51 protein-coding genes and 3 pseudogenes (1 of these 54 running past the window's edge) are annotated in these 57,671 nt (G+C 32.4%); 39 read left to right on the top strand and 15 right to left on the bottom strand.

The genetic code is table 11. The features are described 5' to 3' along the window. Positions 1-703: NAD(P)/FAD-dependent oxidoreductase (locus tag ILS93_RS00005; protein WP_222659536.1), on the top strand; the 703-nt coding region annotated here is incomplete at its 5' end. A 59-nt stretch (positions 704-762) separates the two neighbouring features. Continuing rightward, positions 763-2,199 (top strand): MBL fold metallo-hydrolase, encoded by a 1,437-nt coding sequence (locus tag ILS93_RS00010; RefSeq protein WP_222659538.1) that lies wholly within the window; start codon positions 763-765, stop codon positions 2,197-2,199. Between the two features lie 427 nt (positions 2,200-2,626). On the opposite strand, the gene ILS93_RS00015 is transcribed toward ILS93_RS00010, so the two are convergent. From ILS93_RS00015 to ILS93_RS00035, 5 genes are all read right to left on the bottom strand, one after another. After that, positions 2,627-3,754, bottom strand: coding sequence for a Ger(x)C family spore germination protein (locus ILS93_RS00015; RefSeq protein ID WP_098222255.1), 1,128 nt, complete (start codon positions 3,752-3,754; stop codon positions 2,627-2,629). After that, positions 3,751-4,854, bottom strand: coding sequence for a GerAB/ArcD/ProY family transporter (locus ILS93_RS00020; protein ID WP_222659540.1), 1,104 nt, complete (start codon positions 4,852-4,854; stop codon positions 3,751-3,753). The genes ILS93_RS00015 and ILS93_RS00020 overlap by 4 nt, the downstream gene beginning before the upstream one ends. Further along, complete coding sequence (locus ILS93_RS00025) at positions 4,841-6,349, bottom strand: spore germination protein (RefSeq protein ID WP_098222252.1); 1,509 nt, start codon at positions 6,347-6,349, stop codon at positions 4,841-4,843. Before ILS93_RS00025 ends, ILS93_RS00020 begins: the two co-directional genes overlap by 14 nt. A gap of 843 nt (positions 6,350-7,192) precedes the next feature. Further along, entirely contained in the window at positions 7,193-8,236 is a 1,044-nt protein-coding gene (locus ILS93_RS00030) for a Fic family protein (RefSeq protein ID WP_048546935.1), read from the bottom strand. Positions 8,237-9,925: 1,689 nt separating this feature from the next. After that, positions 9,926-10,249, bottom strand: a complete 324-nt coding sequence (locus tag ILS93_RS00035; protein WP_064475277.1) for a hypothetical protein — start codon at positions 10,247-10,249, stop codon at positions 9,926-9,928. A gap of 603 nt (positions 10,250-10,852) precedes the next feature. Here ILS93_RS00035 and ILS93_RS00040 point away from each other — a divergent pair. Further along, a complete protein-coding gene (locus ILS93_RS00040) occupies positions 10,853-12,229 on the top strand; it encodes a lytic polysaccharide monooxygenase (protein ID WP_064475278.1) in 1,377 nt (458 codons plus the stop codon). A 194-nt stretch (positions 12,230-12,423) separates the two neighbouring features. Here ILS93_RS00040 and ILS93_RS00045 read toward each other — a convergent pair whose 3' ends face one another. Both ILS93_RS00045 and ILS93_RS00050 read right to left on the bottom strand, forming a co-directional pair. Continuing rightward, the gene (locus tag ILS93_RS00045) at positions 12,424-13,833 is read right to left on the bottom strand and encodes a phosphatidylinositol-specific phospholipase C (protein WP_154131482.1); all 1,410 of its coding nucleotides are present in this window, start codon (positions 13,831-13,833) and stop codon (positions 12,424-12,426) included. 418 nt (positions 13,834-14,251) lie between these two features. Then, a complete protein-coding gene (locus ILS93_RS00050) occupies positions 14,252-14,821 on the bottom strand; it encodes a hypothetical protein (RefSeq protein ID WP_064475280.1) in 570 nt (189 codons plus the stop codon). 644 nt (positions 14,822-15,465) lie between these two features. Between ILS93_RS00050 and ILS93_RS00055 the strand changes: the two genes are divergently transcribed. The 13 genes from ILS93_RS00055 to ILS93_RS00115 all read left to right on the top strand — a co-directional run bounded on the left by ILS93_RS00055 (position 15,466) and on the right by ILS93_RS00115 (position 28,555). Continuing rightward, a complete protein-coding gene (locus tag ILS93_RS00055; protein ID WP_098103460.1) occupies positions 15,466-16,308 on the top strand; it encodes a metallophosphoesterase in 843 nt (280 codons plus the stop codon). 207 nt (positions 16,309-16,515) lie between these two features. Then, positions 16,516-16,767, top strand: a complete 252-nt coding sequence (locus ILS93_RS00060) for a hypothetical protein (RefSeq protein ID WP_000548621.1) — start codon at positions 16,516-16,518, stop codon at positions 16,765-16,767. Between the two features lie 178 nt (positions 16,768-16,945). Next, complete coding sequence (locus ILS93_RS00065) at positions 16,946-17,671, top strand: ABC transporter ATP-binding protein (protein WP_064475282.1); 726 nt, start codon at positions 16,946-16,948, stop codon at positions 17,669-17,671. After that, positions 17,668-18,687 carry an ABC transporter permease gene (locus tag ILS93_RS00070; RefSeq protein WP_098103539.1) on the top strand — a complete coding sequence of 340 codons (1,020 nt, stop codon included), beginning with the start codon at positions 17,668-17,670 and terminating at the stop codon, positions 18,685-18,687. The genes ILS93_RS00065 and ILS93_RS00070 overlap by 4 nt, the downstream gene beginning before the upstream one ends. A 24-nt stretch (positions 18,688-18,711) precedes the next feature. Further along, positions 18,712-19,365: a TetR/AcrR family transcriptional regulator gene (locus ILS93_RS00075; protein WP_064475284.1), complete on the top strand. Its 654-nt coding sequence runs from the start codon at positions 18,712-18,714 to the stop codon at positions 19,363-19,365. A 4-nt stretch (positions 19,366-19,369) separates the two neighbouring features. Next, positions 19,370-20,338 (top strand): YbgA family protein, encoded by a 969-nt coding sequence (locus ILS93_RS00080; protein ID WP_098103540.1) that lies wholly within the window; start codon positions 19,370-19,372, stop codon positions 20,336-20,338. Positions 20,339-20,554: 216 nt separating this feature from the next. Then, complete coding sequence (locus ILS93_RS00085) at positions 20,555-21,700, top strand: acyl-CoA dehydrogenase (RefSeq protein ID WP_000397276.1); 1,146 nt, start codon at positions 20,555-20,557, stop codon at positions 21,698-21,700. A 15-nt stretch (positions 21,701-21,715) separates the two neighbouring features. Then, positions 21,716-23,053, top strand: coding sequence for an acetyl-CoA carboxylase biotin carboxylase subunit (locus tag ILS93_RS00090; protein WP_000486754.1), 1,338 nt, complete (start codon positions 21,716-21,718; stop codon positions 23,051-23,053). Between the two features lie 26 nt (positions 23,054-23,079). Next, a complete protein-coding gene (locus tag ILS93_RS00095; RefSeq protein ID WP_001987345.1) occupies positions 23,080-23,295 on the top strand; it encodes an acetyl-CoA carboxylase biotin carboxyl carrier protein subunit in 216 nt (71 codons plus the stop codon). Positions 23,296-23,316: 21 nt separating this feature from the next. Further along, positions 23,317-24,228, top strand: a complete 912-nt coding sequence (gene mvaB, locus ILS93_RS00100; protein WP_000775428.1) for a hydroxymethylglutaryl-CoA lyase — start codon at positions 23,317-23,319, stop codon at positions 24,226-24,228. 4 nt (positions 24,229-24,232) lie between these two features. Continuing rightward, complete coding sequence (locus ILS93_RS00105) at positions 24,233-25,021, top strand: enoyl-CoA hydratase (protein WP_048546966.1); 789 nt, start codon at positions 24,233-24,235, stop codon at positions 25,019-25,021. Positions 25,022-25,023: 2 nt separating this feature from the next. Then, positions 25,024-26,565, top strand: a complete 1,542-nt coding sequence (locus tag ILS93_RS00110; RefSeq protein ID WP_064475286.1) for an acyl-CoA carboxylase subunit beta — start codon at positions 25,024-25,026, stop codon at positions 26,563-26,565. 49 nt (positions 26,566-26,614) lie between these two features. Then, positions 26,615-28,555: an AMP-binding protein gene (locus ILS93_RS00115; protein ID WP_064475287.1), complete on the top strand. Its 1,941-nt coding sequence runs from the start codon at positions 26,615-26,617 to the stop codon at positions 28,553-28,555. A 443-nt stretch (positions 28,556-28,998) separates the two neighbouring features. Here the strand turns inward: ILS93_RS00115 and ILS93_RS00120 are convergent, their stop codons facing one another. The 3 genes from ILS93_RS00120 to ILS93_RS00130 form a co-directional block, all read right to left on the bottom strand. Further along, positions 28,999-29,196, bottom strand: coding sequence for a hypothetical protein (locus ILS93_RS00120; protein WP_000358738.1), 198 nt, complete (start codon positions 29,194-29,196; stop codon positions 28,999-29,001). A 300-nt stretch (positions 29,197-29,496) separates the two neighbouring features. Continuing rightward, on the bottom strand, positions 29,497-29,979 hold the full coding sequence (locus ILS93_RS28895) for an exosporium leader peptide-containing protein (RefSeq protein ID WP_222659542.1): 483 nt from the start codon (positions 29,977-29,979) through the stop codon (positions 29,497-29,499). 197 nt (positions 29,980-30,176) lie between these two features. Further along, positions 30,177-30,545 carry an FtsB family cell division protein gene (locus tag ILS93_RS00130; RefSeq protein ID WP_222659544.1) on the bottom strand — a complete coding sequence of 123 codons (369 nt, stop codon included), beginning with the start codon at positions 30,543-30,545 and terminating at the stop codon, positions 30,177-30,179. 328 nt (positions 30,546-30,873) lie between these two features. Here ILS93_RS00130 and ILS93_RS00135 point away from each other — a divergent pair, with 328 nt between their 5' ends. The 4 genes and pseudogenes from ILS93_RS00135 to ILS93_RS28600 form a co-directional block, all read left to right on the top strand. After that, positions 30,874-31,044: a hypothetical protein gene (locus tag ILS93_RS00135; protein WP_000284253.1), complete on the top strand. Its 171-nt coding sequence runs from the start codon at positions 30,874-30,876 to the stop codon at positions 31,042-31,044. 166 nt (positions 31,045-31,210) lie between these two features. Continuing rightward, positions 31,211-31,591, top strand: coding sequence for a hypothetical protein (locus tag ILS93_RS00140; protein WP_064475290.1), 381 nt, complete (start codon positions 31,211-31,213; stop codon positions 31,589-31,591). Positions 31,592-31,648: 57 nt separating this feature from the next. Beyond that, positions 31,649-31,817, top strand: a pseudogene (locus tag ILS93_RS28595) (terminase large subunit); the annotation flags it as partial. A gap of 1 nt (position 31,818) precedes the next feature. Beyond that, a pseudogene (locus ILS93_RS28600) lies at positions 31,819-32,098 on the top strand (N-acetylmuramoyl-L-alanine amidase); the annotation flags it as partial. A gap of 107 nt (positions 32,099-32,205) precedes the next feature. On the opposite strand, the gene ILS93_RS00145 reads toward ILS93_RS28600, so the two are convergent. Further along, entirely contained in the window at positions 32,206-32,535 is a 330-nt protein-coding gene (locus tag ILS93_RS00145; RefSeq protein WP_064475291.1) for a hypothetical protein, read from the bottom strand. Between the two features lie 711 nt (positions 32,536-33,246). On the opposite strand from ILS93_RS00145, the gene ILS93_RS00150 reads away from it, so the two are divergent. The 5 genes from ILS93_RS00150 (at position 33,247) to ILS93_RS00170 (ending at position 36,049) form a co-directional block, all read left to right on the top strand. Further along, positions 33,247-33,603 (top strand): hypothetical protein, encoded by a 357-nt coding sequence (locus tag ILS93_RS00150; protein ID WP_064475292.1) that lies wholly within the window; start codon positions 33,247-33,249, stop codon positions 33,601-33,603. Positions 33,604-33,721: 118 nt separating this feature from the next. Further along, positions 33,722-34,243, top strand: coding sequence for a GNAT family N-acetyltransferase (locus ILS93_RS00155; protein WP_081257245.1), 522 nt, complete (start codon positions 33,722-33,724; stop codon positions 34,241-34,243). A gap of 51 nt (positions 34,244-34,294) precedes the next feature. Continuing rightward, positions 34,295-34,855, top strand: a complete 561-nt coding sequence (locus tag ILS93_RS00160) for a nucleoside/nucleotide kinase family protein (protein ID WP_064475965.1) — start codon at positions 34,295-34,297, stop codon at positions 34,853-34,855. Continuing rightward, the gene (locus tag ILS93_RS00165) at positions 34,848-35,588 is read left to right on the top strand and encodes an alpha/beta fold hydrolase (protein WP_064475294.1); all 741 of its coding nucleotides are present in this window, start codon (positions 34,848-34,850) and stop codon (positions 35,586-35,588) included. The genes ILS93_RS00160 and ILS93_RS00165 overlap by 8 nt, the downstream gene beginning before the upstream one ends. 2 nt (positions 35,589-35,590) lie before the next feature. Further along, a complete protein-coding gene (locus ILS93_RS00170) occupies positions 35,591-36,049 on the top strand; it encodes a DinB family protein (protein ID WP_088046630.1) in 459 nt (152 codons plus the stop codon). A 58-nt stretch (positions 36,050-36,107) separates the two neighbouring features. Here ILS93_RS00170 and ILS93_RS00175 read toward each other — a convergent pair whose 3' ends face one another. The 3 genes from ILS93_RS00175 to ILS93_RS00185 all read right to left on the bottom strand — a co-directional run bounded on the left by ILS93_RS00175 (position 36,108) and on the right by ILS93_RS00185 (position 39,148). Then, entirely contained in the window at positions 36,108-37,124 is a 1,017-nt protein-coding gene (locus tag ILS93_RS00175; RefSeq protein ID WP_222659546.1) for a D-alanyl-D-alanine carboxypeptidase family protein, read from the bottom strand. Positions 37,125-37,305: 181 nt separating this feature from the next. Further along, a complete protein-coding gene (locus tag ILS93_RS00180) occupies positions 37,306-38,463 on the bottom strand; it encodes a sensor histidine kinase (RefSeq protein ID WP_064475297.1) in 1,158 nt (385 codons plus the stop codon). After that, positions 38,453-39,148 carry a response regulator transcription factor gene (locus tag ILS93_RS00185; RefSeq protein WP_001038818.1) on the bottom strand — a complete coding sequence of 232 codons (696 nt, stop codon included), beginning with the start codon at positions 39,146-39,148 and terminating at the stop codon, positions 38,453-38,455. The genes ILS93_RS00180 and ILS93_RS00185 overlap by 11 nt, the downstream gene beginning before the upstream one ends. Positions 39,149-39,340: 192 nt before the next feature. Here ILS93_RS00185 and yqeK point away from each other — a divergent pair, with 192 nt between their 5' ends. The 7 genes and pseudogenes from yqeK (at position 39,341) to ILS93_RS00220 (ending at position 46,342) form a co-directional block, all read left to right on the top strand. Further along, entirely contained in the window at positions 39,341-39,949 is a 609-nt protein-coding gene (gene yqeK / locus ILS93_RS00190) for a bis(5'-nucleosyl)-tetraphosphatase (symmetrical) YqeK (RefSeq protein ID WP_222659548.1), read from the top strand. Positions 39,950-39,962: 13 nt separating this feature from the next. Then, positions 39,963-40,645 (top strand): annotated as a pseudogene (locus tag ILS93_RS00195) (DUF3885 domain-containing protein). Further along, positions 40,642-41,382: a 5'-methylthioadenosine/S-adenosylhomocysteine nucleosidase gene (gene mtnN / locus ILS93_RS00200; RefSeq protein WP_222659551.1), complete on the top strand. Its 741-nt coding sequence runs from the start codon at positions 40,642-40,644 to the stop codon at positions 41,380-41,382. The pseudogene ILS93_RS00195 and the gene mtnN overlap by 4 nt, the downstream one beginning before the upstream one ends. A 15-nt stretch (positions 41,383-41,397) precedes the next feature. Then, positions 41,398-42,033 (top strand): SDR family oxidoreductase, encoded by a 636-nt coding sequence (locus tag ILS93_RS00205; protein ID WP_222659553.1) that lies wholly within the window; start codon positions 41,398-41,400, stop codon positions 42,031-42,033. Between the two features lie 102 nt (positions 42,034-42,135). Next, positions 42,136-42,984 carry a GNAT family N-acetyltransferase gene (locus ILS93_RS00210; protein WP_000617082.1) on the top strand — a complete coding sequence of 283 codons (849 nt, stop codon included), beginning with the start codon at positions 42,136-42,138 and terminating at the stop codon, positions 42,982-42,984. 108 nt (positions 42,985-43,092) lie between these two features. Then, positions 43,093-43,467 (top strand): hypothetical protein, encoded by a 375-nt coding sequence (locus ILS93_RS00215; RefSeq protein WP_001059012.1) that lies wholly within the window; start codon positions 43,093-43,095, stop codon positions 43,465-43,467. A 208-nt stretch (positions 43,468-43,675) separates the two neighbouring features. Beyond that, entirely contained in the window at positions 43,676-46,342 is a 2,667-nt protein-coding gene (locus ILS93_RS00220) for a M4 family metallopeptidase (protein ID WP_222659555.1), read from the top strand. Between the two features lie 298 nt (positions 46,343-46,640). Here the strand turns inward: ILS93_RS00220 and ILS93_RS00225 are convergent, their stop codons facing one another. Then, positions 46,641-47,867, bottom strand: a complete 1,227-nt coding sequence (locus ILS93_RS00225) for an AraC family transcriptional regulator (protein WP_222659557.1) — start codon at positions 47,865-47,867, stop codon at positions 46,641-46,643. A gap of 572 nt (positions 47,868-48,439) precedes the next feature. Here ILS93_RS00225 and ILS93_RS00230 point away from each other — a divergent pair. From ILS93_RS00230 to ILS93_RS00260, 7 genes are all read left to right on the top strand, one after another. Continuing rightward, complete coding sequence (locus ILS93_RS00230; protein ID WP_222659559.1) at positions 48,440-50,107, top strand: SpaA isopeptide-forming pilin-related protein; 1,668 nt, start codon at positions 48,440-48,442, stop codon at positions 50,105-50,107. Positions 50,108-50,199: 92 nt separating this feature from the next. Next, a complete protein-coding gene (locus tag ILS93_RS00235; RefSeq protein WP_222659562.1) occupies positions 50,200-51,003 on the top strand; it encodes a class C sortase in 804 nt (267 codons plus the stop codon). Between the two features lie 153 nt (positions 51,004-51,156). Next, positions 51,157-53,115: an MSCRAMM family protein gene (locus ILS93_RS00240; RefSeq protein ID WP_222659564.1), complete on the top strand. Its 1,959-nt coding sequence runs from the start codon at positions 51,157-51,159 to the stop codon at positions 53,113-53,115. Positions 53,116-53,234: 119 nt separating this feature from the next. Then, entirely contained in the window at positions 53,235-53,792 is a 558-nt protein-coding gene (locus tag ILS93_RS00245) for a class I SAM-dependent methyltransferase (protein WP_064475307.1), read from the top strand. Between the two features lie 79 nt (positions 53,793-53,871). Further along, complete coding sequence (locus ILS93_RS00250; RefSeq protein WP_088047095.1) at positions 53,872-54,609, top strand: hypothetical protein; 738 nt, start codon at positions 53,872-53,874, stop codon at positions 54,607-54,609. Between the two features lie 97 nt (positions 54,610-54,706). Continuing rightward, a complete protein-coding gene (locus ILS93_RS00255; protein WP_064475309.1) occupies positions 54,707-55,186 on the top strand; it encodes an SRPBCC family protein in 480 nt (159 codons plus the stop codon). Between the two features lie 79 nt (positions 55,187-55,265). After that, on the top strand, positions 55,266-57,671 hold the 5' portion of the coding sequence (locus ILS93_RS00260; RefSeq protein ID WP_222659566.1) for an ATP-binding cassette domain-containing protein. It continues 765 nt past the right edge of the window; 2,406 of the gene's 3,171 nt are visible here — the first part of the coding sequence; it begins with the start codon at positions 55,266-55,268; the stop codon falls past the right edge of the window.

The following is a 57,671-nucleotide window of genomic DNA, read 5'->3' on the forward strand; positions in this document are numbered from 1 at the left end:
TGGTGGCGCCCCACAAAAAATTATGTATTTAGCAGAAGAGTATTTTTGTAATAGCGGTTTGAAAAATAGAAGTAAAGTAATGTTTTATTCTGCGAACGCTAACATATTTCAGGTACCGCGTTATGCTGAAACATTAGAAAAAGTACTAGAAAGAAAGCGAATTATAACGAACTATAATAAAAACTTAGTAGAAATTATCGCTGAAAAGAGAGAAGCAATTTTTGAAGATACGCAAACACTGAAACGAGAAACAGTACCATATAGTATGATACATGTTGTTCCACCAATGGGGCCACTTAATTTTATTAAAGAGAGTGAGATAAGTGATCATCAAGGCTGGGTTAATATAAGTCCTTATACATTGCAGCATGTACAATATAAGAATATTTTTGGACTTGGAGATTGTACCAATTTACCTACATCTAAAACTGGAGCGGCAATTCGAAAACAAATACCTGTTTTAAAACAAAATATTTTGGACGTACTTAATGGAAGAGACTTGCAGGCTAATTATGATGGGTATACATCCTGTCCGATTGTTACAGGATATAAAAGTCTTATACTCGCTGAATTTAACTATGAACATGAGCCTCAAGAAACGTTTCCATTTAATCAAGCGAAAGAACGGTATAGTATGTTTTTACTTAAAAGGTATATGTTGCCCTATATGTATTGGAATTTAATGTTGAAAGGGATTCTATAAGGAAGAGTTGTTGTAACAACCGAGAAGTAATTTGAAATAAGCATTTGGAGGGAATAGCTATGCTTTTAAAATATTTTTATGATGAAAAATTAGCTCATGCTTCCTATTTAGTCGGTTGTCAGAAGGAAGGCGAAGCAATTGTTATTGATCCCAGCCGCTATATAGAACAATATGTAGAATTTGCTAAGAAAGAGGGATTGGAAGTAATTGCTGCGGCTGAGACTCATATTCATGCAGATTTTCTATCTGGGTCTAGAGAACTTTCCCTTCTTTTTAATGCAAATTTATATGTATCAGATGAAGGAGATGGTGATTGGAAATATCAAAATCTTAACGAGGGCCGATACAATTTGGTTAGAGAGGGAACAGAGTTTAAGGTTGGTCATATAAAATTCAATGTCATTCATACCCCAGGGCATACGCCTGAAAGTATTTCCTTTTTAGTAACCGATACAACTCAAAATAATTATACGAATGATAAACCGATAGGAATATTCACAGGTGATTTTATATTTGTAGGAGATATAGGTAGACCTGATTTATTAGAAATTGCTGTTGGTATTAAAGATACCGCAAAAATAGGAGCGAAACAATTATTTGATTCTATACAAAAAATAAAAATACTCCCCGATTATTTGCAAATATGGCCATCACATGGTGCAGGAAGTGCATGTGGAAAAGCATTAGGAGCAATTCCAACTTCCACATTAGGTTATGAAAAGATGTTTAATTGGGCGTTTCAATGTAATGATGAAGATAATTTTATATCGAATTTATTGACGGGACAGCCAGAGCCTCCAAAGTATTTTCCATTAATGAAGCATTTAAATAAGTATGGTCCACCAACTCGTAAGAAGAGAGAGATTACTGCTATTTATATAATAGAAGAACTTCAAGAAGTGATGAGGGATGTTCAGCAAATAGTTGATATAAGGGATGTAGAGTGTTTTGCTGCTGGCCACATCGAGAAGTCAATTAACATACCTTATAACAATTCTTTCACAACTTGGTGTGGGGGGATATTAGATTATAAAAAAGAAACTTTAATAATTTTAGATACGGAAAATGTTAAAGTGGAGGAAGTTATTAGAGACTTTGAGTCCATTGGCTTAGATAATATTATTGCTTTTGCACCTTCAAAGGTAATTCAAAGATTCCATAGTTTAGAGATTTATAAGGAAAAAACATCAAATGAATTATATCCTTTAATAAAAGATGGAAGTGTAAAGGTTATCGATGTGCGTAGTAAAAAAGAGTGGGATGAAGGACATCTTCATGATGCAATACATATCACTTTAGATAATCTACTTGAACGGCTAGATGATGTACCGAAAAATTGTCCAATAGTTTTACAATGTCGAACGGGGTTACGTTCCGCTATAGCAGCTAGCATTTTACAAAAAGTTGATATAAAGAAAGTAGTTAATTTAAAGGGGGGATTTCTTGCGTGGAAAAAAGAAGGGCTCCCCTATACAACATGTAATCAAGAAATTTGAAATATATCAAAAGAGTCAAATGGAAAGAAAATAGAATCATTTGAAATAATCTAAGGGGATAAATAATAAAATTCAATTGCTATCAGTATGGGATATATAAACTAAAAATGATTTATTAAAGCCGCATTAAACGATAAAATTAAGCACAAATATGCTGATGTGTATCTATTCTATCAAAGTACATAAAACTAAAACTAAGATATTCGAACGAACTCAAAAAGCCGAAAACCCTTAAATTAGAAACTTGTACTTGATTACCGTAGTTAAATTGTTGCCCTTTTAAAAGAACTGGTTAGAGAAAAAAGAAAAATCTATTGGTTAGCATTTAACCGAAAGATTTTTCTTTGAATTAGCGTCTTTTATATCATAATTATTGAGGAAGGGAAATTCGACTGAGAAATGCTGTCAAATAAAAGGATAGGCTAATCTAATTTCTAATGGTCCCAGTATCTTTTATTTTGACGTGTGTCTTTACATTTATTTTAGCCTCTGCTAACGCTTGCAACCAATCTCCTTTTACTTTTTTCCACTCTTTATATTGAAAGGCTCTAGCATATAGGGATAATCCGATTGGATCAATTTTATTCTGCTGTATTTGATTTAATATATTTTGTAAATTATTATTAATTTCTTTTTCAATAGCACTTTTTAAATTATTTATATTTTTTTTATTATCATAGTGCCCCTTAACTAAATTCGTATTGGTTTTTTCTATTAAAGCTATATTAGCATGTATATTGAAATTAAATACAAACTTTCCGTTTTGAAAAGTAACATCTACCTTCCTTGTCGCGTTCTGTACGAAGATAGAATTGTTTGTTTTTTTGTTTGCTTTTTTAGGGGGAAGCGCAAGGTGTAGTATCATTCGGCCGTTACTTTTTGGCTTATTTATAAGATTGAAAAATTTAACATCTTTTTTAGGGATATGAGTTAAATATTTCCCTTTTCGATTTAAAAATGCAATTCCTACTGTGTCGATTTCATTCATTTTTTTTTTGATAATTGGAACAGTTTGCGTCATTCCTTCTTCATTTTGTTCTCTCATTAATTGTTGAATTGTAGAAGAGACGGATTGGTTATTTTGAATAGAGGATTCAATTACACCATTTATATAAGATGAAAGTGATGGTTTACTAGGCTTGTGAATTTTAAAGATTTCTTCTGCAGGTCCATCTACAAGTACTACTTTAGCATTAATGGTAGCATAAGGATCACGGTAAGAAGAATCAAGCTCCTGCAACCAATTTGCTTCTTGCGCTAATTTCTTCCCAATTAAAATGATTTCAGCTTTGGAAGCTGTCATAAAGCCAGTTAACTTCGTATCTATCTTACTGAATCCAGTATATACAGTTGATGCTTGTGTCCAATGTTCTATAGTACTTTTTGGCTGTTTATGATGAAAGAGTGGTATACTTGTTCCAACTTTTATGTCTCCATTAGAGCTTCTATCCAGGCCAATTAACAGGATTAATGAAACCTTTTCAAGAGGAATTCTCTGACTACAACCAATTATATATACACAACAAATTACAATCCATATCCATTTTCGAATCAAAGTTGTTTCCTCCTAGTAACCCAAGTGAAAAGAATACTGTAAGCGAAAAATAAGATCGGTAATAGAATAAAGAAAATGACATTTAAGATATCCATAAGAGAATATATAAACAAATATTGATCTACATCGGGATTTAGGAAAATAAATAGTCCAACTATAAATAACATAAAAGCAAGCAGCGCCCAATTGCGGGCGTTTTTTTGAAGTGAAATGGTCACAGATTCAAAACTGAAAAATAAATACGGATATATTGTAGTAGAAAATACAATCAAATAGTAAGCGATATATATAATTTCTAATCGTTCTATGAATGAAAAACGAACCCCTTTTAACAAATGAAATACTGGCCAAATTACGTCTTTTATCCCCTCCGGACTAAAGTATATATAAGAAAGAATTGTCACATATAGATAGAAAAACATGGTTCCAGTATTCGCTATTAGTATTCCTTTTATGGCTTTTTGTTTTTCTTGTAAGAACGGATAAATAAAATATGCAATTTCTAAGCCAGCATAAGGGGTAATTGTTTCTTTTGTTGCCTTTACAATAGGGTATAATCCATCTTTAATAATAGGTAGTAGGTGTAAAGGGTTGTAGTTACTCTTTAGTGAAAAAAGAAGAAATAGTGGCATCCAAGTAGTGAAGAAGAAAACAAGCATAGAATAACTAGTAAGAGCCCTTAACCCACTCAGGGCCAAAATAATAAAAGGTAATAGTAATAATATGGTGATTTGATAAGCAGGAGTGGAAGGGAATATCCATACTTTTACAATATCAGTTGCTTTTAATAAAGTATTAAAGCCAACAAAAAATAGATAAAAGGCATATAAAAGAAAAAGAATTGTCCCTATCCATTTACCAAAGTATGTTTTTAAGATTTGTGAGAAATTTTTATTAGGATTTTTTTGTAACATTAATATAATAAATACGCCGATTATAGAAGTAGTTATCCATCCAAGGATGATAGATATCCAACCATCTGTGCCAGCCGTAGTAGCAAGTGGACTTGGCATAATTAACATACCTGATGCAAGTTGCAGTGAATGGATGAAAACAATAAATTCAAATAAAGTTATGTTTTGAAATTTAAGATTCCCCATGCGAACCACCTTCTTTTTTCTTTTTTTGTTTCGGCTGTCCTGTACTCGAGCGGGTGGTGATCATAGAAATAGGAAATCTTACAAAAGAATCTTTTAACTCTTGAAGCCGAAATGGTGCTATTGGCAATCCGTATGGTGAACCATACGAAGTTAGTGAAACAAAATGAGCAAATAAAAGCATTAATCCACTAACAATACCTACAATTCCATAAAAGTATGCCAATAACATCATTGGAAAACGAATAAGGCGTATAGAACTTGATAAGTCATAATTAGAAACAATAAATGATGCAATGGCGGTAATAGATACGATAATAACCATAACGTTACTCACAAGACCAGCTTGAACAGCCGCCTGCCCAATTACAATCCCTCCAACAATTCCAATTGTTTGTCCAATTGGTTGTGGTAAGCGAATACCAGCTTCACGTAGCATTTCGAGTGTAATTTCCATTATAAAAGCTTCCAATAGGGGAGAGAAAGGGACTTTGACTCTTGACGTTGCAATAGAAGTGTATAAATCTATTGGAATGATTTCAAAGTGAAAAGAGACTATAGCAATATAAAATGCCGGTAAAAAAATGGCTATTATAAATCCTGCAAATCGTAATAAGCGAAAAAATGATGCAATGAGCCAATGTATATTATAGTCATCTGGAGTTTGAAAAAATCCAATTAAATTCATTGGAACAACCATTGCACCGGGGGATCTATCCATTAACACTGCTACTTTCCCATCAAGTATATGATTAGAAATGGCATCTGGGCGTTCGCTTAAATAAGCCTGTGGAAAAGGAGTCCAATTTTGATCTTTTGTATAATTAGATAGTTCTCCAATGCTCAATACCGCATCCGTTTTAATTTTACAGATTCTAGTTTCTATTTCTTGGACTACATCTGCGCTCGCAACATCACCTAAGTAAATTAAATAGACTAATGAAGTTGCTCTTTCTCCAATCGTCAGCTTTTTGATTTTTAACTCTGTAGAAGGAATATATCGACGAATTAAGCCTATATTTTTTGTGGCATTCTCAATAAATCCATCATGTGAGCCTTTAATAGTAACTTCTGAAATTGGTTCTTGAATTGCTCTTTCTGCCCAGCCTTTTGTATTTATTAAAAGTGACCGCTTTTCTCCTTCCATAAATAGAACACATTGACCCTCAAGTAATCCTTCTTTAATTTCATTCCACGTATATACTATTTTGGTATGAGTAGCAATAATATTAGAATTAAATATTTGACTGTCTTCATTCACTTCTTGTAATAATGGTGTAACAACATTTCCTTTTAATGCAACACCATCTGTAAGGCCTTCGAAATAATATAGTAAAATATTCGTGTTTGTTTTTAATTGCAAAGGATGTTCGATTAAATCTGCACTAATATTAAAGATGTTATCTAATGTATTTTTAAGCTCTTTTAAGTTACTTGTTTGGATCTTTTCAATGGTTTTATCTGTCTTTGTTTCTAGGGTCTTTTCATTTAAGGACAAAATTGACACCTCTTTAATATATAACGATTAGTTGTAGTTATTATTTTTATATGTTTGAATTTTATTCACTAATTTAAACGGATTGAGATTAAGAATAACTAAAATTGAAGTACTATATTATAAATTCAATAATTGAGAGTAAAAAAGTAGATGTAATTTGTGTAGAAATCTAAGTATAAAGATAGAAGTGAAATTTGAATGATTATAATAAAAAAGAACCCTTGATAGGTTCTTTTTAATAGTTGGTAAATATGTTGTCAACAATAGATGGCGATAAAGGTAGTAATTTAGATGTCTTTATGTTACTCAGCTGAATTTTGTAGGAAGAATTATTTTTTCATACCTCAATGCTTAATAAAAAAGGACATTTCATTTATTTGGGTGTTTTAGTGTATTTGAATTTTGCACGCTAACAAATTTTGTTTAGGGACAAAATGTGAAGTTTTATTCTGAAATAACAGAAAGTTAATGCTGCAAAATTCCTATTGGTAATTTGGATAGGTATCAAATATTTCTTTGGCCTTATTTTCTTGATATGACCGTACGTTTATATGTTTCTAAGGGAAAGAAATATTTTCATTTTTATTACCATCTATTCTTTGATTAAGATGGTAACACGAAAATGAAACGTTTACAACCAGAAAATAAAGAAAAAACATTAAAATGCGACTTTTTTCGACAATTATTCCTATAAAACGCTTTGTAGGAATTAGAAATAACTAAATTAGTAATAATAGCTTAATATATTAAAGTGAAATTCAATGAATAAGAGTCCAAAGGCATGAATTTAAATGATAAAGTTATAGTTTTCTTTTTTGAACTGTAAGTGTTTTACAAGTATAGTTAAATTTTAATCCAACTAGCATTTCTTCCTTTTGTCACTAGCTTAATATGGCCAAACAATTGCAAGGAATTTAAAGCCTTACTGATTGTACTCTCTGCTATGTCTGGATATGTGTTACGAATACACTCCTTAGTAAAGGGTTGTTTTTGTTTAAGTATAAAATCTTGAATTCTCTCCACTTTAGTATGCTTACATATAGAATCTAGAACTGTATTATGAAGATCTTTGTACGCCTCTAATATAATAGTTAAAAACGTTTTTAACCAAAAGCTACTATTATGTTCCTCGCAGTACCAATTTACCGAAGATTTATAAATCGAATTGTAATATTCAGATTCATTTTTCTTAATGTATTTATCCAGACATACATATTTTACAAATGTATTTCCACTCTTAATTAATAGCAATTGCATTAACATAAGTGCCAATCTGCCGTTACCCTGATTAAAGGGGACTATGCAATAAAAATTAAATATAAAACGAGCTATTAATAAAAGTGAATGATGGCCCTTACTAGAATTTAATGAGTTATATTGATCACATAATTGTTCCATTACTTGTGGAATAAGCTCATGTGGAAGAATGCGGTAACTATTTAAGTGCATTCCGTTTTCAGGAATACCTGGAATAGTAAACGGTTTTTCGCGCCATTTGGCACTGTCAGAGGTAATGTAATGTATTAATTGAAAATGTAATTCCTGTATAGTCTCTGGATTGATTAATAAATCACAGGAATTCTTATGTACAAAAGTAAGTGTTTGATAAAAACAAAAGATAGCATCTTCCGAAATATTTTGAGGTACTATATCATCTAAAATAAGTTCTTTTAATCTTTTATTTGGGACTTTTATATCTTCATAGGTAGTAGTAAAGTTTTTTATGTAATGAAGTGGTATGGTTTTTTCTAAGCTAGTAAATATATCAGGATTTTGTTCCTGATAAGCAGCTAATTTTCCTTTTAATTCACTAATTTCACTGATTATATTTAATAGTCTCCTTTTTAATTCAATATTTTTATACTTGTCATCGAAAAAATTTCTCATTTTTATTCCCCCTGTAACCCCTTAACATGCTGTTACATAAATCTTTCCATTCTAAAGATAGTTTACAACATTATTTTGAAATAACAATATATTTATTTTGATTTTGAACTTATTTTAGAATCAAAATTGTTATTTAAATTTGATTAACGAGTTAGAACTTATGATTAATCATGTTTGAATAAAGAATGAATATACACAGATAGAAAATATAGTTTGACGTAAATTCCTTTTTATGAATTTACGAGATAAAAATATAATTTTAGAATTATTATTAGTGTAGTTTGCTGTATGATTGCTGGGAATTTACTAGAAAGTAACTAATTTTCACAAATAAAATAAAGAAATCTTAAAGAGGAATCAATAGGATCTAATTTGAATAGGCATAATCCTAACATTAAATGTGTAAATGTACAATAATTAAATGAAAAAAATATGAAAATATCGACTTTTTTCGACAAAATAAATTAGATAGAAAAACAATCTAATGTAAGAAAATTGTTGCTTTAGATGGTCTCTGCATTTCATAAATTAATATTGAAGGAATTATCAAATGATTTTTACGAGTAATAAAAGAGTAGATATATAGATTAAATTGTGACAATTATAAAGTTAGTATTCTCCATTTTCATTATTTAATTTAACAAATTTAATAATAGCAAGGTAACTTTTCTATATTTAATATAAGTATTTGATGGGTTATGCTCATAAAAAGTGTCATTTTCTATATATCCATGTAGCATTTAGTACTTGTATTGCGAAATATTTTGACATAAGTTAATTTAAATATTAGGTACAGAAACATTTTAAGGAAAAGAGTCAGTATAAAAGTACCCTGAAAAACGTTTCACCCTAAAAACGTTTTTCCTCAAGAGGTTTTCTCAGGAGCACTAAAGGTTTTTAATTTGTTTCTGTGCCTTATTAGATAAAAATAATATAATAAGTTATTTAGAAAAGGTGAAAAATTCCCCCATTATAAAGAACCTTTCATATCACTTAACGTCCGTATGGTCTAGTTAAAGTAGGAATTTAAAGAAAAGGAAAGGGCTAGATCTAGTTATAATTAGTGCAATAAATAGGGGGCTACTCAAATTTTTTTGTTTGATTTGGTAGGAGTAATATTTACGTTTGTTGGACTAGGTGTATTAAAGTGCATACCTTTTTGATTCAACCGATGAGGCGCTAATCAAGGATTTAATCATCTAGAATTTAGAAAGGTTAAATGTGGAACTGAAGTCTCTACTAAATTAGTAGAGACTAAAACAATCCCCTTAAATTGAACTATTCACTACTTAACGTCCTGTTAGATTGTTTGAAGTGTTAGTAGGAAAATCTAAAAATAAAAAAGGATATTCTACTCTTCTTTTATGTATATAAAACAAAGTGTAAGGTAAGTTCCAGATCCAAAGTGTTTTATTTAATATTCATTCAATTTCATGCGTACTACTTTTATTTTCTTAAGAGCATGTATTTGCGTGGATGCTCTTAAGAGAATAAAATGTCTAAAAAAATAAGTATAAGCATACATTTTAAAAATTGATATATCGTATATTATAAAAAACTCATTGTTCTTCAAATAACAAACAATACAATGTGAATGAAACTCTTAGAAGAATTTATATATAGAATTCACCTTAACTTAAAAACCACATTTTATGCAAAATTATATTTGCTGCTATAGAAGGGTGGGGGTTAACATGACCAAAACTGGGTGTAGGTTCGTATTCCTTGTAAAATAAGTGATTCTTTACTGTTTTCTCTAGTTGTATCTATTAATGATTCATCAGGCTTCCTTCCAGTGGAAGGGACATAAGTTGTTACTATCCTTGGAAATATATTAATAAACACCCATTCAAATTTATCGATATTTCTATTTCCAAATTCTAACGTTTCAATTGGCTTAATTGTATTTTCTCTATCAAAAAATTTTATTATGTAAAACCTTTTTGAGAGGTCACTACTATGTTCAATAGTCCAAATTAAATTTTCCATTTTCTTGATTTGCAACAAGTCCATTTCCAAAAATCCTTTCATACATAAATATAGCGAATGTTCCTATTCTATACTAAATATTTTTAAATTTAAATAGTTATCTTATACGATAGAATAAAAAGAAGTTAATACTCTAAAATTTATCTGAGAAAAGGACACACCTACGCATACATATGCTATAGGTGTGTCCTTTTTTAGTTGTTTATAAGTTTCCTACAGAGTTATTATGAAGTAAAGTTTCAACAGTTTCACCATAGTGAAGTGAGATTTATTTAAACCGTATATTAAGTTAATATGAATCGTATATTGGAATTGTACAATATGTGTGTAAGGCGTTTCTGGAATTATATTATTTTGAAAATATAAACTTCAATATACCAAAAAGTAAGAATATTAAACCGTAATCGATATTTGGATTTTTTGTGAATCTTTATTGGTTTTTTATAAACTCTTTACTACATAATGTTACAAAATAGAATTAATTTGCTTAATTTAGCCCCATATCAGGTTAATAAATAAACTAAATGTGTTTATGTTATTGAACTATTAATATATTAGTAGGTGATTTGTTCGTTTATCCCTATATTGCTATTATATTAGCGTAAACAATATATTGGGGGGACAAGTATGAATTTGAAATTAACATCTAAGTTAGAAAGATTAAGAAAAAGTAAAAAAGGAATTGGTGCTTGTGTTTTAGCTGCAGGAGTGACGGCAATTACAATGATTCCTCAAAGTGCATATGCACATGGGTTTGTTGAAAAGCCGAGTAGTCGTGCTGCTTTATGTAGTCAGAATTATGGAGCATTAAATTTAAATTGTGGAAATGTAATGTACGAACCTCAAAGTCTAGAAGCACCTAAAGGATTCCCAGATGGTGGACCGATTGATGGGAAAATTGCTTCGGCAGGAGGACTGTTTGGAGGGACTCTTGACCAACAAACATCAAATCACTGGTTCAAAAACACAATAAAGGGGGGAGCAAATACATTTACATGGAAATACACAGCGGCACATTCTACAAGTAAATGGCATTATTACATTACAAAAAAGGGATGGGATCCTAATAAACCATTAACACGTGCTGAGTTAGAACCAATTGGAACTGTGAACCATGACGGTTCGGCCGCATCAAATAATTTAACACATACAATTAATGTACCAACTGATCGAAATGGTTATCATGTTATTTTAGCTGTATGGGATGTAGCAGATACGTCAAATGCGTTTTATAACGTAATTGATGTAAATTTAGTAAATAATGAAACTCCCGACACAGTAGCTCCAAGTCAACCAACGGGATTAAATGCGTCTAAAGTATCTGCCAATAGTGTTGAACTAACATGGAAGGCCTCTACTGATAATATAGGCGTAAAAGAATATCAAGTGTTACGTAATGGAGAAGTAATTGGGACGGTACCAGGTACAACTTTTACTGATAAAAAACTAAAAGCAAATACGGAATATACCTATACAATAAAGGCATTAGACGCTGCTGGAAACATATCAAAAGAAAGTGAAAAACTAAAGGCTAAGACAACAAATGAAATTCCAGATAAAGAGGCTCCGACTCAACCAAAAGGATTACATAGTATGAGTACAACAGCGACAACTGTTAATTTGATGTGGAGTCCGTCTGAAGATAATGTAGGTGTTGACCATTATATTGTATATAGAGAAAGCGCTGGGGTTATGAATAAAATTGGGGCAGCTGATAATACATCATTTATGGATAAAGATTTGAAGGCTAATACATCGTATAAGTATGTAGTGACGGCGGTTGATTTAGCTGGAAATGAATCTAGTAGAAGTGATGTTTTGAATGTAACAACAAAGTCAGGGGATTCCACATATGAAAAATGGGATGCAAGAAAGGCATATACTAAAGGTGATAGAGTAGTACATGAGGGAAAAGTGTATGAAGCGGTTCAAGATTATCAAGGGAACGGCGACTCAAATTGGATTTTTGCCCTATCACTTTGGAAGCCAGTTTTGAATAAATGATAAGCTGGAAAAGGTAGTTAACATTTTGGGATTTCTTTTTGAAAATTCAAGGTCGTTCCAAATACAGATTATCTAATGGTTTAAATGATATGTGAGTAAATTTAATCACCATCTTAATGTTTACGTAATGAAATCAAAAAAGAACCCCAATGGTATTCCATCAAAAAGGAATTCCATTGGGATTCTTTATTTTTTTAATTTGTAATAGCGTATATTTTCACTGTGAATTTGTTAGTGGCACCAATTGGACTTGCAATATAATATTTAGTATTTGTGTAGGCTTCAGTCCTAGATCCATGTGAAATATTTTTCCAAAGAGTAGAATCTGTACCTAGGGAAACGTCGATCATTACATTGAAAGAAATAGAAGAAGGATAATCTTTTTCTGAAGGTTCAATAACCCATTTTAATTCCTTAGTACCTACAGGTAAACTATCAATTTTAAAGTTTTGACTGGATCGGTTTTTTTGTCCGGATAAAGGACTAGATTCGGATGAAATCTGCGAAATTAATACTTCTTTTTCATTCGAATGTATACCATTTAATTTAATGATACTATCAATTAAACCTGGCCCAGGAAAATCAGCTGCGATGATACCGGAATGTTTAATTCCACCTTGTTGCAAGAGTTCGGTCCCAAGTGTATTCATACCACCATAATATACTTGTCCATTTTTATCGCGGGGGAAATCACTCCACGCATTAGTGAAATTCGTTTGAATCAACTTAGGATTACTATCAGTATTTCTGTTCTCTTTTCCACTTGCAACAAACCATGGATATACATTATTTAAAAATGCAGCTGCACCACCTGTACCGCTAAAATGGTTGAGATATATTTTTCCATTATTAAAGTTAGTATTTGCATTTTGTAGATGGGTTTTTACCGCATTCCATTTTCCATATATTTCGTCTGGACCGCTTCCAATTTCAAATTTATCTTGTATATTCAAACTTTCGTAATCAACACCGTAATATTGAGAGGATGTAAAGTTTTGTAAGATTACAATTTTACCCCGGATATCTCCTAAAGTAGGGTTGTTTCTATCTGTAGTTGGTACGGAATTAGGGTCCCAAAAATATGAAGCATTAACGTTTTTATATTTTAAAAATATCTCCTCAAATGATAGTGATCCACTTTCAGGAGTAGTTTCTTCTTTTAAGCGCATTAAAATTGTTTCTGTCGGATAATCTTTTAAAAATTGAATTGCCTCTTTTAATACATCTTCAAACACTGCTTTTTGATTTGCAATACCATGGTACATTGCAAAAGAATCTTTTACACGTTTAACACGCATATCTACATATCGAATTCCAGAGTTTAATTGTTGGGGTAGACTCATAGTTTGATTTCTTGTCAAATTTTCATCAAGAAAACTTGCGCCATGTAAAGCCATTGTACCGTGAGTCCCTGGAATAGATAATTCACTTAATTTTATTGAATTTGCTACTTTCGACATCCAAGCTGGATTTTGATAGCCTATATTGGATTCATAGGAATAACCGGGATGACTATCAGCAAAAATAGTAGATGGTGTACTTAAACTTACTAGTGTAAAACAAGTAAGGATGCTAATTTTAAAGAAGTTGTTCATTTTGTTCATTTTATCTCTCCTGACCTTTAAACAATAGTTAAAATAAGATGGTTTTTTACTATATTTATTGTTGTCATTCTTTAAATAATGAATTGTTGTATTTGAAAAAAATTAAAAAATAGGAGGTGTAAGTTATTTGAGACTTTAATAATTTGTTGTAATGAATTGTACCTAATAGCCAAACGGATTCTTAAAGAATCGAAGTATGGACTCGAAAAAACAACCTTTTATCGTATTGTATACAAACAAAACAGAAGCCTTAAAAAAGACTTCTATTTTATGACATATAATGAATGATAAGCTGGTTAACAAATCAAGATAATGTGACTGAGTGGTAAAAATCTATTAATAGCTGTTTCAGAATTTCTTATAACAAGGCTACTTAGGAAAAGTGGATCTCTACAATGCTAATAAAAATTTAAAAATTCTATTCATTAAAACTTAAACTAACTACAGTTGCGATAGATTGGGCTGCATGTTCCCAGCTGCCATCTATAACTTTCCCAATCTGCTGACCAAGTGCATTTAAATCATTTGGATTAACTGGGATCCCATTATAAGCAGCAAGAATTGATAAAAGTGGAGCAGCAAATGGTGTCCAACCACCTCTATCAATATTAAATACAGGCTTATCTATTACCTTTCCATCTTGCACTGTAAACTCATAATAAAATTGATCATCTGGACGAAAACTTAAATGATGAGAAATTTGTCCCTTAACATATGTTTTACCGCCACCTAAATTTACTACTTCAATTGGTTTTACATTAAATTCATGCTCAAATACTTTAATTTTTTTAACTTCTGGACCATTTAAGGCAGCCTTAACCGCTGTTTCCAAATTATTTTGTGCGAATGGTTGAATACTCATTTGTACCTCTTTTTGTTGGATAGGAGCCTCTTTTTCTGCAGCAAACACCGATGTAGTCGGTAGTGCACCTGTAGCTAATGTAGCTGCAAGTGCTGTCGTCATCATGATTTTTCTTTTCATCTTCATAGTTTTCTTCCTCCCTTAAAGTAATGATATATAATTTTTTAAAGACTGACATGGGGCAATATTTTATTTCATAATGCACGCAAAAACTAGGTTAAGAATTATGTCAGAAAATCAAAATTAATTATATATTCATTTACAATGATATCTATCTACACATGTTTTTTCAATTTTCTAACAAATGGCACAATAATAACTTTTCATAAGGTAATTTAGTGTTTCAATTCTCTCTATGCACGTTTTAAACAAATTAAAATCGGAGTGGTAATAATATATTTACAAGCAAATGTCGTATATAATTTGAGAAAAGTACACAATTTTTTTATAAAAAACTATAGGAATTATCGTTATATCGTTATCAAACTAAGTAAGATAAATAATAATATGATGAAGAGCTTCCAGTGATTCGCTATAAATTCACTGAAAAATGAGCATGACATCATACACTCATGCACGACAACTAGGATATCAAAGCTCCACTTTATAGCGAATGAGCTAATACGAATGAGATTGAAAAATTTTATTAGTGGCGTATAAAACTATAACAAATACTACAAATCAATTAAAAAATTTCAGTTATTCTGAATGCGAAGGGTACGTAATATTTATTGTGAACTGTAGTACTGATCAAGATTTTAGGAGGAAATATGAACAAAAAGACTAAAAGAATCATATTACTTATTAGTATTTTAGTAAGTTTTAGTATCTTTTTATATTCACAAAACAATTTAATAAGTATAATTGAAGTTAATATAACATCTAATAAAATCCCCTCTTCTTTTAAAGGTTTTAAAATTCTACAAATTTCAGATTTACATAATAAAAAATTTGGCGACAATCAAGAAACTTTAATTCAAAAAGTAAAAAGCATAAATCCAGATATTATTGCTATTACGGGTGATCTAATTGACAGTAAATCATACGATGCAGAAGTTAGTCTGGAATTAATACGAGGGCTTGTAAAGGAGTATCCTATATATTTTGTGACAGGAAACCATGAAAAATGGTCAGGAAAATATAATGATTTAGAGAAAGAGTTGAAGCAACATCATGTTACTGTTTTAAGAAATGAACATGTAAGTATTCAAATAGGGGGACAAGACATACATATACTTGGTATTGATGATCCGGAATTTGTTACTGGAAACCGTGATGAAGGAAATGTTGTAAAAGATGAAATTATAAAAGCGAAATTTGAAATGCAGCCGGATACATATAATGTATTACTATCCCATAGGCCTGAATTTTTAACAGAGTATGCTGATGAGCAAATAGATTTAGTGTTATCAGGGCATGCTCATGGAGGGCAAGTTAGATTGCCATTTATCGGAGGTTTAGTTGCGCCAAATCAAGGGATTCTCCCTACATATACAGCCGGTTTATATGAAAAACAAAATACGTCTATGGTAGTAAATAGAGGACTAGGTAATAGTATCATACCGCAAAGGATTTTCAATAGACCAGAACTTGTAGTCGTACAGTTAAATTGAACTGTACGATTTTTTGTATAGAAAAATAAGCCATATGTAATTTATACAAGTTAACATTACAATTTTGTTAAAAATTTTCTACGTTACATAAAGTAACAAAATTTGACCCAGAGAGTTTGTTATAGTGTAAATAATCAAAAAACTTAAAAATTAGTCGAGTGAAAAGTGTGATAAGTAATTCATGAAAAAACTTAAAGGGGTGTACACATGCATAAAGAATATGAAATTGAAGAGTATACGGCGATTGAGGAACAAATACATTATTATTGTAAATGTTTATTAGTAAGTCATCCTGATCAAATTATAAAGTATTTAGAAAAAAGGTTAGAAAAATATGCAGAAACATTACAATATGCCCATTTATATCCCGACACAGTTATATTACCGTTACAGCAATTAGTTATCGAATATTCTTTAGATGTTGCTAGAATTAGAAAATATATGAATTTAAAAACGTAAAATGAAATATATAATTTAAATGAAACAGAGTCGACTTTAAGAAATGATATTCTAATGTCGACTCTGTTTCATTGTTTAAGATTGAAAATACATATTAATCAATGAATTTTGACATATAATTACGCAAGAGTAAAATGAAAGTGAGTACTCACTCATTTTTGAAAAGGAGGAAGAATACGTGCAGCAACCTGCCATTATTTTACGGACTGTATCAAAAAGTTTTGGAAAAAAAGAAGTAATACACAATCTTTCATTGCAAGTTGAAAAAGCAGAGATATTTGGTTTAGTTGGGCCTTCAGGTTCAGGGAAAACGACTCTTATTAAATTGATTGCAGGTATTAATGAGGCAACAGAAGGTGAAGTGCTTGTTTACAACACGAACATGCCTAATTTAAATGAAATGAAAAGAATTGGTTATATGGCTCAGGCTGATGCATTATACGAAGAGCTATCAGCATATGAAAATGCAGATTTTATTGCAACGATGTATGGATTAAAGGGAAAACATAAAAAAGAAAGAATCGAAGAGGTTTTTGACCTTGTACAATTATCACAACATATAAGACAGCAAGTGCAGCATTTTTCAGGTGGGATGAAGAAGCGTTTATCATTAGCGATAGCACTCCTTCATGAACCTGAAATATTAATTTTAGATGAGCCAACAGTGGGGATAGATCCACTTCTTAGAAAAACAATCTGGGAAAAATTTTATGATTTGAAAAAGAAAGGCACAACTATTATTGTAACGACGCACATTATGGATGAAGCTGAGTTTTGTGAGCGTCTAGGGTTGATTAGAGAAGGAAAGCTAGTTGCGACTGGAATACCTGAAGAATTGAAAAAACGGGTATCATCAGGACGGATTGAAGATGTCTTTTTGTTGGAAGAGGTGGCCCTATCATGAGAGTTACTGGTGTAATCATTCGTATTATTCGCCAATTTTTTCGAGATAAACGTTCGTTAGCGATGATGTTTGGGGCACCCATGTTATTACTTTGGTTATTGTCTCTAGTGTTTACACAAAAAGACTATGTACCGCATATCGCTGTAGTTGATGTGCCTGCTCCTATTGTAAAAACAATGAAAACTCAAGAAGCCTCAATTTATGAATACGGCAAAGAGAAAGCAATTTCAGAGTTAGAACTGCAAAAGGTAGATGCAATAATTTATTTAGAGAATGGGAAAATGAATCTTTTATTAGAAGGAAGTGATTCATCAAAAAATCGTGCTGTACTTCAAGTTTTACAAAAGAGTTCAGAAAAGAATGATGTATCAGTTATGAAGCCTGAAGTAAATTACTTACATGGCTCTAAAGACTTTACAATGTTTGATGGGCTTGGTCCCGTATTGATTGGTTTCTTTACATTTTTCTTTGTATTTATATTGTCTGGAGTTTCCTTTGTTAGAGAACGTTTAAGTGGTACATTAGAGAGGTTATTGTCCACTCCAGTGAGAAGATGGGAAATAGTTGTAGGATATATTATTGGTTTTGGAATCTTTGCATTTATACAATCAATTATAATCGTGAATTTTTCAGTTTATATTTTAGACTTGTATGTAGCTGGCTCCATATGGCTAACGCTACTTATTACATGCATGCTTTCTTTAACGGCATTAACTTTAGGGACGTTTTTATCAGCATACGCAAATAATGAATTTCAAATGATCCAGTTCATACCGCTTGTCATTGTGCCACAAATTTTCTTTTCTGGGTTGTTTCCAATCGAATCTATGAATAAGTGGCTACAAATGTTAGGGAAATTATTTCCACTCACATATGGAGCTGACGCAATGAGACAAGTGATGATTCGAAATCAAGGATTTACAGAGATCGCATTAGATCTTACTGTATTACTACTTTTTTCTCTATTATTTGCAATAGGGAATGTATTTGCATTAAAGAAACATCGGAAAATATAATGATGATACAAAGGGGCATTGTAGATGAAGAAGGATTGGCTGGATGAATTAATTGCCGCAACTAATACGGATAAACGAAATGAACGTCAAATGCGTATTTTAGAGGCAGCTGTTGATATGTTTGGAGAAAAAGGATATGCATCAACTTCTACAAGTGAAATTGCAAAGCGTGCTGGTGTAGCGGAAGGAACAATCTTCCGCTACTATAAAACGAAAAAAGATTTATTGTTAGCGGTCGTCATGCCGACATTAACAAAGTTTGCTGCGCCATTTTTCGTACAAGCCTTCGCAAAGGAAATATTTAAATCGGAGTATGAATCATATGAAGGGCTTCTAAGAGTTGTTATTCATAATAGATTTGAATTTGCAAAAAAGCATTTTCCAATGATAAAAATATTAATTCAAGAAGTGCCATTTCAGCCAGAATTAAAAAATGAAATACAACATTTAGTAGAAACAGAATTACTTTCACATTTTAAAAAGTTAATTGTAAAGTTTCAAGAGGAAGGGGAGATTATTGAAATACCGCCATCTTCTGTATTACGTCTTACTTTATCAGCTGTATTAGGTTTACTATTAACAAGGTTTTTATTATTGCCTGAAGAAAAATGGGATGATGAAGTGGAAATTGAAAATACGATTCAATTTATATTGTACGGATTAACACCACGGAGGTAATGTGATGCGCCAATTTGCTAAACCGAAAATTATTGTAAGTAAATGTTTAGAATTTGATGCCTGTCGTTATAATGCAGAGATGATTCCAGATGTAACAATACGAAATTTGCAACCATTTGTTACATTTCTCCCGGTTTGTCCAGAAGTAGAAATTGGTTTAGGAGTACCTCGCGAAACGATACGAATGGTAGAAGAAAATGGCGTAAATAGACTTGTGCAACCGTCGACACGAGAAGATGTAACTGAAAAAATGGAGCAATTTTCAAATGACTTTTTACAAACGATATCCGATGTGGATGGTTTTATTTTAAAGAATCGTTCGCCAAGTTGTGGTACGCGCGATGTGAAAATTTATTCTGGTTTTGAAAAAGCGCCAGTAAAAGGAAAGGGATCTGGCTTATTTGGCGGAGCAGTAATAAAAAAATTTTCGCATCTTCCAATTGAAGAAGAGGGTAGATTGTCGAATTTTATTATTAGAGAACATTTCTTTACAAGACTGTTTACAATCGCGCATTACAAAATGATTAAACATACTAAAAACATAAAAGAACTCGTATCATTTCAATCAGACTATAAGTATTTATTTATGGCATATAATCAAGTGAAACAAAAAGAATTAGGGCGTATTATTGCAAATCAAAAAAATGAAACGATTGAAGTTGTATTTGATAAGTATGAGAAGACTTTATATGAATTATTTATGCGCACCCCCCGCTATACATCGAATGTAAATGTATGTGAGCATATTTTTGGATATTTTAAAACAAAGTTGAAAAAACAAGAAAAAGATCATTTTTTAGATTTGATACAAAAGTATATAGAAAAGAAAGTCCCGCTTAGTAGCTTACTTACAATTTTAAAATCATGGGCCATTCGATTTGACGATAAGTATTTATTAAGACAAACATATTTTGAACCATACCCTGAAGCTTTAGTAGAAATTTCGGATTCGGGAAAAGGTAGAGATTATTAAACAATAAATTACATAATTCGACACAAAACTTCCTATTTTGTTGTAGAACAATGTAGGAATTTTTTTGTGCATTGGTACAGAATCTGTTTTAAAATTAAGTTATGACAGAATTGTAGAAATTATCTAACTAATATTCGTGTCTTTTAAGAAGCAATGTTTGTAGTAGAAACTCGCACGCTGTCGAAACTCAATATTCGATAAGGGGTGTGTAGCGGAATGGAATTTACTCTAACTCGCGAAAAACAAATGATTAAAGAAATGGTACGTGACTTTGCTGAAAAGGAAATCGCACCGAAAGCTGTGTATTATGACAAAACTGCGGAGTTTCCATATGAAACATTTCAAAAAATGGGCGAACTAGGATTATTAGGTATCCCATTCCCTGAAGAGTATGGAGGTTCAGGTGGCGATACTGTATCGTACGCGTTAGCAGTTGAAGAAATTGGTCGTGCTTGTGGTGGGACAGGATTAAGTTACGCTGCAACAATTTCATTAGGTGCTTCTCCAATTTATTATTTCGGTACAGAAGAACAAAAACAGAAATATTTAGTTCCAATGGCGTCAGGTAAAACATTAGGTGCTTTCGGATTAACTGAGCCGAACGCTGGATCTGATGCAGGCGGCACACAAACGAAAGCTGTATTAGATGGAGATGAATATGTTATTAGTGGTGAAAAGTGTTGGATTACAAATGCAGAGTATGCAAATACAATTATTGTAACCGCTATCAATGGTGTTGAAGATAATGGTAGAAAACGTATTTCGGCATTTATCGTACCGACTACAAGTGAAGGATTAACGATCTCAAGTCCTTACGATAAGATGGGTGTTCGTGCTTCTAATACATGTGAAATCGTACTTGATGGTGTACGTGTACCGAAAGAAAATATTCTTGGTGATGTAAATAAAGGATTTAAACAATTCTTATATACACTTGATGGAGGACGTATTTCAATCGCAGCATTAGCAGTAGGTATTGCACAATCTGCATTTGAACGTGCGCTGCAATATGCGAAAGAACGTCAACAATTTGGAAAGTCAATCTCTAATTTCCAAGCGATTCAATTTAAATTAGCTGATATGGCGACTGAAGTAGAACTTGCACGTAATTTAGTACATAAAGCGGCTTGGTTAAAAGATAATGATAAACCTTTCGGTAAAGAAGCGGCTATGGCAAAGTTATTTGCATCTGAGGCGGCTAGTCGTATTGCAAATCAAGCGGTACAAATTCATGGTGGATACGGCTATATGCGTGAATATGAAGTGGAACGACATATTCGTGATGCAAAACTATTAGAAATTGGTGAAGGAACTTCTGAAATTCAACGTCTCGTAATTGCAAGACATTTAGGATGTAGATAAAAAGGAGGAATCACTATGTTTCAAAAAATATTAATTGCTAATCGCGGGGAAATCGCAGTTCGTATTATGAAAACTTGTCAAAAACTTGGCATTCGCACTGTTGCTATTTATTCTGAGGCTGATGAAAATGCCCTACATGTAAAAATGGCAAATGAAGCTTACTTAGTAGGTGGACCGCGTGTCCAAGAAAGCTATTTAAACCTTGAAAAAATTATTGAAATAGCTAAGAAGACAAATGCTGAAGCAATCCATCCGGGATATGGATTATTATCAGAGAATCCATCCTTTCCGGTTCGCTGTAGAGAAGAAGGAATTGTATTTATCGGTCCATCTGAAGAAATTATTACGAAGATGGGAAGTAAAATCGAATCTCGTATTGCAATGCAAGCTGCAGATGTCCCAGTAGTTCCAGGTATTACTACAAATATTGAAACTGCCGAAGAAGCAATTGAAATTGCAAAACAAATTGGTTATCCATTAATGCTGAAGGCATCCGCAGGCGGCGGAGGCATTGGAATGCAGTTGATGGAAACTGAGCAAACGCTCACCAAAGCATTTGAAAGTAACAAAACAAGAGCACAAAACTTCTTCGGTAACGGAGAAATGTATTTAGAGCGCTATATTGCAGATGCACATCATATTGAAATTCAGCTTTTAGCAGATACACATGGTAACACAGTGTATTTATGGGAGCGTGAATGTTCCGTGCAGCGCCGAAATCAGAAAGTAATTGAAGAAGCACCTTCACCATTTTTAGATGAAGGTACGCGAAAGGCGATGGGAGAAGTTGCTGTACAAGCTGCTAAAGCTCTAGGCTATACAAATGCAGGTACAGTTGAGTTTCTTGTAGATGATCAGAAGAACTTTTATTTCTTAGAGATGAATACGAGATTACAAGTAGAGCATCCAGTTACAGAAGAAATTACTGGTTTAGATCTTGTAGAACAACAACTTTTAATTGCATACGGTGAGAAACTATCATTTACACAAGATGATGTAAAACGTAGTGGTCATGCCATTGAGGCACGTATTTATGCAGAGGATCCGAAAACTTTCTTCCCATCACCTGGGAAAATTACAGATTTAACGCTTCCATCAAATGTACGTATTGATCACTTTTTGGAGAATCAAGTCACGATTACACCTTTTTACGATCCAATGATTGCGAAAGTCATTGCTCATGGTGAAACTCGTGAAGAAGCAATTTCAAAATTACATGATGCTTTAGAAGAATTAAAAGTAGAAGGTATTAAAACAAACACGCCAATGCTACTTCAAGTATTGGAAGACGATGTGTTTAAAAGTGGTATTTATACAACGGGTTTTGTAACGAAACAACTTGTTAAAAAATAAGATTTAACAATATTAAGGGGGAAAAAATGATGACGAAGGTTTATGCATCGATGGCAGGAAATGTATGGAAGATTGTTGTAGGAGTAGGAGATACAGTAGAGGAAGAGCAGGATGTCGTCATTTTGGAATCTATGAAAATGGAAATTCCAATCATTTCAGAAGAAGCTGGCACAGTTATGAAAATTAATGTGCAAGAAGGCGATTTTGTAAATGAAGGAGATGTATTACTAGAGATTGAATAGGGAGATATAGGGGGAAGCGAATTGAAACTACCTAATTTTGCTGTCATTAAAGAAGTCGGGCCACGTGATGGCTTACAAAATGAAAAAAAGATTGTTGGCACAAAAGATAAAGTAAAATGGATTCAACTACTTACAGAGGCGGGATTATCGTATGTTGAAGTTTCCTCATTCGTTCACCCTAAATGGGTCCCTGCATTAGCAGATGCAAATGATGTGTTTTCTGAGCTGAAAAGGGATCCCAATGTTACTTATGCAGCGCTTGTTCCAAATCAAAATGGTTTGGAACGAGCTTTTTTGCAAAATGTAGATGAGGTGAATGTTTTTTTATCAGCAAGTGAATCTCATAATAAAAGTAATATTAATAAATCAATTAAAGAAGCATTAGTTGTAATTGAAGATATAACAAAACAGGCATTATTCGAAGGGAAAAAGGTAAGAGGCTATGTTTCTACTGTATTTGGCTGTCCTTATGAAGGAGATATAAGTGCCACAGCAGTTGACGAATTATGTAATCAACTATTTTCATACGGCATTTATGAAGTATCTCTTGGTGACACGATTGGTGTAGCGAATCCGTTACAAGTAGAGCAAGTTTTAGAACATTTATTGAAGAAATATGATGCTTCGCAGTTTGCAATGCACTTCCATAATACGTATGGAATGGCTCTGGCCAATGTAGTTAAGTCATTAGAATATGGTATTACAACATTTGATAGTTCTTGTGGTGGTCTTGGGGGCTGTCCATATGCACCAGGAGCATCAGGCAATGTTGCAACCGATGACTTAGTTCATATGCTCCATAAGTTAGGAGTCCAGACGAATATTGATGAAGAAAAGTTATTGAGAGCAAGTCAATTTATTCAAAGTAAATTAAATATTCAATTACCGAGTCATGTGTATAGAGCGCTTCAACATAAAACGATAAGTAGGTGAGAAGATGCTACAACTACAAAACATTTCAGTTAATTATGTAACACCTCACGTTGTAAAGATTTCGTTATATCGTGAGAGACAAGCAAACTCATTATCTTTAGCGTTATTAGAAGAGTTACAAAACATATTAACTCAAATAAGTGAAGAGTCCAATACTCGTGTAGTTATTTTAACAGGTGCTGGTGAAAAAGCGTTTTGTGCTGGTGCTGATTTAAAAGAACGTGCTGGTATGAATGAGGAACAAGTTCGCCATGCTGTTAGTATGATTCGCACTACTATGGAGATGGTTGAACAATTACCACAGCCAGTTATTGCTGCTATAAACGGAATCGCCCTTGGTGGCGGTACGGAATTAAGTTTAGCTTGTGATTTTAGAATTGCGGCTGAATCTGCAAGTCTTGGACTTACTGAAACTACACTTGCAATTATACCAGGAGCAGGTGGTACGCAGCGTTTACCAAGATTAATTGGTGTTGGTAGAGCGAAAGAATTAATTTATACAGGCAGACGTATTTCAGCGCAAGAAGCAAAAGAATATGGTTTAGTAGAATTTGTTGTACCAGCTCATTTACTTGAAGAGAAAGCGATTGAAATAGCAGAGAAAATTGCTAGTAATGGTCCTATTGCTGTTCGATTAGCAAAAGAAGCAATTTCAAACGGTATTCAAGTTGATTTACATACCGGATTACAAATGGAAAAACAAGCGTATGAAGGTGTAATCCATACGAAAGATAGATTAGAAGGATTACAAGCATTCAAGGAAAAACGCACACCAATGTATAAGGGGGAGTAAATATGTTAGACCAAAAACAACAATCGAATACATTTGAAGAACGAGTTGAAACGATTAAACAAGGCGGCGCACCAAAGTATCACGAACAAAACAAAGAAAAAGGAAAACTATTCGTTCGAGATCGCTTAGCTCTTTTATTTGATAATGGTGAATATGTAGAAGATGCATTATTTGCAAATTGTGAACAAACAGGATTACCTGCTGATGGTGTTATAACGGCAACGGGTAAAATACATGGTCGTACTGCATGCGTAATGGCAAATGATTCAACCGTAAAGGCTGGATCATGGGGTGCACGTACAGTTGAAAAGATTTTACGTATTCAAGAAACGGCAGAAAAATTACGTGTTCCGTTATTTTATTTAGTTGACTCTGCTGGAGCGCGTATTACAGATCAAGTAGAAATGTTCCCAGGGCGCCGCGGTGCAGGAAGAATCTTCTACAATCAAGTGAAATTATCAGGTAAAGTTCCTCAAGTATGCTTATTATTTGGACCTTCGGCAGCTGGTGGCGCATATATTCCAGCTTTTTGTGACATTGTTATGATGGTAGAAGGAAATGCATCTATGTACTTAGGTTCTCCTCGTATGGCGGAGATGGTTATCGGCGAGAAGGTAACTTTAGAGGAGATGGGCGGAGCTCGTATGCATTGCTCTGTATCAGGATGCGGAGATGTTTTATGTAAAACAGAAGAAGATGCGATTACACAAGCAAGACAATACATTTCATATTTTCCAAACAACTACTTAGAGAAGACTCCATTGGTTACACCTCAAGAACCGAAACAATTCGAAAAAACGTTAGAACAAATCATTCCAGAAAATCAAAATGCTCCTTTCAATATGAAAGATCTCATTAATAGAGTTATTGATGAAGGTTCTTTCTATGAAGTGAAAAAATTATTTGCTCAAGAACTAATTACAGGCTTGGCACGTATTGATGGTAAGCCAGTTGGTATTATTGCAAATCAACCGCGTATGAAAGGCGGCGTATTATTCCACGATTCAGCGGATAAAGCAGCGAAGTTTATTAATTTATGTGATGCATATCATATTCCGTTGTTATTCCTTGCAGATGTACCTGGATTTATGATTGGTACAAAAGTAGAGCGTGCTGGTATTATTCGTCATGGTGCAAAGATGATTTCTGCAATGAGTGAAGCAACTGTACCGAAAATTTCTATCGTTGTTCGTAAAGCATACGGTGCTGGTTTATATGCAATGGCAGGTCCAGCCTTTGAACCAGATTGCTGCCTAGCATTACCGACAGCTTCTATTGCAGTAATGGGTCCAGAAGCGGCAGTCAATGCTGTATATGCAAATAAGATTGCAGCTTTACCAGAAGAAGAGCGTAATAGCTTCATTGCTGAAAAACGCGAAGAGTATAAGAAAGATATTGATATTTACCATTTGGCATCAGAGATGGTCATTGATGGTATTGTTCATCCAAACAATTTAAGAGAAGAGTTAAAAGGACGATTCGAAATGTATATGAGTAAATATCAAGTATTTACAGATCGTAAACATCCTGTTTATCCAGTTTAAAAGCCCTATTTAGGGCTTTCTTGCTCAAAAAGTCAAGGAGGGGAAAACATTGAAACAAGCAGTTTGGTTTCCAACAGAAGAGTATAAAGAAAAAACGCGTTTATATGGTTGGATGAAATCATTGGGCTATGAAGATTATGAAACGTTTTATAATAAATCTATTGAAGAAACAGATTGGTTTTGGGGAGAAGCTGAGAAAGCGGTTGGTTACCAATGGATGAAGCCTTATACAGAAGTGCTAGATTTAGAAAATGGTACACCGTTTGCACAGTGGTATAATGGCGGAACATGTAACGTTGTAGAATCAGTTTTATCACGCTGGCTTGCAGATGATGAAACAAGAACGCAACCAGCACTACAGTACGAGGGAGAAAATGGAACTTCAAAATCATTTACATATGAAGATCTTGACAACTGGGTAAGTCGCGTTGCAAACGGTTTGAAACATGCGGGTATTGAAAAAGGTGACCGTGTAACAATTTATATGCCGATGATTCCAGAAACAGTTGTTGCAATGTTAGCTGTTATGAAAATCGGAGCAATTATTTCACCAATATTCTCAGGATTTGCGTCTGATGCAGTCATGACTCGTGTACAAGCGGCAGGATCAAAAATGATCATTACTGCAGATGGTTTTTCACGCCGAGGTAAAGTTGTTTCATTAAAAGACGAAGTAGATAAAGCTTGCGAACATTGTCCAACTGTTGAAAAAGTTGTTATTGTTCGTCATGCAGGAAATGATTTTACACCACATAATTATGATTTCCCATGGAGTGCACTAGAAAAAGAAAAACCATTTACACATGCTGAAGAGATGAATAGTGATGATCCGTTAATGCTCATTTATACATCAGGTACAACTGGGAAACCGAAAGGAACAGTACATACACATGCTGGTTTCCCTTTGAAATCTGCATTTGATGCAGGATTTGGAATGAACATCAAACAAGGTGACCGCGTATTATGGGTAACTGATATGGGCTGGATGATGGGACCGTTTTTACTATTCGGCTCTCTCATTAATGGAGCAACGATGGTTATGTACGAAGGTGTTCCAGATTTCCCAGAAGCAGATCGTTTATGGGAGACCGTTGATAAATATGAAATTACACATCTCGGTATATCACCAACATTAATTCGTGCGTTAATGGCAAAGGGTGATGAGTATGTAAATAAACATTCGCTCAAGAGTTTAGAAGTATTCGCATCAACAGGTGAACCTTGGAATCCAGATCCTTGGATGTGGCTATTTGAAACAGTTGGAAAAAATAATGTACCAATTTGTAACTATTCAGGCGGAACTGAAATTTCTGGTGGGATTTTCGGAAACGTCCTTATTAAACCGATTGCACCGATTAGTTTTAACGCATCTTTACCAGGAATGGCAGCGGTTGTGCTCAATGATCAAGGCAATCCAATTCGTGATGAAGTTGGAGAATTATGTTTAGAGAAACCTTGGGTTGGTATGACGAAAAGTTTCTGGGAAGACGATGAGCGTTATGTGAACACGTATTGGTCACGTTTTGAAAATAAATGGGTTCATGGTGACTGGGTGATTTATGATGGTGAGCAATATATTATTACAGGACGCTCAGATGATACGTTAAACATTGCTGGAAAACGTATTGGACCTGCAGAATATGAATCTATTCTTGTTAAGCATAATGATGTCATAGAAGCTGCCGCGATTGGTGTACCTGATGATGTAAAAGGTGAAGTTTGTCATTGTTTTGTAGTATTAAGGGACAATGTAACATTCACAGGAGAGTTAAAGAAAGAATTAATGAGTTTAGTAAACTCTCATATCGGAAAAGCATTGTGTCCAAAAGATATTCACGTTGTAGAAGATTTACCAAAAACACGTAATTCTAAAGTAATGCGACGTGTCATTAAAGCTGCTTACTTAGGAAAAGAATTAGGGGATTTATCATCACTTGTAAATCCTGAAGTAGTTCCATTTATTCAGGGGTTACAGTCTAGTAAACTATAAAATTACGAATGAGCTCTATGTAAATAGAGCTCATTTTTAATGTTTACAAAAAGATAAGAGAGAAAAAGTAAATTTGAAGTTAAAAAATCTACTATTAGTGTTAAGTATGTCTGTTTGTTTTTAGTTTTTATCAAAATAGGATACTGTTGCATATCTATCCAATGGAGTAATTGAATTTTGTTAAGAATGAAAATTTAGTGAAGAAAAAAGTAATGAATAAAAGGAGAAATCCCTGGGGGACAGGGATTCAATAAAGGAGATATCATTGTCGTTCAATGTCGAAATTTGGCGTATTCGACAAATTAATATTATCACGAATTTTCAGGAGATTGTGATAGTGGATGTGTCAAAAATGTGTACGGGTTCCATATAAAAGTGTTAATTAAATAGGAAAAGGGAAAAGAATTAAGTTCACTCGTTCTTAAGATTTTTCCCTTTTAAATTTACTGCTTGTTCGTTGTTCTATATACATCTGAAATTGGTAAATCGTCGCCATGTAAAGCTTGAGTACTGTCCTTTTTGTTTGAATCATGTGCCTCCTGAGATGTTTCTTGCATTTGCTCTTGGGCTTTACTAGGGGTATTCAGCGCATCCGATGACACATAATCAAGTTGTTGACTTAATAGATTTTTTTTATCCATGTTATGTAGCTCCTTTTTGAATTTAGATATAAAAACGAAGTGTTTTTAAATAGTTACGTGGGTATTATGTATCTTTGAATGGAATTATATACATAAACTATATTGAGAATTTAACTAATTATAAAAATCACTTGTGATGACAAGTTTAAGAAATATAAAGATCATTAGTTCTTAATAAAAGCTTTATTTTAGTAGGGTGTTTCGAAATTTCATTTGAAAGGAACATCCCAATGATAAGATGAGCACTGTAAATCAGTGCTCATCTTATCAGAAATTGCTTAGTACTTAAAGATAAAACCATTACGGACAATTCACAATGGTAATAGTGACGCTAGCCATTGTTCCAGGAGAATCAAGAAGTGAAGCAGTAACGGTTACTGTTCCAGGCCCATTAGCGGCTAGAAATACAGCGGTAAAGTTACCTGAAGCATTTGTAATGACAGCAAGAGGAACCATGAAAGCAAGAGAAGGATTACTAAATGAAAAACTGACCACTACTCCTGGAGTAGGACTACCGTTTACTAATACTTGACCCGAAAAAAATAAAGTATTATTTCCTTGAGTGGATACACATGTCGTGGTTTCGTTAGAAGTCAAAGTAATAGATGCAGGCCCAGCAGGAAGATTAAATCCAGTTGGTCCAGTTGGTCCGGTTGGTCCGGTTGAACCCGTAGCTCCTGTAGAACCGGTGGGACCAGTAGGGAATTGAAAGGGTTGAACAGGTGGAAGTGTAGGTCCAATAGAACCCGGATTAAGTGCAGCAAAAGATAAAAACTCGTCCATTATTTATCACCTCTAAAAATCGTATTACTAATAGTAAATGTAATGATAGAGCAAAGTGAAATGGACAAGCGGTTGTATTTTAATAAATTAAACAAAATTTTTATTTGATAGAAAGAGAGATTAGTACGATTCCTTTAGAAATTAAATATAAAAAGGCGAGTATTTTCAAATCGCCTTTTGGGTAATGCAGTGTAATTTTATTCAGTTATTTGAAAAATAGTTTCATTCGGTTTGGAAAATCCATACAGTTTCCTTGCGAATTTTAAAATTTCTTCTTCACTATCTGTTAAAGTTTTAACATCATTTTTAAGGGAATGACCATCCTTCTTTAAAGAAGATAATTTTTGTTGCTCCGTATTAAGCGTGATTTGTTTTTCTTTAATCATTTCTTGTTGGTTATTAAGAGAATATTGAAAGACAAAAATTATAGGTAATATTAAAACCAAAATAGTTATAATACGGCGTCTTGTTTTTTTATTACTACCTTGTTGGGTGTTAGGGTTCACTTGCTGTGAGGGTATATTAGGATTTGATTGTTGGGATGATACTTTTGGGATGTTTCCCATTAAAAGGCCTCCATTACTGATTGTAGAATTTAAACTATTTAAAAGTATTATAAATGTTCAATAAGGATTTTAGAAGATATTTTAATATAGGTGAGTTTTGTAAAGTTTAAACAAAATTTTTATTTAAATAAAAGAACTCCCGATTGTCCGCGGGCTCCTAAGGGAAATCGTCAAATAATGAAGTACTCGACTAATTAATGATATCATGAATTTTTTGGTAAAAACACTGGTAAATTCATCCGAATTAATGAGAGCATCATTTGAAACAAAAACGCTATTTTAATAGGGAGGGGAATAATGATGATGCCATGGGACAAGCGAGTATACATTGTATCAAGGTGATCATTTTATTACAGAGGGGACAATTTTTGAGGTTAGTGAAAAGGCGAATAAATCATTATATTGGCTTCGGTGCATGTTAGTTCCAAGCTATGAAAAAGTGTGCGGTAATAGTACAAAGCGACTTTGGTTGATTCGGATAGATGATGACGAAGAATGATGTGAAAATTTCATTTCGTAGAGAAATAAGGTGATTAAGGATGGGCATAGAATATGCCATACTTGTATTAAAAAAGAGCAGAATTTAGCCTATATATAAAGATGTTGGAATTGTTCTAAAGGGGGGAATATCTGAAATATAAATAATTGAGGGGAGTGAACTAATAATGGAAACTAGTACTTTTTTAGGATTGTTTTGGGGATGGGTAACGGTTATTGTATCGGGAATACTTTTCGTACGACCATCGGTACTACGTGAATTGAAAAAATTAGTGGTTGAAGACAGAGGATTTGGTATTATGTATGGTTTTCTATCGATTTTCCTAGGGTTAGGTAGTGTAATCCTACATAATGTATGGGTATTCAACTGGCAGGGGTTCCTAACGTTTATTGCATGGCTTGCATTATTAAAGGGAATCTACATAATTGTATATCCTGAACCTTCCAAGAAAACAGACTTTGAAGTAAGGGTACTATCTACACGTATAGCGCTCGCTATCATTGGCGTCTTGGCTTTATGGATGCTTATAGTAATCTATATAAAATAATCTTTTTCTAATAAGGAAGTTAATAAAATATGAGAAAATTCCATTATAATACTAATTTTAGAATGTTGCATTGCGAAATGGTCAGAAATTCTTGCTTACAAATCGTCCATTCCCTAATTTACATGCTCAAAAATTTATAGGAGCATTAGAATTTGCGAGTATTCGGGATTTTGGTGTATGTGGTCTTTTAGTTAGACAAAATGGTGCGTACATTTTTAAAACTCATAGACGGCTGGTTGAATCTTGGCGAAGAGCAATAGATTAAATACGATTCTTTTATGTGAAGTTCGATAAAAAAGTACAGTAGATTCATCTATTGGAGGAAAACGTGGTGTTTCTAAAAGAAATAATTTATGTTTCTATGATTCACCAACTTGGCAGGATAAAGACGTTGCTGGTTCTGTTAATGTATGATTAGAGTTTGTTATTGATGCAAAAGTAAGTGTTAAAGGAACACTACAATACAAGGTGCACAATAGCAAAGGAAAAACATACTGCTGTAAATAAGCTTATTTGTATGTGAAGTAATTAAAGAGTCGATTTATAAGAGTCAGCTTATTTTTCAATACTCCACTCAACTAGTAATTATAGATGCCAGTTTAAATCTCTACGTGTTAATATATAAAAAGCTGACTATATTTAGTCAGCTTTTTATATATTCTAGTATTTATCGGTCCCAAAAGACATATTCTTTCCTTTAATTTGACATTTAATATATTACCAATGTTTTCTTTTACAATGACAACAAATAAAGAAACATTTACAGCGACACTTATTTCGTTTAGAACGCCAATCATCATCACAATGGTGTTGTTCTTTAGATTTCCACCAATCATCATTGCAATGCTTTTCTTTAGAACGCCAATCATCATCACAATGGTGCTGTTCTTTAGATTTCCACCAGTCATCACAACAATGCTTTTTCTTAGAACTCCAGCAATCATTTTTCCAGGACATTTTTTATACCTCCCTTCAATTAGGGTTCATATTATTCTATGTTTTAGTAAAAAAATGGCTTGTTTATTAACCTATTATTTTACCTTTATATGATAGAGTGCTTTCTACTAAATATAGAATTCATACAAACTATGCTTAATTTTCAAAAGGTAGTGGAGAGAACTGCTGGTTATGATATTAATCAACAAACACTTGTTGAAGAAAACGTTCTAATTTTAAATAATATCTTATTTTGGAGTACGCTTTTTTTAATGTATATTTCACAACAGCAAAGGCAAAACATACTATATTACTGCAAACAAAGCCTATGTATATGTGAAGTAATAGGAAAAGCTGGTCCCTCTTAAAGGAGCCGGCTTATTAAAAAAAACAGGTTCGTTTGAGAAAGAGGTTGTCTAAATTTTAAATTCAGCAGAATTAAATCCAAGTCCAATCATTAAACAGGCCTTTAATTGTTAGAGGTCCGTTTTGTTATTAATAAAGAAAAGAATGTTATTGTCGTTGAAAGCACGTTTATACTAATAATGCTACATATTTGGAGTATTTGAATTGAGTATTCATACAGTAGTATATTCGTCTTTAATATATATATAAAAGTTTAGTACAAGTGTTTGTTTTTTTGTTTCTATGCTTTTGTCTCGTACACTTTTAAGCTATTGGACATACTTTACTAATAGAAATGATTAGGGGGTGAGGATTTGGGTTCTCGATTTAATAATTGTAGAAAAAAATGTACGTGTAAACATGATGATTGTTGGGATGTTTTTGAAGAGTGTAAAAAAGAACAGCATGAGAAATGTGACAGCTCTTGTGTACAAGGAATTAGAGACGAACTTAAAAAATTAATTAATAAAACAGTGCGAATTAACACTGAAGGACGTACTTATATAGGTACTGTTTCTTCTGTAACTTGCGATGTTGTTAAGCTGGCTGCTATTCCTGGTTCAGTTGCAGCAATTATATCTCTTTGTAAAATTGAAGCGATTTTACCACCTGCTACAACTGTTGTTGATGAGTTTGATTTTAACGGTGTTGACGTAGCAAATAAAGAGTAATTATGCTTTATTGATGCTAAGCCATTCTTATGAATGGCTTTTTATTTTGTTTAAAAGGGAATATATTTTTCATATAGAAATAAATTTGAAGGTGTATAAAAGGTTGTGTGAAAGGAGAATGAGAGTGATCAAGCTGAAACAATTTACAAGAACTGATTTCAAACAATTAATAAATTGGATTGATTGCGAAGAATTTTTAATACAGTGGTCAGGAAATGTATTTACATACCCTTTACATGAACAACAATTAGAAAAATATATTGAATGCAAAAATACGCTTGCATTTAAAGTAATAGATGAAGAGACTATAAAAGTAATTGGTCATATTTCACTTGGGCAAATTGACAATATAAATAAATCTGCAAGAATTGGAAAAGTGTTAGTTGGTGATACGAAAATGCGAGGGCGTTCTATAGGGAAACATATGATAAAAGCAGTATTACAAATTGCATTTAAAGAATTAAAACTACATAGAGTAACTCTTGGTGTTTATGATTTTAATACGTCGGCCATCTCATGTTATGAAAAAATAGGATTTGTAAAAGAAGGTTTATTAAGAGAATCCAAAAAAGTAGGAGAAACATATTGGAATTTATGGGAAATGAGTATGTTAGAATATGAATGGAGTGATAAAAAATAATAGTTTTTTATAATTATGTTATGTCAATTAAAAGGGGTATGGTGGGAAGTTATGAATAAAAATACTAAAGTAATTTCAGTTGCAGCTGTTTCAGGAGGAGGTAAAACTACTGTTACAGAAAGTTTAACTCACAAGTTAATGAATTCAAAAGCACTATATTTTGATAGCTATGACTTTGATAATTGTCCTGCTGATATTTGTAAATGGATTGATGATGGAGCAAATTATGATGAATGGGTACTTACACCATTAATTAAGGATATTCAGCATCTGTTACAAAATAGTTATCTAGATTATATTATTGTAGATTATCCTTTTGCATACCTAAATAGTGAAATGCGACAATTCATTGATGTAACCATATTTATCGACACACCTTTAGATATTGCGATGGCTAGAAGAATTTTGCGAGATTTTAAGGAAGATACAATGAGTGAAATACAAAATAATTTAAAACACTATATAACATATGCTAGAAAAGCATATTTAGAGGCACTTCATACCGTAAAGCCAAATTCAGATATTGTTTTGGATGGATCTTTATCTGTCGATGAAATAATTAATCAAATTTTAGAGTCACTTAATCGGAGAGAAGTAATCGTCAATGGTTAAATGTATAGAGGAATATGTACAAGTTGATGATTTTAAAATGTATTCAAAAGTATTCCAAGGAAAGCAGTTGCAACCTGTTATTATAATGGAGGCAGGCTATGGCGATTATTCAAAGACATGGGATCATATCGCTAAAGAGTTGACGGAATATGGGACGGTACTTACATATGATCGAGCGGGCGTAGGAAAAAGTGGGAAGAGTTCCAAGAGACGTATTAGTTCTGAAATGGTAAAAGATTTAAGGTGTTGCTTGGCGCAATTACAATTGAAACCACCTTATATTTTTGTAGGACATTCTTTTGGCGGTATAAATGCACGTTTATTTGCGACTTTTTATCCCGAAGATATGTTGGGAATCGTTTTGGTTGATTCGACACCGGAAAATTATAAAGAAGATTTTCTGCCAATCATGTCTCCAGAATTTCAAGAAGCTTACTATAAACAGTTTGTATATGAAAGTTCTTATGAAGAGTTTACATTTAGTTTAAGTGAAGTAGATAGACATTGTAAATCAATGAATGATATTCCACTTGTCGTGTTAGCTGCTGGTAAAAAAACTTTTTATTCGCAAGCTGCACAACTGAAGTGGTTACAGTTGCAAGAAGAATTATTACGATTATCGTACAATCATAAATTTGTAATTGCAGAACAAAGCGGTCACTATATTCAAAAAGATGAACCATATTATGTAATAGATGCGGTTAAGTGGATTGTTGAGGTAGGGGAGAGATAAATATGTACACGTTATTTCAATACAATTGGCAAGTAAGAGATGATTGGTTTAAGTGGTGTGAACAACTTTCAGAGGAAGAATTACTCCGCAAGCGTGTAGGTGGTGTTGGAAGTGTTTTAGAAACATTATTCCATATTGTCGATGTTGAGTACAGCTGGATTAGTGCGCTTCAAGGAAAAGAAGATAATGAACCGCAGTTTAAAGATTATCAATCCATCCAAAAAGTGAAAGCGTTATCTAATTTATATATACGAGAATTAGAAGATTTTTTACAGTTGTGGTCATTTAGCCTAGAATGTAAGATATTAAAAGCTTCGTGGACAGATAAAACATATACATACGGTGAAGTTTTAAGACATGTAATTGTACATGAAATTCACCATATCGGTCAGCTATCTATATGGGCGAGAGAATTAAATCTTCAGCCTGTTTCAGCGAATTTAATTGGAAGAGGACTATAGATTTAGAAACCGGCTTGCACTGTGAATGCAAGCCGGTTTTTATATATAAGAAGATTTCTTAGTTGAAATCCTCGGATTTTTTCTGACGTATATGTAAAAACATTAAAATTGTAATAATGAAGAAAATCAATAATGTTTGTATAATCAAATTTTTAAACTGAAGTAAAACTGTCCACGATGTAACAGTATCTTTAAAAGCTTGGAGTGCAGAGTACGAGGAAGGATCAAAACCATACTGTAGTAATTTTTTTGTTTCAATAAAAGTACTGTTTTCATCGTCGGCGTCTAATATTACTGAAATAAGTCTAGTATCTCCTCGTTTTGCTGTACTGACAAAACTATAATTACCATTAGTTGAAAAACTAGTTTGTAAGCCATCAACACCTTGGAGTTTAATGTTTTTATTAAGGGAATAAATCATTTTATTTGTGTTGAAAACTTTTGAGTCTTTGAAGGTAAATTGGTAAGAGGTTAGTTTCGTAATGTTCAATACATTAGGAAAGTCTTTTACTAATTGTGTTGCTAGTTTAGCTACGTCTATAGCTGTTGTAGTTGATTGTTTATTTGTATCGTTATTCATTCCAGTAGCATTTAGAAACGGGGATGGTTGTGATAACTTTAGTTGTTTTGCTTTCTCATTCATTACAAGTGTAAAGTTATCTTCGTTTCCAGCAATCTGTTCTGCAAGGGCAAGTGCGGAACGATTATTCCCTGTCAAAAACAATGCATGAAGTAAATCACGAACTGTCGTTTTATCTTTCGAAGTTACTTGTATAGGGCTCGTTTCTGCTCGGAAAACTTCGTTATTTATTTTTACTAATTCATCTAACTGTATTTTCCCTTTATTCAGCTGCTCCATTGCGATATACTCTGTCATTAATTTAGATAAAGTAGCTGATTGTATAGGAATTTCTTCATTTTTTTTATAAACAACTTCACCTGAATTAGCATCTATTAAAATAGCTGATTTAGCTTGAATAATTGGACCATTTACATAAAGGTAAAAATATAAAACGATAAGTGCTGTAATAACAAAAGATAATAATAAAATTGTGAATTTTTTCAAGAATTGCATAAGCGATCCTCCTACTATGACATCAATAATAGTATTGTAAAAAAGAATGCTTAATTAGGAAGAAAGAAAAGGTAAAGAATTTCTAAAGAATTATAAAGGATTATTTAATTTTGGATATTGATGGAAAATAAAAGGTTCAATTTCTTATATGATAAGAAATTGAACCTAAAATTAAATTGTATTAACATTTATATGGTTGTAGTTTTATAGTGAAAGTTGTTCTTTTCTCATCACTATATACTTCAATTGTTCCTTTATGCAATTCGACAATACTTTTTGCAATTGCCAATCCGAGTCCAGATCCACCAGTGTTTGTCGAGCGCGATTTCTCCACGCGATAAAAACGTTCAAAAATATGAGGTAAATCGGTACTCGGAATAGGCTGGCCGTAATTTGTAATATCAATTGCAATCATATTATTACTTTCGTAAGCAGTAATATCAATATACTCACCATCGCTACCATAAGCGATAGCATTAATAATTAGATTTTCAAATACGCGAACTAATTTATCACCATCAGCTAATACCATGAGTTTTTGAGATGGAAAAGAAGGTCGACATTCTATATTAGCTTCTTGAACCTGTATGCGGAATTGAACAGTTAATTGTCCAAGTAGCTCTACAATATCAATAGGAGCAGAAAATAAACTTAACTCTTTATTTTGAACACGTGTATATTCAAACAAATCATTCATTAATGCATTAAGACGGGTTACTTTATCGTAAATGACTTGTATGTAATAGCGTAATTCCACTTCATCTCTATAATTATCATGGTGGATTAAATTCACGTATCCAACTATAGAGGTAAGAGGAGTACGTAAATCATGCGATACATTTGTAATAAGTTCACTTTTAGCTTGTTCCGCCTGTCTTTCTTCATCAATTGAGACTTTCAATTGTTCAACAATTTGATTAACACCGGTCGCTAACTCTTCCAGATAATTATGATGTACGATAGAAATTTTATGATTGAAGTTTCCATCTGCAATATAACGAATCTCTTCTATCATTTTTTTAATACAAGTTTCATAGTAAAGCTTTCTTTCATGACGATAAAAAATGTATAGGTAGGATGAAAAAATAGAAAATAAAAACAAATAAGATACAATCATCATCCAGAGAGATTCTTTTATTCCTTTATATTTTTCATATCCAAAAATTCTAATGAATTCTTTGCCGAGTTCGCTTAATGTAAGTGAACTTTCAATTACACTTGTAACAAGACGATATATTATTAATTCAGTAATAGGAGTAAGTGTGATGGCTAACATAAACCAAAAAATCAACTTCCATTTTGGGATATCTTTTAATATATCAAATGCTTCATTTCTCAATTTTATAGCCTACTCCCCAAACAGTATGAATAAACTTCTCTCCATTCATTCCTGTTTCAAGTTTATCCCGTAAATTACTAATGTGGACCATTACAGTTTTATTTGAGCCATAACCATCTTCATTCCAAACGCGTTCAAAAATTTCTTCGGAACTAAATACTCTTCCGGTATTACTCGCAAGTAAATATAAAATATCAAATTCAATAGATGTAAGTTTAATATATTCTCCATTTACTTTAACAGTATGATTATGTTTGTGTATTTCAGCAGAACGAATACGAATAATACCATCTTCATTTTTGGAGGAAGTGGCATTTTGGAAAGATGATCTTCGTAACAAAGCTTTCACTCTAGCTACTAATTCTAATGGATTGAATGGCTTAATCATATAATCATCTGCACCTGTCATAAGACCTAATATTTTATCCATATCTTCGGCTTTTGCACTCAGCATAAGAATAGGTACAGTATTATTCTCACGAACTTCCTGGCAAACTTCTAATCCGTTTCGTTTTGGCATCATTATATCCAAAACCATAAGGTCAACTTCATATGTAGAAATCATTTGCAATGCCTCATCGCCATCGTATGCTTTATAAATGTTATAGCCTTCATTTCGCAAATAAACAGCAAGTAACTCAACAATTTCTTTATCATCATCAATAATTAATATGTTTTTATTCATTATGTAGTTCCTTTCCTAACAAATCATTAACATTACTATAATATCAAACATTTATGTATTTTGTAGCCATGATTCCACATAAAATTTCATGTAACGTATAAAAAAGGGATTAAAACATTCATAACGAATACAAATAAAAAGGATATTTAAATACAACGTTATATTGAATGTTTGGAAGAAGGGGGACTTATGATGTTATATAAAGATATTTATTCATTTACTCCGACTGGAAAAATTGAAAATAATATAAAAGTTTTTCTATTAAAATACAATAAAGAACTTACATATAAGCATTCAATTCGGGTAGCAAATGAAGCCCAGAAAATTGCGATTAAGTATCATGAAAACGAGGAAAAGGCAGCAATGGCAGCATATTTACATGATATTAGTGCAATCTTTCCGAATGAAGAGCGGGTTGCAGTTGCTGAACAATTTGGAATAGAGATATTACTAGAAGAACGAGAATTCCCGATGATTATTCATCAAAAATTGTCGAAAATAATTGCAAAAGAGATATTTAAAGTGGAAGATGAAGAAATTTTAAATGCAATTAATTGTCATACTACACTACGTAAGCATGCAACGAAGATGGATTTAGTGTTATTTGTTGCTGATAAAATAGAGTGGGATCATAATGGGACACCACCTTATTTAGTAGAAGTAAAAAAAGGATTAGAAAAATCTTTAGAACATGGTGCTTTTTCATATATTTCATATTTGTGGGATAGAAGAGACACGTTGAAAGTTTTACATCCGTGGCTAGATGATGCATATTGGCAGTTAAAAGAAATTGTAGAGTAGAAAGGGTATAAGAATGCAATTAAAAGAATATATGAATCAAACATTTCCTGGAGTTACATTAGTACCACATATATACTTTCAGTGGAAAAATCATTTGCATTTTCATTTTGGGAAAGGGAAATGTCCAAATGTCGAAATGTCGAAAGAACCGACGATGTAAATATGGAATACTTCACTCAACTATATACATATAATAAATACTTATTTGAAGATATATTTTCAAAAGAAGATGAAGTGTTTTTAGTAACAAATGTTTATCGATTTAAAAAGGAAAACGTGAAAAATTCGCAGAAAATAAATGTATATAATCGATTTATTAAAAAGAGGGATTTAAAGTTCCAAATAAGACAAGAAACAGTACCTTTTCTATTTGAAGATGAAGAAGCTAATTTATATTGTACATATCAACTTTCGTTAAAATGTTTTGCTAGCGATATAAAGTATAAACCGCTTATTCAAGCTGCGAATCATGAAGGTTTTCCAGGTCTTAATCCTCGTTTTGGACGTAAGGAAGAGATTTCTTATCCAGATGTATTTCTCATAAATGCAACGAAAGATATTATCATGTTTGTTTATGATGATAGAGGATGTGAAGTAATTGCGAAGAATAAAGAAACAATGCGAAATTTATATGAGAAATATAAAGAGTGGATTCCAGATTATGAACGAGAAAGTATAGATAACTTATTTACATGACAACAATAGGGGAAGTGAAGCGTGTAATGAAACGTATTGCAATCGTAGCCGCATGGGAACCAGAACTTACGTATTTGCATCAATATTATCCAAGTGAACGCATTGAAAAAAGAGCAGCTTGGGAATTTCATTTTCATTATATCAATGATCTGGAAATTATTTCTGTTATAACTGGAGTTGGGAAAGTAAGCTGTGCTAGTTGTGCGCAATTATTAATTAGTGAATTTCAGCCAGATGAGTTGTTTATGACAGGTATATGTGGAAGTCTATCAAATAAGGTGAAAAATGGACATATTGTAGTAGCCCTTAATGCAATACAACACGACGTTACTGCTGCTGGTTCGGGGGAAGATGTTTTTAATTTATATAATGGTAGAACAGCACCTATTGAAACAACAAAGTCACTTGTAAGAAGAATAAAAAAGATACGATCTTATGATCCGATTCATTATGGTACATTTTTATCTGGAGATCAACGTATCCGTAGTTCAGAAATGAGATATTTACTCCATACTGTATATGGAGCATTGGCGGTTGATCAAGAAGTGGCAGCTTTTGCTTATGTGTGTCAAATCAATAAAAAACCTTTTCTCATTTTAAAAGCTGCTTCAGATCAAGCAAATGATAAAACGAAAGAGGAACAAAAAATCTTTAAAATGTTAGCGTGTGAACGAGCGTGCGAGCATTTAATTGCTTTTTTACGTGTGTATGAGATTAATGTAGTAAATAATAGATAGTAAGAGGGATTAATATTGGAAAGTACAAATAAAATAGCTATTCTGGGTGCAAACGGGAAAGCTGGGAAATTCCTTGTAAACGAAGCATTAGAAAAGGGATATCAAGTAAAAATATTAACAAGAAATTCTAATAATATGACGATAACTAATGAAAATTTAGAGACTATTATTGGAGATGCACGTGATTTTTCTTCAATACGTGAATTACTTCAAGGGTGTCAAGCTGTAATTAATGCGGTAGGTCAACCAAAAAATGAATCTTATATTTTTAGCACAGTAACAAAGCATATTTTAGAAGCAATGAAAGAGTTTGAAATAAAACGATATATTCTAATTTCTGGTGGTTCTTTAGATGTTACAGAAGATCAAAAGGGAATTGTAAATAAAATAGGAGCTACCTTGTTTAAAGCATTTTTATCAAAGATGATGCAAGATAAATATAAAGAATTGCAAACTATTCAAGGTAGTGATGTAGATTGGACAATGGTTAGATTACCATTTGTTATGGAAGGGAAGAGCATTGGAAATATAAAGGAGAGTTTAGTAGATATGCCAGGAATCAAAATTCAAAATAGTGATATTGCACCATTTGTGATAAAACAAATTAACAGTGAGAGATATGTAGGGAAGTGCCCGTTTATTTCAAATTAAATGGTTTAATTAAAAGTTAAAGAATGATGGGTAGATTGGCACTAGTACATTTTACGTATTTGAATGCTAAGTTTAACACGAGTAAGTGGGGGAGAATTTTATATGATTCAATACAAAAGATGCAGTGAAGTAAGTATAGATTTAGTGTATGAAGCTTTTAAAGATGGATTTTCAGATTACATTATTAAAATGGAAGTTTCAAAAGAAGATTTTATAAAAAGGTTTTTGGGACCAGAAGGGAATTCACTAAAACATTCCTTTCTTGCTTTAGACGGTAACAAATCTGTTGGTGTAATACTTGGCGGGATAAAGGATTATGAAAACATAAAAACAATGCGTTGTGGAACATTAGCGGTTCATCCTAATTACCGCGGTATTGGTGTGAGTCAAAAATTATTTGAACTGCATAAGGAAGAGGCGCTTCAAAATGAGTGTAAGCAACTTTTTCTTGAAGTCATTGTAGGCAATGACCGAGCGATTCATTTTTATACGAAATTAGGCTATGAAAAAGTGTACGATCTATCTTATTATAATTTAAAAGATATGACTAAAATAATAAATAAAGATTGTAAGGAAATTGAAGTAAAACAATTAGAATTTCCAGCTTTTAAAGTTGAAATTCAGAAATGGTTACACTTCCATATAAATTGGCAAAATGATATGGATTATATCGAAAAAACAAATAATACATTTTACGGTGCATATGTCGATAATGATTTAAAGGGTTCAATATGTATGAATGAACAAGGTAAAATTAGTTTTATATTCGTAGACAAAGACTATAGAAATCGTAGTATTGGATCAAAATTATTACAAGTAGCAAGAGAAAACTTACATGTATCAAGTTTATCAATTGGGTTTCCAAACAACAATTTACTGGAAGGGTTTTTAAAGAAAACTGGATTTGAAAAGAATTCATTAGCACAATATGAAATGTATGTATTGTTATAAAAAGCGGAAGGAGTCATTATTTCGCTTTTTATTTTTGTGCTATATTGATATTTTATTTTGTATAATATTCTTTTTTTATGTAAAATAGATAGGATGGGAGGGGATGAAATGAATAATGGATTAAAGTTTAAGATTTTTGAATTACATTGTTTCGTTCAAAAGACTTATTCTGATATTAAAATAGCATGTGATATTGCCATTTATCAAGAAAACACTTCTAAATATTTAATTTCATTAGGGTTTTTAAATAAATCATATATGACTTATATAGAAGCAAAAAGATTTTATCGTGAAAATGAAGAACTTATAAGTGTAGAATTTGATAATTTCTTTGATACATATGATAAATTAGAACAAGAATTAAAAAAAGTTATTTCAACTGAAGATAAGAATCCTTCATTGCTACATAACAGGCTTGATCAGTTTCAGCAAAAAGTTGAAAATATAAATGACCTAATAAAAGTATTGCAAAATGCTCGTTAAAGAATACTTTTTCTTTTTCATATAGAAAGTATGTATTAAAAATATATTAGGGATATGACATATTGAAGAGGTGACTTTTGTTGATTACAGAAGTCATCTTTTTATAATACAGTTTTGCGTAATGTGATGTACTTTTTATTTTTTCTATTTTTGATAGGAATACATTGAAGCAGTTTCATATTTTAGGAAATTATACGAGGAAAATAAAATGAAGAATAAAAAAGAAATAGCTATAGTTGCATTAACAACAGGGTTAGTTTTAACAAGTGTAACACCATATGGAATAGCTTATGCAGAAGAAACGGGTCAAATGCAAGTTGAAATTCATGAGGATTCGTTCCGTACAGGTGCACTTACACAACCATCACAAAAGATGCCTGAGAACGTAGTGAAAGATGCACTTAAGGAAAAGGCGGAGCATGCTTTGTCTCCAAAACAAGTTAGTGGGGACAAAGGAGTAGATTACAAAGTTGTTCAAAAACGTGCTTCTTATGATGGGACTACACTTGTGCGTATGCAACAAATATATGAAGGTAAAGAAGTATATGGACACCAATTGACTGCCCATGTAGATAAAAAGGGTATTATTAAAAGTATTTCAGGAGAAAGTGCACAAAATTTAACACAGGTAGATTTAAAGAACACTAGTACTTTCTCAAAAGAAGAAGCAAAACAATATATTTATACGAAATACGGGAACGATATTAAATTTATTTCTGAACCAGAAGTTAAGGAAGTTATTTTTGTTACTGAAAATAATGGGCAGGCTAGCAATGCATATCAAGTTACATTTGCTGCTGCAACACCAAACTATGTAACTGGAACTTATTTAGTGAATGCTCATAATGGTGATATGTTGAAAAATATGGTGCAAGAGTCAGATTTAAAAGTAAGTGAAGAGCATGTTGAAGCTATTAAGGAGAGTAAAAAAAGCAATTTTAAATCATTAACCGGAACTGGAAAAGATGATTTAGGTATAACTCGTACATTCGGTATTTCTGAACAAAGTAACGGGAAATATGCGCTTGCTGATTACACAAGGGGGCAAGGAATTGAGACGTACGATGTAAATTATAGAGATATTACTTTAGAAGGTAAATATTATCCTGGTATATTAGCAACTAGCACTTCAACAACATTTAATGATCCAAAAGCGGTAAGTGCTCATTTCTTAGCAACAAACGTATATGATTTTTATAAAGACAAATATAAGCGTAATAGTTTTGATAATAAGGGGAAAAAAGTAGTTTCAGTTGTACATGCATGGGATTCTGGAGAAATAGATGATCCTAAAAATTGGGGAAATGCATTTAGTGCTAATGTTAACAATGTTAGTATGCTTATATATGGTGATCCAATGGTTAGAGCGTTTGATATAGCGGGCCATGAATTTACACATGCGGTTACATCTAGCGAATCTAATCTTGAATTTTTCGGAGAATCTGGAGCAATTAACGAGGCATTATCTGATATTATGGGAACGGCTATTGAGAAATATATAAATAATGGAGAATTTAATTGGACAATAGGAGAACAAACTGGATCAGCTCTTCGTAATATGAAAAATCCATCTGCAGTCAAATTTTTTAATGGAGTACCGTATCCAGATGATTATAGCAAATACAGTGATTTAAACGGAGAAGATAATGAGGGCGTTCATTTCAACTCAAGTATTATTAATAAAGTCGCGTATTTAATTGCACAAGGTGGCACTCATAACGGTGTAACTGTAAATGGTATTGGTGAAGATAAAATGTTTGATATTTTCTATTATGCAAATACTGATGAATTGAACATGACTTCTAATTTCTCTGAATTAAGATTAGCGTGTCTTAAAGTTGCAACAAACAAATATGGAGCGAACTCAATTGAGATTGAAGCGGTTCAAAAAGCTTTTGATGCAGCAAAAATTAAAGGAACAGTGAAAGAAAACGAAAAAAACGCAGAAAACGAGATCCCAGAGCTAACTGTACCGTTTACAATTACACTGCGTATAGGTGATACGTTTGACCCGATGAGTAACGTAAAAGCTGTTGATAAAGAAGATGGTGATTTAACAAATAAAGTAAAACATAAAGGCGATGTAGATACTTCTAAACCAGGTACATACATTGTGGACTACTCGGTCGTTGACTCTCAAGGGGGACATACAGCGGCTACACAGACTGTAATTGTAGAGGGAAATGGAGAAACATTAGATTTAAACCCTACATTAACAGTGCCTACTGCAGCGACAATTCATGTAGGAGATTCATTCGATCCAATGGCAAAGGTATTAGCTATTGATAAAGAAGACGGCGACCTTACTTCTAAAGTAAAAGTTAATGGTGAAGTAGATAGCACTAAAGCCGGTACTTACGTATTAACGTACATAGTTACAGATTCTAAAGGTCATAAAGTAACTGCGGAACAAACTGTAACGGTCAAAGTTAGAGATGAAGTTAAAAATGAAATCCCAATACTAAAAGTACCTGCTACAACTACAATTACTGAGGGGGATCAATTCGATCCAATGGTAGGAGTATCAGCTACTGATAAGGAAAACGGTGACCTTACTTCTAAAGTAGTTTATGAAGGAGATGTAGATCCCTCTAAAGCTGGTACTTTTAAAATAATATATAGTGTCACAGATTCTGTAGGTAATGAGGTACATGCAATACAAAAAGTATTAGTGAAGGATAAAGATACTAGCAAAGCTAAAGGTCTTACTAATAACAGTAATATCCCGAACAGCATTAATTCTGATAAAAAAGAATCTACATATAAAGAGCTTCCCAACACGGGTGCAAGTGAAACGAACAGTACAGCAATGGGCATATGGATGATTATTGTCGGTACAGTACTCACTTTGGTTCGCAAATTTAGAAAGATATAAAAATAATAGTAGGGATAATTTCTCACACAATAATTATTAGATGAATTTTTTACTTAATAAGATTTTAGTATTTAAGTAGTGTATTTGGCTTCTATAAAACTTTGTGCCTGGACACTGTTTTGCCTACAGACCTACATTACATATAAAACACGTTACTATTCTCATTCAAATAAAAGAATAGTAACGTGTTTTTTTGATTTAAAAATAGCCTAAATTCAAAAGGCCATGAGTGTGGAAGTAATTCTAATCTGCCATTGATAAGTTACTAAAAACACTTTGTTTTAATGAAAGTTTAACTCTATATGACAACATGAGATTTTCGGTATTTACCAGGTGTTTCGTTAGTGAATTTTTTAAAAATTTTAGTAAAATAGCTTTGATCACTAAAGTTGAGCGAAGCACATATGTCTGATAAGGGATAGGTTGTGAAAGTTAATAACTTTTTTGCTTCTTCGATTCGTTCACGTTGAATGTACTCAATTAATGAAATACCGACTTCTTTTTTGAATAATATAGATAAATAATCTGAATTTACGTTTGCAAATTTAGCAAGTTGTTTAACAGATATTTGATTGTAAATATTTTCAAAAATATAGTTTTTGCAAATAGCGATTGTCTTTGAGTGCTTCTGTACTTTTTGTGCTTTTACACGGTCTGCAAAAGTACAGAAAACATTTCTTAATAAATCCCAAACAGATTCTGTGTCTTTTAAATCCTCTGTCTTTTGAATGTGTAGATCGTAAATCTTGTAAGCGATCCCGGAAGGAAGTCCTCCTTTTATAGCATATCTAGTAGCAAGTGTGATGGATGAAATACAAATGTTTTTATGACGTCTTAATTGATGAAATGAAGATAAGGATGAAAGAGTCTCTTGTTGGAATTCGTAATAATATTTGAGTGCGCTTTCTTTATCCCCGTTTTCTATAGCTCCAAGTAGTTGGTTCTCTATATACAAATTATGACAGATAGATTCGTTTTTTTGCATTGAAATATATACATCCTCGTTTAAGATACTGCTATGACTTACATGAAATGAGTCACTGTTATTTGAAAAGGTACTTACATCTGAATTTTTTTTATAGAGAATGTTATAGAACAATATTGCTATATTTACAAAGAAATTTTGATCTTTGACTGACAATGAAAAATAATGGTCTCTTGTTCTTTTATAATTCGAAATAAAATTAAGGTTACTATCCGTTTTACTTGTAGAAAAATTTACATGTGTCAAGGGCCCAATAATAACAGTACCGTTCACTATATAATGGCTCTTTATGTGAATTAAAATGAAGTGCCCTAAATATTGGTGAATTCTGAAGATAGGCGAATTAAATGAATCATTTTTTTGAAAAAGCACATGTAACTGTTCTATTTTTGATTTATAGAACGAATGTGAATCATCTTTTGATGTAAATTCTAAAAGAATATTTTTGTTACAATCTAAAAAACAAACTGGAATTTCAAAAGATTGGAAAAACATATTACAAATGTACTCTATCTCAACTAGACTGAGCTTTTTAGTCATATTATTCCTCCTTACAGTTGTGTGTAATAGTTGAATGTTTATATATTCCCTTTTTTCATAATAAGTAGAAACGGAAAAACTTTATCTATAAAAATTATAAACTTCTAAGAATAATACCATAATTTAACATGGTTAGCACATATTATTTGAATATACAGGTAATAGTTTTAGGGGGGAACGTAAAATATGAATTGTCACACTTATTCGTTGTTCATTGCTTATATGTATCAAAAATGATTAAGATTGGATTTTAAATAGGGATAGGAAGGGAGAGATTAATGAATTGAAGTTAAGTAATTAATGTGAATTTTCGATAGAAGTTAATATGTAACGATTTTCGAAGTAGAGATATAAGTGTAATTCAGGGGGAAAACTACATATATCATACGGAGAGACAACGTAATAATAGAAAATAAGAAGAGTGAATAAGTGATTGTAAACAATGGATTGTTGGACGACTATGTTTTAGGTTACTCGTTTAAATCTGGTACTTGGCACACTATTGCTTTTAAGAGGGTAATAGTAATAAAGAGATTTTTAAAATGATAGAAGTAGTAAAGGGGATAAGAGAAATGAAAAAAATATTTAGTGTGCTTTTAGTATTTTTCTTAACATTTTCTACATGGTCTAGTGTATTAGTAAAGGCAGCTTCACCATCCAAAGGTACTTTAACGATTCATAAATATGAACAAGAAAAAGAAAAAGATGGCGCACCGGGGCTAGAAGGTGATGGCTCTGCAAATCAAGAGGTACCAACAAATGCGAAACCGTTAAAAGGTGTAACGTTTGAAGTGAAAAGGGTTGCATCGTTTGAAAAAATTTCAAACGATGGGAAAATCGTGAAAGAAGATGTGAAGCCTGTAATGGGAGCAACTCCAACTCAAGTAGTAACAGATGATAACGGACAAGCTGTATTAAAAGATCTTCCGCTAGGACGTTATGAAGTGAAAGAAGTGGCAGGACCTCCGCATGTTAACCTAAATCCAAATACGTATACAGTGGATATTCCATTAACGAATAAAGAGGGTAAAGTGCTAAACTATGATGTTCATATGTATCCGAAAAATGAGATTAAACGTGGTGCAGTTGATTTAGTAAAGACTGGTGCAAATGAAAAAGCATTAGCAGGTGCAGTATTCTCTTTATTTAAAAAAGATGGTACAGAAGTGAAAAAAGAGTTAGCAACAGATGGTAATGGGCATATTCGCGTGCAAGGATTAGAGTATGGGGAATACTATTTCCAAGAGACAAAAGCGCCGAAAGGGTATGTACTAGATCCGACTAAACACGAGTTTTTTATAAAGACCTCCGGAACTATTAACGAAGATGGAACAATTACTTCTGGTACAGTAGTTAAAGTAGAAGTGCAAAACTATGAAGAACCAAATATTGATAAAAAGATTAACGGGAATTTGGAAGCGTTACCGATTAATCCGTTAACTAATTACAATTATGATATCAAAACATTAATTCCAGAAGACATTAAAGAATACAAAAAATATGTAGTAATAGATACTTTAGACAATCGTTTAATGATTCAAGGAAAACCAGTCGTGAAAATTGATGGAGCGGAAGTAAATGCAAGCATTGTAGAGGTAGCTGTAGAAGGCCAAAAAGTAACAGCTACAGTAAAAGATTTCACAAAGTTAGATGGTAAAAAAGAATTTCATTTACAAATTAAATCACAAGTAAAAGAAGGAGTACTATCTGGTTCGGAAATTTTAAATACAGCAAAAATTGATTTTATAAATAAAAATGATGTAATTGGAGAAAAGGAATCTAAACCTATAGTTGTTGTTCCGACAACTGGAATTATCGAGTTAACAAAAGTTGATGGTGCTGATAAGAAGAAATTAAAAGGTGCGGAGTTTGTACTTAAAGATAAAAATGGAAAAATAGTTGTTGTGGCAGGTAAAGAAGTCACAGGTGTATCAGATGAAAATGGTGTTATTAAATGGACTAACATTCCGTATGGAGACTATCAAATTTTTGAAACGAAAGCACCAACTTATACAAAAGAAGATGGTACAACAGCTTCATATCAATTATTAAAGGACCCTATTGTTGTAAAGATTAGCGAAAATAATCAAACGGTTAAATTATCGATTGAAAATAATAAAAGTGGATGGGTTCTTCCTGTAACGGGTGGTATCGGAACGACTCTATTTACTGTACTAGGCCTTGCGTTAATGGCTACAGCGGCATTTGTTTTCTTTAGAAAAAAGTTTGCTAATAATTAAGGTTTTAGGAACATGTAACCAAGTGATGTGAAAAGGGGAGAAGCAAAATGCTCCCCTCTTTTCAATATTTTAGTATATGCAGAGGTGGAAATATGAAACGAAATCTTGTTTTAGGAGGTATTTTTTTATTTGGATTAGCTATTTTTTTATATCCTACTATTAGTAATTGGTTGGCGACTCGTGCACATTATTCTGAGATTAGCTCCTACGATAAGAAAATCAAAGCACTACAAAAGAAAGAAGTTGAACGTAGGGAAAAAGAAGCAACCGAATATAATAAACAAGTTCAAACTTCCATGAAAACATTTGCAGATCCATTTTCTGAAGAAAAAAATAATCATCAAGCGTATGTCGATGCGTTAAATTTAGGTGATGTAATGGGGTATATTGAAATATCGAAAATTAATATAAAACTGCCAATCTATCAAGGGACCTCTGAGGAAGTTTTGAGTCGCGGGGTAGGTCATTTAGATTATTCTTCACTTCCGGTAGGTGGAGAAAATACGCACACTATTTTAACAGGGCATCGTGGTTTACCATCAGCAAAATTATTTACAGATCTAGATAAATTGAGTGAAGGAGATCTTTTTTATATTCATTCTTTAGACAAAATTCTTGCTTATAAAGTAGATCAAATTAAAGTAGTGTTACCAAACGAAACGGACGATTTGAAAATTGTGGAAAATAAAGATTATATAACATTAATTACATGTACGCCTTATGGAGTAAATACAAATAGATTACTGGTTCGAGGTGAGCGTGTGGAGTTTAACGAGAAAGTAAAACAAAAAATGCGTAAAGAGATATTTATGTTTAATAAGTGGACCGTAGTAGTCTTAATCCTATTATTCTGTGTGTTACTAGTCGCAATTTATAAGAAAAAATTAACTCGATAGAATGAAGTTATTTATCCTGTATTAATGGGCAGTGGGACCGAAAATCCAGAGATAAGCAAAGAAGGTATATAGGGGATGAAGTAAATCCTCACGGAAAAAAGTTTCACTTTATTCGACTGTAGAAAAAATACGGTAAAGGTGGGAACAAAGGAATTGAGGTTACGATTAAAGTTGGTAAGTATTCATTTTATGGTTTTGTTAATGTTATGTGTAAGTTTTGTCGTATATGCACCAAAAGAAGCATATGGATCCACGACTAACTTAGAAGGTCTAGGGGATATATCGCGTTATAATGCTGTTGTCTTTGGTAACCATATAGCAGTAGGTGGAGACATTGAAGGAGCAATTGCAGTTCAAGGTGATATGGATGCATCTGGTTATACAATTGTAGGTGCAGCAGCGGGAACATCTAATATAGTTGGGGAAAAATGGGATGATGAGGGATATCCATCCTTGTTATTGTCTGGAAAATTTAAAAAATCAAGAGAGGAATCTTTTATCATTCAAAATGGAATAGTCGTAATGACAAAAGAGAGTGATCCAGATCGTATCATACAATCTTCTTATGATCGTATCGTTTATAAAGAAAAACTAGAAATTGACGCGAAATTTAATGAATTTCACAACATAGTGAACCAAGTCAGTAAAAATGCAGGTCAATATAAAACGAATACCCCAATTCCAAATATGAGTTATGGAATTGGAAAAGATATAAACAATCCTAATATTTATGTTTCATCAGAATTGGTAGGGAAAATCAATTTAGATATAAGAGATGTCTTTTTACCTAATGCTAAAGGAAAAGATTTTATCGTTATGTATTCAGATGCAAAAGAGGTTACATTTAAAAATGGTGCTATCTTATATGACACGAACGATATTGGTAGGGCTACAGATATAATTCCTACATCACAACCCTATTCTCCTAATTCACCGTTCACTGAGTTATACGGGAAGGTGATTTGGGTTTTTCCTAATGCAAAAAAGATCACAACAGAGGGATATGGTGTCGTTGGGAGTATGTTTGCTCCAAATGCTGTATTAGAAACAAAAGGCGGTTCGATTAATGGACAAGCATTTGTCGGTGCAGTACAACAAACTGGTGGATTTGAATTTCACAATTTCAAATTTTATTGGCAACATTGGAACAAGCCTAGTACGGGAAAAGTAAAGATAAAAAAAGTAGATAGTAATAATGATAATAAAGAATTGATGGGGGCAAAGTTTCATATTGAAGATTCAAATAAAAAAGTAGTTGGTGAGTTAGTAACAGATGGACAAGGAGAAGCGATATCAAAGGAATTACCAATAGGTAACTATACCCTAGTGGAAGTAGAAGCACCTAAAGGTTATGAATTATTAAAAGATAAAATAGCTGTAAAAATAGAAAAAGATACAGTAGTAGAAATTAAAATAGGGAATAAGAAATTACCAGATCCAATGGGGAAAATGAAGTTAGTAAAAGTAGATACGAGCGATAAAAATAAAAAGCTAGCAGGAGCAAAGTTTCATATTGAAGATTCAAATAAAAAAGTAGTTGGTGAGTTAGTAACAGATGGACAAGGAGAAGCGATATCAAAGGAATTACCAATAGGTAACTATACCCTAGTGGAAGTAGAAGCACCTAAAGGTTATGAATTATTAAAAGATAAAATAGCTGTAAAAATAGAAAAAGATACAGTAGTAGAAATTAAAATAGGGAATAAGAAATTACCAGACCCGACTGGGCAATTTGAAATTGAGAAAGTTGATGATAAGGATATTAATTTAAAACTAAAAGGTGCTGTATTTCAAGTATTAGATAAAGAAGGTAAAGAAGTTACTAGATTAACAACGGATGAAAAAGGAAAGGTGATTTCCAACCAGTTAGTACTTGGAAAGTATACGATTAAAGAAATAAAAGCGCCAAACGGATATATGTTACTTAGAGATCCAATAGAAATAGAAATTACAGAAGCGGTAAGGACACAAAAACTAACAGTGAAAAATGTGAAAAATAATTGGGTAATCCCTAATACTGGTGGCAGCGGAACAACAAGTTTTTACGTGATTGGTTTTGTGCTAATGTTTGGCGTGCTATATTTCTGTAAGAAAAATCGTTACATTAGATAATTTTTAGGGGATGAGTTCGGTATTGTACTAGATTCATGCTACTAAATTTGTTGAAGAAGGGAGGATAATAGTAAACATAGAATATATTAATAAATCGAAATTTTCACGAGGTGAAAGTGATGGGAACAAAACAAGATGAAATTAAAGTAGTAGTCGGAGCCGGGGTGTTTAATAATAATCCAGGTTGGATACAAACGCAAGAAGATGAACTTAATTTACTAGATAAAGTTACGTGGGAAGAAAGATTTGAATACAATTCTATTTCAGCTATTTTAGCTGAGCATGTATGGGAACACCTTACGTTTGAAGAGGGTGTAAGGGCAGCAGAAATTTGTTATGAATTTTTAAAGCCAGCAGGGCACATTCGGTGCGGTGTTCCTGATGCATTTTTCCGAGACGAAGCATACCAAAATATAGTTCAAATAGGCGGACCTGGTCCGAAAGATCATCCAGCAGCAAGTCATAAAATTGTTCATAATTATAAAACATTAACGGAAATGTTTAAAATTGCTGGATTTGAGGTATTTTTACTTGAATATTGTGATGAAAATGGTCAGTTTTATTACAACGAATGGGATGCAAATGACGGTGTTATTTTCCGTTCGAAAAGATATGATTCTAGAAATAAAGGTGATAAACTTGGTTTTCCATCTTTAATTGTTGATGCGATTAAATGATAAGTTTTTCAAGCAATTAATTATAAAAAGCAGAAAGTGTTCTTTCTGCTTTTTATTTTGCAAAGGGGATGAATATACTATGCAACCTATAAAACAAGTGGTATTAACATGCATTACTCATGATCCAACAGGGAGCTTATTATCTACAATAAAAGAACTAAAAGAGGAATTGTTAAATTTAAATTATGATAAAAAATATATAACAATTAGTAACGTAACACCAAAAGAGGTTGTAAAAGAACTAGCAGAATGTAACTTCCATATAAATATAGTAGAAAAATCAGGAGTAGGGAACGCACGTAGGGATTCTTTGAAGTTTGTTAGTAACTATAATCATGATTACTATCACTATTGTGATTTTGATCGTTTGCTAACTTGGATTAAAGAATATCCAGCTGAGCTTAATTCGTTCATTCAGAATATAGTTGATGTAGATTACTTAATCATTGGCAGAACGGAGAAAGCTTTTCAGACACATCCTGAAGAATGGAAAATTACAGAAACAGTATCGAATAAAATTATGTCATTACAATTAGGGAAACAAGTAGATATTACAGCTGGTTCATGTGCGTTATCAAAACAAGCAATTGATTACATAATAAAATATTCTAAATGCAGAATGACTGATGGAGAATGGCCAATGATTATAAATACTTTTACAGATTTTAATATTCGTTACATTGCGGTAGAAGGTTTAAAATACGTGAACAACCTTAACCAAGATAATATTATTGACCCGATAAAAGCATGGTCAATTAGATTAGAGCTCTCATATATAATAAGTCGATCAATTTTGGAGTTAACAAAAACCTCTTAAATTAATGGGATGTAATAGTGATTTCCTTTTTAATTGAAATCATGTAAAATAAAAATAGAACGTACATTCGTTTAGGCGAAAAGGAGGTTAATTTATAATGTTAGCTGTAATAGATAAACAAGGTAATGAATATGTAGTACAATTTGAGCGTTATTTTTCATATTCGATAGAGGAAGTTTGGTCTGTTTTAACAGAAAACAGTAAGCTTAAAAAATGGATGTCTAATTTACAAATTGAAAGTCTTAAAACGGGTGGAATAATAAAGTTCGACATGATGGACGGTTCATTTATAAATATTGATATTTTAGAGTGTCAAGTAAATTCAGTACTTGAATTTACTTGGGATAAAGATCGTGTCCGATTTGAAATACATAAAGAAGAAAGTGGGACTCTTTTACTTCTTAAAGAGTACATTCATGTATTAACTGATCATACACCGAAAGATATAGCTGGTTGGCATATTTGCTTAGATCTTTTTTCTTCCGTACTAGAAGGGAAAGAAAAAGAATTTTCTAAAGATGAATGGCAACAATGGTTTGAAATATATAAGGATAAGGTTCTTGAAGTGAGAGGATAATTACGTAAGATAATATATTTATTATATAATTATTATATTGTAAAAATGGTTTTCATGAAAAATAAGAATAGAGGTTAATATGAAAGTAAATCAATTAATTGCTAATAACATAAATAAATTAGATACAGCTATTCCATTTAATAAGTCGTTTGGAATTGCTGGTTTATCAGGATCAGGTAAAACAACCTTTTGTCAAACGATTGGTGAAGAATCAAAAAAACGATTAGTTTCTTTATTGCCAAAGGCTGAATATCAATATTTATTTCCTAACATTATGGAAACGAATTTTAGTGCTATTAAGATAGAAGATATGCCTTTAGTTCTTTTTCTAGGAAAATCATCGATTTCTTCCAATCCACGTTCAACAATCGGTACACATACTGGTGTTTTCACAGAGGTACGTGAAAAACTTGCTGATGTATTTCATCTTTCACCTGAGGTTTTTTCATTCAATAACCAGTTAGGCTGGTGTACTGGCTGTAAAGGCCGAGGTACTACTAAAAATATTGAGTGTAAAAAATGTAAGGGAAAACGTTATAGCGAAGAAATCGAACAACATACGATAGATTTATTTGCTAAACCACATACAATTTCAAATATTAATGATTTAAGTGTTGAGTCTATTCTTTCGTTAGCGGAAGAGTTAAATATTAGTGAAGCAAAGCAACATATACTGCAAAATATAATTAATATGAACATTGGTTATTTAACATTAAATCGAATTATGGGTACGTTGTCAGGTGGAGAGTTAACAAGACTATATTTGGCTGAATTTATGGCAGTAAGCGAAAATGCTGTAATTATTATTGATGAGATTTCAGTTGGACTTGATCATGAAACATTATTACAAATATTAGAAGAGATTAAGCAGTTAGGGTGTAAAAATCAAATTTGGCTCATTGATCATTCAGATACTGTACTGGATACAACAGATGAGCAATTGTTCTTTGGACCTGGTAGCGGAAAATATGGTGGACAAATTGTGAAAGAATCGCCAAGACCAAAACCAATACTGTCGGATCTAAATAAAGAAGTACCAACAGAATATTATACATTCCATGAATTAAATTGCCGTAATATCCAAATGGCGGAGTTTCAAATCCCTAAAAATAGGCTTGTGACGGTTACTGGAGAATCTGGATGCGGGAAATCTACACTTGTCAATGAATGTTTAGCTACAGATTTCTTGAAACGATATCCAAAAGATAAATTAGTTATGGTAGGACAAGATCGAAATCAATCCATTACAAGTCGATCAACTGTAGCCACTTTCCTAGATATTAAAAAGAAACTCACAAAGTATAGCGAAGAAATTGATGATATTTTTGAGCGTTCGATTGAGGATATTATAGATGAACTCCCAAATGAAGATATTGCGTATAAACGCTTGAGTCTATTAATTAAATTAGGACTAGGTTATTTAACGTTAGAACGAAAAACACAAACATTATCAACAGGTGAGTTCCAATGTGTTCATTTAGTTTCGGAGTTATTTGCAAACACAAGAAATCCACATACATTATTTATTTTTGATGAGCCTTCAAAAGGTTTATCACAAAATATTTTAAACCAATTTATAGATAGTGTTAGAGGGATATTACAAGATGAATCAGTCTCTATCATCATGATTGAACATAATAGTTATATGTTAGAAAGCTCTGATTATATTGTAGATTTCGGGAAAAGACAGCTTGAATCTATAAAGCATCTTGATGTAGTAAGTCATGAAGATTATTATCGTCAAAAAAGCAGTGTGAATAATGCAGAGCAAATACATATTTCTTCAGCACTTAAGCATAAAGAAGGCGTTCACTATTTAGAAGAAAATCATATTCACTATTTTAAAAATGCCGAAAACATTTATAAGGGTGGTATTTTAAAAAGTTTATCATCAATGGCCCGTTTAATTTATAGTGAATATGAATCTGATACAATTGCACCTGTTGTTGCTATTGATCTTGAAAGACATTTATATAGTCAATATAGTTTCTTATATGAAATTGGTGGACTAATTAATCATATTGTAGCTGCTCATCCAACTAATAAAGATACGAGAAGTTTTGATTTCTATTCACAGGACAATCATTGTCCATCTTGTTCTGGACGCCTTCAAATTGAAGTTTTTGATAAAGATATTGCAATTCAAGATAAAAACGTTCCATTTTGGGATGGTTTATTTGATCCGGAAATCATGAAAGTATTAAAATTTTATCAATATGAAAAAATAGAATTTTTATTTGAAGAAATTAAAAATGAGCTTGGTCACGATTTATCAAAGAGCTATAATGATATGTCAGAAGAAGAAAAGCATACGTTTTGGTACGGATATTTTGAAAAATCATTTTATGATAAAAAAGGAAAGACACGCAGAACATGGGTAGGATTTAATACGATTATTGGTGGATATATTGTTATTTCAAAAGCAGCTATTAAAGAGGAAATTAAGACTTCTAAAGAATTGATAACATGTCCAATTTGTGAGGGA

Origin of the sequence: Bacillus sp. 16GRE42 (genome assembly GCF_019837435.1) — a bacterium.
GTDB classification, from domain to species: Bacteria; Bacillota; Bacilli; order Bacillales; family Bacillaceae_G; genus Bacillus_A; species Bacillus_A wiedmannii.

Coding starts and splice junctions, on each gene's coding strand:
- ILS93_RS00160 (WP_064475965.1), top strand. CDS start 34,295: ATGAATAAAAATACTAAAGTAATTTCAGTTGCAGCTGTTTCAGGAGGA.
- ILS93_RS00080 (WP_098103540.1), top strand. CDS start 19,370: ATGCGCCAATTTGCTAAACCGAAAATTATTGTAAGTAAATGTTTAGAA.
- ILS93_RS00040 (WP_064475278.1), top strand. CDS start 10,853: ATGAATTTGAAATTAACATCTAAGTTAGAAAGATTAAGAAAAAGTAAA.
- ILS93_RS00130 (WP_222659544.1), bottom strand. CDS start 30,545: ATGGGAAACATCCCAAAAGTATCATCCCAACAATCAAATCCTAATATA.
- ILS93_RS00245 (WP_064475307.1), top strand. CDS start 53,235: ATGGGAACAAAACAAGATGAAATTAAAGTAGTAGTCGGAGCCGGGGTG.
- ILS93_RS28895 (WP_222659542.1), bottom strand. CDS start 29,979: ATGGACGAGTTTTTATCTTTTGCTGCACTTAATCCGGGTTCTATTGGA.
- ILS93_RS00175 (WP_222659546.1), bottom strand. CDS start 37,124: ATGCAATTCTTGAAAAAATTCACAATTTTATTATTATCTTTTGTTATT.
- ILS93_RS00235 (WP_222659562.1), top strand. CDS start 50,200: ATGAAACGAAATCTTGTTTTAGGAGGTATTTTTTTATTTGGATTAGCT.
- ILS93_RS00090 (WP_000486754.1), top strand. CDS start 21,716: ATGTTTCAAAAAATATTAATTGCTAATCGCGGGGAAATCGCAGTTCGT.
- ILS93_RS00220 (WP_222659555.1), top strand. CDS start 43,676: ATGAAGAATAAAAAAGAAATAGCTATAGTTGCATTAACAACAGGGTTA.
- yqeK (WP_222659548.1), top strand. CDS start 39,341: ATGTTATATAAAGATATTTATTCATTTACTCCGACTGGAAAAATTGAA.
- ILS93_RS00050 (WP_064475280.1), bottom strand. CDS start 14,821: ATGAAGATGAAAAGAAAAATCATGATGACGACAGCACTTGCAGCTACA.
- ILS93_RS00155 (WP_081257245.1), top strand. CDS start 33,722: ATGAGAGTGATCAAGCTGAAACAATTTACAAGAACTGATTTCAAACAA.
- ILS93_RS00145 (WP_064475291.1), bottom strand. CDS start 32,535: ATGATTGCTGGAGTTCTAAGAAAAAGCATTGTTGTGATGACTGGTGGA.
- ILS93_RS00095 (WP_001987345.1), top strand. CDS start 23,080: ATGATGACGAAGGTTTATGCATCGATGGCAGGAAATGTATGGAAGATT.
- ILS93_RS00085 (WP_000397276.1), top strand. CDS start 20,555: ATGGAATTTACTCTAACTCGCGAAAAACAAATGATTAAAGAAATGGTA.
- ILS93_RS00140 (WP_064475290.1), top strand. CDS start 31,211: ATGGAAACTAGTACTTTTTTAGGATTGTTTTGGGGATGGGTAACGGTT.
- ILS93_RS00010 (WP_222659538.1), top strand. CDS start 763: ATGCTTTTAAAATATTTTTATGATGAAAAATTAGCTCATGCTTCCTAT.
- ILS93_RS00165 (WP_064475294.1), top strand. CDS start 34,848: ATGGTTAAATGTATAGAGGAATATGTACAAGTTGATGATTTTAAAATG.
- ILS93_RS00105 (WP_048546966.1), top strand. CDS start 24,233: ATGCTACAACTACAAAACATTTCAGTTAATTATGTAACACCTCACGTT.
- ILS93_RS00225 (WP_222659557.1), bottom strand. CDS start 47,867: ATGACTAAAAAGCTCAGTCTAGTTGAGATAGAGTACATTTGTAATATG.
- ILS93_RS00185 (WP_001038818.1), bottom strand. CDS start 39,148: ATGAATAAAAACATATTAATTATTGATGATGATAAAGAAATTGTTGAG.
- ILS93_RS00255 (WP_064475309.1), top strand. CDS start 54,707: ATGTTAGCTGTAATAGATAAACAAGGTAATGAATATGTAGTACAATTT.
- ILS93_RS00110 (WP_064475286.1), top strand. CDS start 25,024: ATGTTAGACCAAAAACAACAATCGAATACATTTGAAGAACGAGTTGAA.
- ILS93_RS00170 (WP_088046630.1), top strand. CDS start 35,591: ATGTACACGTTATTTCAATACAATTGGCAAGTAAGAGATGATTGGTTT.
- ILS93_RS00055 (WP_098103460.1), top strand. CDS start 15,466: ATGAACAAAAAGACTAAAAGAATCATATTACTTATTAGTATTTTAGTA.
- ILS93_RS00210 (WP_000617082.1), top strand. CDS start 42,136: ATGATTCAATACAAAAGATGCAGTGAAGTAAGTATAGATTTAGTGTAT.
- ILS93_RS00030 (WP_048546935.1), bottom strand. CDS start 8,236: ATGAGAAATTTTTTCGATGACAAGTATAAAAATATTGAATTAAAAAGG.
- ILS93_RS00230 (WP_222659559.1), top strand. CDS start 48,440: ATGAAAAAAATATTTAGTGTGCTTTTAGTATTTTTCTTAACATTTTCT.
- mtnN (WP_222659551.1), top strand. CDS start 40,642: ATGACAACAATAGGGGAAGTGAAGCGTGTAATGAAACGTATTGCAATC.
- ILS93_RS00020 (WP_222659540.1), bottom strand. CDS start 4,854: ATGGGGAATCTTAAATTTCAAAACATAACTTTATTTGAATTTATTGTT.
- ILS93_RS00060 (WP_000548621.1), top strand. CDS start 16,516: ATGCATAAAGAATATGAAATTGAAGAGTATACGGCGATTGAGGAACAA.
- ILS93_RS00215 (WP_001059012.1), top strand. CDS start 43,093: ATGAATAATGGATTAAAGTTTAAGATTTTTGAATTACATTGTTTCGTT.
- ILS93_RS00035 (WP_064475277.1), bottom strand. CDS start 10,249: ATGGACTTGTTGCAAATCAAGAAAATGGAAAATTTAATTTGGACTATT.
- ILS93_RS00070 (WP_098103539.1), top strand. CDS start 17,668: ATGAGAGTTACTGGTGTAATCATTCGTATTATTCGCCAATTTTTTCGA.
- ILS93_RS00120 (WP_000358738.1), bottom strand. CDS start 29,196: ATGGATAAAAAAAATCTATTAAGTCAACAACTTGATTATGTGTCATCG.
- ILS93_RS00075 (WP_064475284.1), top strand. CDS start 18,712: ATGAAGAAGGATTGGCTGGATGAATTAATTGCCGCAACTAATACGGAT.
- ILS93_RS00045 (WP_154131482.1), bottom strand. CDS start 13,833: ATGAACAAAATGAACAACTTCTTTAAAATTAGCATCCTTACTTGTTTT.
- ILS93_RS00250 (WP_088047095.1), top strand. CDS start 53,872: ATGCAACCTATAAAACAAGTGGTATTAACATGCATTACTCATGATCCA.